The following is a 41034-nucleotide window of genomic DNA, read 5'->3' on the forward strand; positions in this document are numbered from 1 at the left end:
GGCCGCCTGCCGCATCATCATCCTCGAGGACCAGCTCGAAGAAGCCCAGCGCATCAACGCCGAACACCGCCGCACCGCATCCCCGCAGACGGCCGCCACCTGAACCACGGTCCGCAGTACCGCACCGGGCCATACCCAGGGGAGAAGACGCACCGCCTTCCGAGCCGTCCGCGCACGACGAGGACCTGCGCGCCGTCACCTGACCGGGCCGACAGCGAAGGGGGAGGACCTGGTCGGTGCCGAGAAGATCGCCCGGCAGATCAACCTCGACGCCCCGGGAAGCCCGACTGGTGGCCGAAGCGGCCATCGACCGCGCCTGCGACACGTTCGGCCCCGACGCCATCGGTCCGGCGACCGCCTTTCGATCTCGCCCTGCATGGTGACGACACGGACGCCGGCGACCACGCGGTGCTCGACAGACAGCCTCTCCGGCCGGACCGCTTGCTCGATGTCGGTCACCGTTTCCTGCGGCTGCGCTTACGCTGGCCCACGGGACACGGCGTGCGCGGATGACTCTGCCCCACCACCCCGGCCAGATGCACTCGGGCGACTGCGCCGAACAACATGCCTCTGCCATGTATGCCGGGAGGGTGGGTACTCGCGCAAGCGTGTACGGGGAATGAGGGGAAAGACCAGTGGGATCCCATGTCGACGGTGAGGGCTGCACCAAACCGGATGAGCACCTGATGCGCGCCGGCTACGCCCTGGACGGGGCCAACGGCTGTATCGCCGACGCCCGCCGCCACGCTGTCGCCTTTCTCGACCAGGCCCACGCCGATCATGACCTGCCCGTGCCCGCACGGGCGAGAGACCTCACACAACTGGTGGTCAGCGAGCTGGTCACCAACGCCCTCAAGTACGCCCCAGGCCCCGTCTTGATGGAACTGCGCATTACGGTCCGCGCCGTGGACGTCGTCGTGTGGGACAGCGACCCCACGGTGCCCGCGGCCCGGCCCGTCGATCCCGGCAGGATCGGCCAGCACGGCCTGGAGATCGTCAAGGCCGTCACCGAGGATCTCTTCATCGATCAGGAGCCGGTCGGCAAGCGCATCACGGCCCGCATCGCCCTCGCCGACACCCCCGACGGACACGTCACCGGTCGCCGCCCCCAGTAGCAAGCCGGCGCTCCCCGTCGGCCGACATCTTGTCCATGTCACAGTCCGACGAGCCGCCTGAGCCGAGTCGTTGCAGTGGCGGCCTTAATCCAAGCTGGTCGGTGGCGCGAAGAGGTATCGATCCATCATGAGTGCTGCGTCGGAGAGGGTTTCCGTGTCGCCCATGGGGTTGTTGCGGAAGGCGAGATCGAGGAGGTTGCTTCCGACCTCGACTGCGAGCCGAGCCCGTCGACGTGATTCATCGGTGTCCGGTATCGCATACCCGCGGACGAGGGCCCGGTGAACCCGGTCAGCGATCTCTCGGTCGGCCTGCTGGGTGTCGGCTCGTAGTGACGCGATGCGCGGTCCGTGGTACCAGATCCAACGGTAGCCGGGCTCATTGCGGAAGCGGCCGGCGTAGGCGGTGATCAGCTTTTCCAGCAGGTCCTGTGAGCGTTCAGGGAGCGGCTCGGTTGTGACGCGTTCGGCGATCTGCACATCCAGCTGAAGCCAACTGCGCACCAGCGAGGCGACGATCGCTTCTTTGTCAGCGAAGTACCGGTACAGCACGCCGACCGACACTCCGGCCTCGGCCGCGATCAGCTTGGTACCCAGATCGTCGTAGGAGGTCGTCTCCAGCAGAGAAGCTGTCACCTCGAGGATGCGGGCGACCTTCTCTCGACTGCGTTGCTGCTGCGGCTCGTGCATCTCGGCCATCGAACTCCTTGACACCTCCCCAAAATCCGAACCAGAGTCTAGTTCATGTTTTTATCCAGGGGCATCACGCGCACGAAGCTCGGGCCGGATTTCCAGCGCGTCTGGGCCTCGGTGACCGTCTCCAGCCTCGGCGACGGGATGCGCTTCGTCGCTCTGCCGCTGCTCGCGGCTCAGCTCACCTCCGATCCTCGCCAGGTTGCCTTCGTCTACGTGGCCGAACAACTGCCCCTGCTGCTGTTCGGCCTCCTCTCGGGCGCCATAGCGGACCGCTTCGACCGTCGCCGCATCCTGTGGGGCGTCGACGCTGTCCGAGTCGTGATTGTCGGGGCGCTCGCCGGCGCGGTAGCAGCCGACGCGATGTCGGTGCCTCTGCTGGCTGCCATCGGTTTCCTTCTCGGGCTTGGACAGACCCTCTATAACGGAGCCTGGTCAGGCATCGTGCCCACGCTGGTTGCCTCCCCGGAACTGACGCGCGCCAACGCCCGTCTGCAGTCCGGTTCCCTCATCACTGACACCCTCCTCGGAACCCCGCTGGGCGCGTTGCTCTTCGGCGTCTGCGCCACGCTTCCCTTCGCCGTCGATGCGGTGTCGTTCGCGGCCGCTGCCGTACTGGCCCTGACGCTGAGCGGCGACTTCCGTCCACGGCCGCAAACCACACCAAACCCTTGGAGGAGGTTGCTCGACGACACGACTCAGGGGGTGCGCTGGCTCTGGCAGCAGCCGTTGCTCCGTCGCCTCTGCCTGACGTCTGGGATCACGAACTTTGTAGGTGGGGGTCTCATCGCCATTCTGGTGCTCTACGCCCGGCAGACCCTGGGCCTGACCAGTCTCGGATTCGCCCTGCTGGTCGCCTCCTTCGCGATCGGCGGCGTAGCGGGGGCGATGGCGACCCCTCGCCTGAGCGCCCGCTACGGAACCCCTCGAGTTCTGCGGCTGACTGCTGCTGTTACGGCAGGCACCGCAGCGGCTGCCGGCGCGGCCTCCTCGGGCCTCATCGCTGGCGCGTGCATCGCTGGGTATGGAGCGGCGAACCTGGCATGGAATGTGACCGCAGTGTCCCTCCGCCAGGCACTCGTCCCTGCTCACTTACTGGGGCGGGTCGGCATGGCCTACCAGATGGTCAGCGGCGGTGGAATCACGCTCGGCGCTGTTCTCGCGGGTCTTGAAGCCGACTCCTTCGGGCTTCGCGCCCCCTTCTACATCGGGGGTGCTCTGCTACTCGCCGCAAGCTTGATCAGCATGCGTCCCGCGAGCAACGACACTCCAACACCACGTGGCTCGACGGGATCAAGGGTTCATACAGTCCGACGACGCACTGGAGATACACGAGCGACTGAGCCGGAGCGTGACTGATGAGCCGCATCGGGAGAGGTGTGCACCCTTGTCGGCCAAGTACAGCGCAACGGACCATCCATGCGGATACCACCAGGGGCGAACACGTACGTAGTACCAGCTCTCTGCGGAGCCTTTCGCCCGGAGCGGGCGTCCGACATGAGACATCAACGGGCTGAGACAGGCCGACGGGTCGCATAACCCCGTCCAGGTCGGTGTCGTCGGGTAGATGCGCGGCGGCCATCCGGATCTCTGGGCCGGCGTCATGTCGGTGCCGCGCCGCGAGCGCAGCAGCACCCGGCCATCGGCGTAGCGGGTGAGCTGGGCGCGGTAGCCGCCCCACTTCGGTTATGCGCTGTTGAGCTGTCCGCGGGATATCGTCCGGCCCCATGTCAAACACCGGATGGCGGGTGCACTTCACTCGCCGAGAGCTGGACTGGCCGCGGGAAGTCACCCCGCTCATACAGGAGTTCAGCGCGTTGTTCGCCGAACTCGACCACGCGCTGGACGAGTGGGGCGTGCCGGAGGGCCAGCCGTCCCTGATCAGTCCGAAGGGCGAGTACGACGTCGCGCTGAATCGGTACTCTCGGTGTGGCTGGGGTCGTCGCCGTGGAACACGCAGGCTGCCTACGCTCGTGATCTGCGGACGTTCTTCGACAGACCCCGAGGTCACGGTCCTGACCTCATCCGATACGAAGACCGGACCCTGGTGGAGATCAGGAGCCGGGTCCGGCGAACGTGCTCACCCTGCAATCCAGATCCGCCGAGCTCGGACACCGCTCGGCGACGAGGGGCCGCTGTTTCACGACACAGTCACCGCCGATACAGATCTCCCGGTCGCTTGGCGCCGATCCGGCGAAGAGCGACCGGAGACTGGTGGGACCCATCACCGCCGCGTCGCGATCGGCGAGGGCGGCCGTTGTCGTGCGAGTGCGGTCAGGCGGCGAAGGAGGCGAGCAGTTCGTTGTACTGCTTGGCGGCGGTGGACAGGTCCTCGTCGGAGAGGCCGAAGGCGGTGCCGTACAGCTTGACCATCGGCTGGATGTCGAACTGGCACAGCCGCAGGGTTGCGTGCCAGTTGCTGAGGAGCGTCTCAAGGGTGGTCTTGTTCGCGCCTTCGGGGGTGTAGTGCTCGGCGGGGACGCCGGCGGTGACGGCGACGACGGCCTTCTTGCCGGCCAGCTTGGAGGGAGAGCCGTCCATGGTGAAGGCCCAGCCGAGGGTGAAGACCTTGTCCTGCCACTGCTTGAGCAGAGGGGTGGTGTTGTACCAGAACACCGGGTGCTGGAAGACGATCACGTCGTGTTCGGCCAGCAGTGCCTGCTCGGCGTCGACGTCGATCTGGAAGTCGGGGTAGGCGGCGTAGAGGTCGTGCACGGTGACATGGGCCAGTTCGCGGACGGCGTCCACCAGAGCCTTGTTGGCCTTCGACTGGGACAGGTCGGGGTGGCCTACGACAAGGAGAACCTTGGACATGATGAGAAAGCCTCTTCAGTGATCAGTGAAATGGGTGAACGGATGCGGGTTGGTCGGGTGCGACGGGTCAAGTACGTCGCCGGGGCGTCAGATCACCGGTCGATGGTGGCCATGTTCGCCTCGTCGTGGCGCTCGCCCGCGGCCGGTGTGAGGTTGTTCAGGCGGTCGAGCTGAGCGGCGCTGAGTTCGACGGCGTCGGCGGCGGTGTTCTCTTCGACGCGTGCGATTCGCCGGGTTCCGGGGATGGGGGCGATGTCGTCGCCGCGGGTCAGCAGCCAGGCCAGCGCGGTCTGGGCCGGGGTGGCGCCGATCTCTGCGCCGATGGCCTGTACTTCGTCGACGATGCGCAGGTTGCGCTGGAAGTTCTCGCCGGTGAAGCGCGGGTTGGTCTTGCGCCAGTCGTCGTCGGCGAAGTCGTCGACGGTGCGGATCCGCCCGGTCAGCAAGCCGTGGCCGAGCGGCGAGTAGGGCACGAATCCGATACCGAGCTCGCGCAGCAGCGGGAGGATCTCGGCCTCGACGTCGCGGGTCCACAGGGAGTATTCGGTCTGCAGAGCGGCCACCGGATGCACGGCGTGCGCCCGGCGGATCGTCTCGGGTCCGGCTTCCGAGAGGCCGATGTGGCGCACCTTGCCTTCGGCGACCAGCTCGGCCAGCGCGCCGATGGTCTCCTCGATGGGCGTGTTCGGGTCGACGCGGTGCTGGTAGTAGAGGTCGATGTGGTCGGTGCCGAGCCGCAGGAGCGAGCCTTCGACCGCGGCCTTCACGTTGCCGGCGCTGCTGTCGATGACGCCGGGGCCGTTGCCGGCGTGGGAGACGAGACCGAACTTCGTCGCCACGACGACGTCGTCCCGGCGGCCCTTGATGGCCTTGCCGACGATTTCCTCGCTGTGGAAGGGGCCGTAGATCTCGGCGGTGTCGATGTGGGTGACCCCGAGGTCCAGCGCACGGTGGATGGTGCGGATCGACTCGGCGTCGTCGAGCCCCGCACCCGTGGTGTAGACGCCGGCCATGGTCATGGCTCCCAGTCCGATGCGGGAGACATCGAGCCCGCCCAGTGATACGTGCTTCATCAGGTACTCCTTTTCGTGACGGCCGTCAGGCCGGTCTGATCAATGGGGTGCGCCACCAGCTGGCGGACCGTGCTTCGGTGGTCCGCACGCTGTCGGCGCGGGCGCGGGCGCGGGCGCGGGCGCGGGCGCGGGCGCCGTTGCCGGGTAGCGGGTCAGCGCCGGCATGTTGACTCTCTCCGTGCTGTCGAGACGCGCACCCGGCGCGGTCCTCCGTCCTGGCCGGAGTGCGGGGCGTGGTGTTCAGGCGTGGGCGTCGTCGTAGGCCAGGGCGCCGCCCAGTTCGCGAGAGGCGTCGGCCTGGGCGAGGAGCTCCTTCGCCTTGGCCTCGGCGGCCTCGATGGCGTCCGCACCGGCGACGAAGCGCAGCAGCGGCTTCTCCTGGCCGGCGATGGTGAGCAGGGCGCGGGCGAGCTTGGCGGGGTCGCCGGGCTGCTGACCGTTCATGCTCTTCATGCCCTCGATCCGGGGGGCGGTGCGCGGGGCGTAGTCGTCGATGGACAGCTCGGGCCAGGTGGTGGAGCCGTCCACGAGGAGTTCGGTGCGGAAGTAGCCGGGCTCCACGATCGTGGTGTGGATGTCGTACGGCTCGACGTCGTAGCGCAGGGACTCCATCCAGCCCTCTTCCGCGAACTTGGAGGCGGCGTAGGCGGAGGTGAACTCCATGCCGACCAGCCCGGCGGTCGAGGTGATGGTGATGACGTGGCCGGCGCGCTGGCGGCGCATGATCGGCAGGACGGCGCGGGTGACGTTCATCGGGCCGAAGAGGTTGGTCTCGAACTGCCGGCGCATCTGCGAGGGCGAGATCTCCTCGAAGTAGCCGGTGAACAGGTTCCCGGCGTTGTTGATCAGTACGTCGATGCGCCCGAACCGGTCGACGGCGGCCTGCGCGGCGGCCTCGGCGTCCTCCAGGCTGGTGACATCGAGCCTGGTGACCAGCAGATTGTCCTGCGGCCCGCCCAGGGTCTCCTCGACCTCTTCGGGACGGCGGCCGGTGGCGACGACCTGGTGGCCGGCGGCGAGGGACTCCCGGGCGATGTCCGTGCCCAGACCGCGTCCGGCACCGGTGACGAGAATGACCTTGCTCATACGGGGTTTCCTTCCAGGCACCGTGATCCGGCACCCGCTGTGTGCGGGGGTGAAGCATGCAGCACCGACGGCGCCGCAGAGGGGGCTGGGACCGGCGGCACCAGCGCCGCCCTGTCCGGGCCATTCACACCGCGGGCGGTGCACCACCAACAAAACCGGCTGTCACGCGAGGGTGGGAGTCCCTGATGAGGGGGTCACTGACAGGGACCCCCAACCCGGCGGATGCGCTCGTAGAGTGAAGCGCATGGCAGGCAGAAACGACCCACAAGGCGCCAACCGTGATATTCGTGCTGATTTCCGTGCGGAGATCCGGGAATTCCTCGGCACACGACGGGCCAGGGTCACCCCCGAGCAGGCCGGACTACCCCTATACGGCGGAGAACGCCGACGGGTCACCGGGCTGCGCCGCGAGGAGGTCGCCCTCCTCGCGGGCATCTCCAGCGAGTACTACACACGGCTGGAACGCGGCAACGCCACCGGAGTCTCCGAGAGCGTCATCGACGGCATCGCACAGGCACTTCAGCTCGACGAGGCCGAACGCATCCACCTGCTCGACCTCCTGCGCGGCGCCGGCACGAGCCGTCCGCCACGCCGTCGGCCTGCCCAGCAGCGCGTGCGGCCCGCGGTGCAGCGCGTCCTCGACTCGATGAGCGGCACACCCGCGTTCATCCTCAGCGGACGCGGAGACATCCTGGCCGCCAACCACCTCGGGCGCGCACTGTTTGCCCCCGTCTATGCCGACCCGGTAAGGCCGCCGAACAACGCCCGGTTCGTCTTCCTCAGCCCGCACGCGACCGAGTTCTTCCGTCACTGGGACGAAGTCGCCAACGACACGGTCGCCATGCTGCGCGCCGAGGCCGGCCGCGATCTCTACGACCGGCGGCTGACGGACCTGATCGGGGAGCTGTCCACCCGCAGCGCGGAATTCCGTCACCGCTGGGCGGCCCACAACGTCCGGATGCACACCACCGGCGTGAAGCTCCTCCACCACCCGGTCGTCGGCGACCTCGACCTGCCCTTCGAAACCTTCCCACTCCCCGACGGCCCCAGCCAGTTCCTCCTCACCTACACCGCCGAGCCCCACTCACCCTCGCAGGACGCCCTGAACCTGCTGGCCAGCTGGGCCGCGACTAACGACGGCATCGAGCGCTCCGCGCCGGCCAACGACTCCCAGCCCGCCGACTCGGGCGAGACACCCGACTGACCGCCGAGCCACACGAGTCGATCTGCGGCGTCTTTTGCGGAGTAGCGACAGCATCCGCCACCGATACGTCGAGGCCAGGAACGGCGCAGCCGTCTATGCGAGACCGCTGGGGTGACGTTGCACTCCAGCTCGCGGCACTGCGGACAAACGGACAACCGCCGACCCCCGCCATAATTTCGGCTCCGCGGCCCAGCCGGGCGGCGAGGGCGAGGGCGGGGTCGGCGGTCGGGGCGGTCGGTATCGGTTGGCGAGGTGCCAGGTCACCGTTCACGGCCGACTGGCCTCGATCAGGCCGCGCTGCCTACCTCCGCTTCATCGCCGACGATCCCTACGTGGTCGAAGTCCACGACGGACCCAGCACCCAGATCGTCGTCGCAGTGCCGCTCGACCTGGGCGCAGAGTGGATAGCCACTGGCGAGTCCAGGCAGCAGCTCGCGGCGGCCCGAGCCGCTCTTGGAGTGGGCACAGAAGATCACGATGAGGTACGTCCCTGACCGCGAGCTCGGCCTCCCACACCCGCTCCGGCTGCTTGACAACGACGATGGGGAATCAGTCACAACAAGCAGGTACTGGGCCCCGATTGGTGCCGGGTCAGTAGTCCAGGTCGAGGTAGTCGATGTCGTTGATGGCGACGTCGGAGAGTCCTGTGGCGCGGACACCGCCGTCCTGGAAGTAGATCTCTTTGAATCCCTCGGCGATGATCGCGCGCATCTCCTGGTCGCCGGCTCCTGCGTCGCGGGCGTCGAACAGACGCTGTGCGTAGGCCGGTGGGAGGTGGACGGTGAGCCGTCGGAATCTTCCGTCGTCGGTTGCGCCGATGGGCGCGGTGTACCCGAACCGGGCCCGGGTTTCCACCGTGATCCCGCCGGAGGCCGCGGCCCGCTTCTGCCGGCGCTTGCGCACCTGCGGCTGCCATCGCTGCCGTACCGCGTCGTCGATCTTCGCGGCGACGTCGGCGCGAGCGTGCTTGCGGGCGCCACGCCGGTAACGGTTCACAGAGTCGGCGGTGACACCGATCTCACGCGCGACGGCCTTCGCGCTGCCCAACTGCCGCAGCAGGTAGCCGATCTGACCCTTCAGCGTCTTCGGCGGCACCCGGGTGAACGACTCCCGGTCAGCCCGCTCGATGGCATCGTCGATCTCGCCCACCGGTTACTCGCCTTCGTCCAGGACGGCGTCGCCGCCCTTGATGTGGCGGGCCGGGTTGAGGCCCTTCTCCATCAGGCCGACCGCCCACAGCATCGACTGGACACCCTCCAGCTTGGCCAGGCCCGGGGTGGGTCCGAGGCGGAAGCCGCCGGGCTGGGGCTTGCCGGAGGCCGCGTAGGGCAGGAAGTCCAGCGGCGAGGCGCCGGGGGAGGGGTAGACGACGCAGTCGGAGAGCACGGCGAGCGGATAGAGGCCCGTCATCGTGGCCATGTTGCGCAGTTTGCGGTGCATGTTGATGCGGGCCTTGGAGATGACGGCGGCGCGGATGTCGGGGCGCCAGGTCGGCCGCTGAAGGGCCGGCCACCGCTCGCCCTCCTTGTACTTCTTGCCCTGGGGGCGCTCGCGGAGCTTGCCGATACCGCCCTTCACGGTGGCCTTGATGGCGGCGAGGACGGCCGCCATCGCCGGGTCGACGTCCTTGTGCCGCTCCATCGCGGCGAGGAAGGCGCGGTCGTCCAGGTCCTTGGTGACGCCGAGGCCGGCGAGGGTGTCGACGTAGGCGGTCTTGAGCCGGTCATGCCACGGGTCCAGGTACGCGCCGGTCTCCCGCCGCAGATACGCCTCCATGGGCTGGACGTTGTAACCGAGCTCCTGGGCGTAGGCGACGGTGTGCGTCTGGTACCAGGCCGGCCCCGCCGGGCGGGTGCCGTCCGGGGCGAACGGCGAGGGCAGGCGCGGGTCCAGCTCGATGGGGGAGAGGTCGACCAGCCAGGAGCCGGGAATCTTCGGGTTGAAGGCCGGGGCGTGGAAGTGGTCGGGCTCCGACAGCCCGACGACGAGGCGGGCCGCGGCGGCGAGGAAGGCGGTGTTGAGGTCCAGGCCGACCGCGTGCGGCAGCGTGCACTCCTCATCCGTCAGCAGGCTGACGTCGCGCACCCACTGGTACGCCTCCTCGTCGAGGAACCCGCCGCTCCAGCCGCTGCTCACGACGACGGGGTGTTCGGCGGTGGCCTCCGGCGGCGCCGGGTCCATCGGCTCCGTGCCCAGCGAGCCGGGGTTGTGGCCGGGCATCCAGTTGCCGGTGGCTTCATCGCGTACCGCGCGGGTGGGCGGGCGCAGCGCCGTCATCAGCTCCAGCCCGGACACGGCCGTCGAGCCGCGCGGGGTGATGACCCGGGTCGCGTAGACGCCGAGGACGCGGGCGATGTCGGCCGGCTCCATCTCCGTCACGCCGGGCCAGGACCGCTCATCGAGGGCGTCCCACGACAGGATCGCCAGCTGCACGCACTGCCGCTGGGTGCCCTGAACCTTGCGGTAGATCCTTGCCCAGGGCCCGAATCCGCGCTGCGTCAGCCGCCACTTCGCCTTTACCACCTGCCTGACCACCGGATGATCCTCCGGCAGCCGCAGGGACCGCCGCTGCTCATGACCCTCCAGGCGCTCCGGCAGCCCGAGCTTCACGGCGGCCGCCGCGGTGAGCACGATCAGCGGGTCACTGTCCTTGCCGTTGCGATGCAGACGCGGCGCGCCCAGGCCGGACTCGCGCAGCGTCCACTCCACCAGCTCCGGGACCGTGGTCGCCGGGCAGTCGAGCACGATCCCGTCGACGCCGTACGCGCAGCCGTCACCGTCCAGGACCGCGAGCGGGCCGTGCGGAAATCGTGGGTCGACGGCGGGCCTCGCCGCTTTCTTCGCGGCCGGACGCCGCGATGCCGCGCCAGCCAGGGCGGCGGGACGCGCCGGTCCCGCAGCTGGAACGTCCCGGGCCTGCGGGGCTTCTGCCGTCTCCACGTCGGACGCGGCCAGTGCGGCGAGCGCTGCGGGCACCGTCGCGGCAGCCGAGGCTGCACCGGGGGCCGGATACTTCGCCGCCCACCCGTTCAGCAGCCGCTGGTAGGCGTCCAGGCGCGGTGACTTCGGCTCGCTGCGGCCGTTCTCCCAGTTCTTCACCGACTGGGTCGTCGTCTTCAGCGCGGTGGCGAGGCGGGCCTGGGTGATGCCGGCGGCCTCACGCAGCCGGGCACGCTCCGCCGGAGGCGGGAGATGCGGCTCCTCGTTCAACAGAGCGTCGACGGACGCGAACAGCTCTTCCTCCGATGCCATGCCCCGCACCTTAACTCAGGAGACCAATCGACTTAGCCACAAACTTACCCTTTTCCTTACCCTTGTCGATTCGAGGCCGAGGTCGGCGAGCTGCTGGAGTGCGTCGAGGATTCCATTCCTCCGATCGGAGAACAGCCCACAGGCAGCCGAGAGGGACTCACTCCCGCGCCGGCTGGGCGATCACCGGCACCCGCCGAGTTGGTACTGGCCCGGCGCACTGCCTGCTGCTGGTCGTGGGCTCTCAGGGACGGTGTCAGGTCGGGACGGGCGCTTCGACAGGCTCCTCCTTCTTCGGGCGCACGGCCGGTAGCCGGGGGGTCCGGCGCACCAGGCGTGTGAGGTCGGGGTCGTGTCCGAGGGGCGCCAGGAGCAGGAAGAGGCCGGCGCACATGGCCAGCGCGAAGCTCCACAGGCCCATGACGACTGCGATGCACAGGTGGAAGAAGACCCCCGCCGGAAGCAGCGTCCAGCGCACCCTCTGAGGCAGGAGGAGGGCGGCGGCCAGGGCGATCTCGAGGACGAGGGGACCCCAGGTCATCGCGGCGACGCCCACGGGGTGGTCGACCACGACCTCGAGCGTGGGGCGCAGCCAGTACGGCGCCCCGAAGTCGTAGTTGTTGACCCAGTAGTACAGGGCGCTGCCGTCGGCCCATTCGGCATGGGGGAGCTTGGCCACGCAGGACTGGAAGTAGAGAACCGACATCTGGACGCGCGCGACGACCAGGGCGCTGACGCCCAGCAGCGCCCACAGGGTGCGGCGCCGCGACAGGGGACCGTCGGGCGGCGGGCCGGGCTGCCAATGCCAGCGGCGGGGATCCCCGAGGGCCACGAAGACGATCAGCAGGGTGAGGATCCAGGTGATCTGGTCGCCGCCGTCGGGGATGGCGATCCCGGTGAAGACACTGAACGCCACATAGGCGTGGGGAATCGCGGTGAGGCGGGGACGCCAGCCGCTCGCCGCGACCACCAGCACGACACAGCACGCCCAGCGCATGGCGTCGTAGTGGTCCTCGGACACCAGGCAGAAGGCGCCGCCGGAATTGACGCCCTGACACATGGGGTACCGGCCGACGGTGGCGACCTCGCGGAAGAGGGTCGCCGCGTCGCTGAAGACCAGGGTGCCGAGGGTGCCGAGGGCCAGAAGCGTACGGGCCAGGCCGTATCCCGCCGCCCAGGGCAGGGGCACGGTGAACGAACGCATCAGCACGTCACCTCCAGCACCATGACCCGCTCGAGGGTGTGCGCCTCGGGCACGAGGTCGCGCCATGCCCACGGCGTCGGCTTCTCCTGGAGCAGGCCGACGGTTCCGCACAGTGTGGGTTCCGGGGAACGGTTGCGGAGGTGCCGTCCGGGTGCGCCGTAGCCGGCGAGGCACTGCGGGCGGCTGCTCGTGCACGCGTGCCAGTCGTCCTTCTGGGCGGCGGAGAGCAGCAGGGCGATCTCCACTCCCTGCGCGCGTGAGCGTCGGTCGAGGCCGAAGGCGTTGTGCGGTGAGGAGTGCGGGGTCAGGGAAGCCTGCTTCCAGCCGCTCGCACTCTTTTTGTAGGGGACTATCTCGGCGTCCCTCGGTGATTTCGTGAAGAAAGCCCACCCCTGGGGGGCCATGTTCGCCACGGTATGCCGGGCCTTTGTCTGGCCGGGCAGCGAAAGGACGTTCTTCGGAAGCTGTTCCTGGGCCACGTACGCGATGACGACCGCCCAGACGGCGCAGACGGCGATCACCGACTTCATCGAGACGGAGACGGCCGCGCCGGCGGTCCGAGCGAATGCGGCGCGAAATTGATGGAATTCTTTTTTCATGTGAGTTGTCGGGCTTCCCTGCCGCTGTGACGCCGAAAGGACGGACCGGGGTGCGGGGAGTCTGCAGCCTCCCCGCACCCCGAGGCGCGTCAGGCGGCCTTGAGCGCCCGCGTGACCTGGGCGACCGCCTCGTCCTTCGACAGCGGCGTGCCGTCACCCGCGGTGGGCTGCGGGCTCCAGAACCAGTTCTTGCCCTTCACGAAGTTGGCGCCCACGGCCACGGTCACCGTGACGACTGCCCCGGCGGCCGTGATCACGGCCGCGATGTGCACGACCGCGGCGCCGACCGCCACGGTCACACCGCAGAGCTGGCCGTTCTCCACCGGCGTCGCGGACTTGTTCTGCGCGACGGAGAGCAGCATGTGCTGAGCGTCGGCGACGGCGGCCTCCACCTGGCGCGGGTCGCCGCTGCGGGTCCTGGCGCTGAAGTCGGCGAAGAAGCCCGCCGAGCGCTTGTTGATCAACTCGATGACGGCGTTGGACGCACGGACCTCCTCCAGATCCTCGTTGTCGAGGTGCTGGCGGGCCTGCGAGAACAGGTCCAGGTCGGCGAGGCCACGGCCCACCTGGCCCTGGGCGAAGAACAGGCCGCGGAAGACGTTCTCGCCGTCGGTCTTCGCCGACACCGCGGACGCGGCGGCCGCCGGTCGCGCGGAGACGCCGGAGGAGTCCGCCATCGCCGACGGCGCGACGGTCACGCACAGGGCCGCGGCCGTGACGCCGGCCACCGCCAGGATCCCACGCTGTTTGACGTTCAATTCGTTTCCCCTCGAATCGATGAATTACCCGAGGGAGAAACGGTGCGTGGTCAGCACACACGCCTACCCCCCGGCTTGGCGATGAAGAGCCTCACATGCGCCGCACAGAATGTCGATCAACTGTGGCGGGGGTCACATCATCGGGTTTCGGGGAGTTTCGTGGCGCATATATTTCGGTGTCTTCTTTATTTATTTGACTCCGGTCCCGGCCGGTGCGGGGGGTCACCGGCCGGGACCTGTCATCACCTTGCGTGCCGTGCACCCAAGGAGTTCAAAAGAGCGGCCGCGTGTTCGGCGTCGTCCACACTCACGGCGAAATCCTTGCCCTTGCCGGTACGGATCACGAGGCACTCGCCGCTGCGCAGCATCACCGTGGTCCCCAGCCCGCTCAGCCGGTACCCCCAGCCGCCGACCTGAGCGGGCGTGCGGTTCTCCGTGCGGGCCGACTCGATGTCCTCCAGGGCCCAGTGGCGGCCGGGCCAGCCGAGGGGACCGAAGGTCACGTCCAGGCCGCGTTCGCTCACGCGCGCCTGCACCGAGGAGCAGCCCAGGACCAGCACGCAGGCGAGCGCGAACGGCGTGGCGGCCAGCGCGACCGGAGGATCCGCCAGGCCCGCCAGCACCACCACCGCGAAGACGATCGCGAGCAGCCCGGTCACGGCGGCAACCACCTGCAGCCAGGGGTTCGACGTACGCGCGAGCCACACGAGCCGCTGCCCGGCAGGGAGTTCCAGCACCGGGCCGTCCGCCGCCGGCGGGGTCTGCGCCGGCGCCCGCCGCGCAGCCAGGAAGCCGATCGCGCCGACCGTGACCGCGACGACGAGGGTGCCCACGACCCAGCTGGTCACCGAGTCGGCGTCGCGCCAGCTCGCGTGGTCGAGATTGGCCCGCACGATCGAGGCCTGTCCGCCGAGCAGCACCACACCGCCGAACCCGAGACCGGCCACCGCCCATCCCGGTATCGCACCGCCGGCGCCGGCCCCCGACCGGCGCAGCGCCAGCGCGACGACAGCGGTCAGCACGGCCCAGACGAGCGCGGGGAAAAGCGCTGCGGCCCACAGCGGCATGGAGCCGTCGGGCCTGCCCGCGCCGGCGTTCCAGTGCGTCGCGAGCCGCTCGGGCAGCCGGCCGGCCGCGGCCGGCGGCAGCGCCACCAGCAGCACCAGCACACCCACGCACCAGCCGACGGCCCCCCACGCAGCTGTCCTCCTGCGTCCACGGTCGGTCACGAAGTCTCCCTGATCATGTCGATGACGTCGGTCTTGCTGTAACCCAGGCGTGCCGCGTCGGCCACCAGGTCGCGCACACGGTCCAGCAGCACGGAGCGCCGGGCGGCCCCCTCGGCCACCGTCACGCCCCGCCCTCTGCGGAACTCGAGCACGCCTTCGTCGCGCAGTGCCCGCAGCCCGCGCAGGACGGTGTTGACGTTCACGTCCAGCGCCCGGGACAGGTCCCGGGCCGGGGGGAGCCGCTCGCCCGGCTCGCATTCCCCTTCGGCGATGGCGCGTCTGATCGCTCCGGCCACCTGCTCGTGCAGGGGGCGGTTGCTCGCGGTGTCCAGTCTCAGGAGCATAGTGCTAATGACGATAGCACCAACTACTTCATGCGACTGCTCGTTTCCGGCCACCCATCACGCTCGCCGGACGGCAACTACCAGGCAGGGCAGGGCAAGCCGGGCAGGGCAGGGCAGGGCGGGGCGCGACGGGACGGCCCGGAAGGCGCTGCCCCCGGGACTTTCACATCCGAGCCATGACAGGGAGGAGCCCCTACCGTCAGCGGCTCTGGTCCGCCCAGGGGCCGCGGGTTCGGCCTTTGGTCCACTCCCGGCCCCGCCCCTCGGCACTTCGGCCGTGTCACGGGCACCCGGCCGAGCCCCCGCGGCATACCGCCGGCGACGAACGCACGAAGGTCGCGCGACCGCCGGCCGGCGGAGACGGGGAGGCCGGACAGCGCAGCGGTCCCGGTGAGGTCGGCGGTGACGCCGAGGTCGGCCATGGTGTCGACGTAGGCGGTCTTGAGCCGGTCGTGCCACGGGTCCAGGTACGCGCCCGTCTCGCGCCGCAGGCACGCCTCCAACAGAGGGCGACCCACTGCCCGAGCATGATCGACGACTACCGGCTCCACCGGCAGCACCGCTGGAGGGAGGGCTGTACCAACGCTGCCGCACTCACCAGGGAGATCCAGCGTGGGCTACCGGGGAGACGTGTTCTACGTGTCGGCGACCATCCGTCTCCCTGAAATCGGCCTCGGCCTCCGGGTTCGCCCCAACTGGGGACGTTCACGTATACGCGGCCGGGGAGCCAGGGACGCACGCCGACAAAGGGCGAACAGCAGAATCAGCGTGGGGGTGCGACCCTTGCGAGGGCATATTTCATGCTCCTGTCTTAGTTGCGCCGATCTGTCGTTTCCGCTGGTAGGGGCGGTCTCAGCGAGGGTGCAAGGCCTTGCTAATGTCCGCGGGTGAGATCACGGATTTCTGCGCCTTCGGCGGCGGCCCGGTTCGGTTGGCTCGACGCGGTCCGGGGGATTGCGGCCCTGACTGTGGCCCTGCACCACTTGAGCGCCGAGCTGTTCGTGGGCTCCGGTGCGGCCGTGCGCGAGTGGTTCGACCCGGGCATCTTCGGGGTGATGGCATTCTTCCTTGTCAGCGGCTACATCGTGCCCGCCTCGCTGGAGCGCCGGGGAGATGTGCGGGCGTTTTGGATTGGGCGGCTGTTCCGGCTCTACCCCCTGTGCCTGGTGGTCTTCATCGCTGCGGCCGTACTGGTGCCACAACGCTTTTCCGCGGTGGATGTCTCGGTCCATGAGCACCCGCTGCTCGCCGCCGTCGCCAACGCCACCATGCTGCAGGACCTGCTGGGCCTGCGCAGCGGGCTGCCGGTGATGTGGACGCTGACGTACGAGATGGTCTTCTACTACCTGGTCACGCTGCTGTTCATGGCCGGCGCCCACCGCCGCAGCGGGCCGGTGGCGGTGGTGTTCGCCGGGGTGGCGCTGCTGCTGGGGCCGTGGGTGGCGGCGTGGAGTCTGCGGCCTGAGTTCACCGTTCGGCAGTTGGTCGCGGGAACCGCGCTGGTCGTCGTGGTGGGGCTGCTGTTCCTGCTCACCGGGCGCCGTGTGGCGCAGCTGACGGGGGCGGCGCTCCTGACCGGGCTCGGCCTGGTCCTCATGGTCGCGAACGGGCGGTCGACCCCCTGGGAGAGCCTGCTGATCTTGGCCACGATGTTCAGCGGGACCGTGATCTACCGCGCCGAACGAGGACAGATACGCCGGAGCGCGGCGTGGGCCTACTGCGGGTTCGTCATCGTGGCGGGGACGGCGGCCGGACTCCTCTACGACGACAAGCAAGCCCAGATCCGTACCTGGACCGCCTCACCGATCGCCTGGGCCAGCGCCTTCCTGGCGGGCTGGGCGCTGTTCGGCGTGGCTATGCTCCTGCGCCACCGCCGCATGCCTGCCGCCCTGACCTGGCTGGGCCTGGTCAGCTTCTCCGTCTACCTGCTGCACCGGCCGCTGATCGCCGCGATGTCCTGGCTCATGGAGAAGGTGGGCCATCCCCACAGTACGGTCCACCAGCTGATCTGGGTGGCCGCCTTCCTGTCGGCGCTGCTCCTGCTGAGCGCACTGACCTATCACCTGGTGGAGCTGCCGGGTCAGCGGCTGGCCCGGCGGCTGCTGGCCCGCCAGTCCGGTCCGCCCACGGGGAGCGGACCGGACGTACCCCAGACGTCGAAGGAGTATGAGGCGGCTGCTCGCAGGGGACGCCATCGTCTTGACTCAGGACGGCTGCAGCCGCCGGTCGCGGCACCGTCGGGCAGCCAGGAGTCCTAGCCGGCAGCCGAAGGCCACCGCAGCGAGAACATCCCGCGCAAGAAGACCGGCCGGCCTCGCGCTCGGCTCGGCACGTCCGGCACACGATCGCGGCGACCGGTACCTGGTCCTCGGACCTGCTCAAAGGGAATCTGCCAGGCCGGCCCCGGTCGCGGGCCGGGCTGGTGTGCGGCCGGCATCGGCCTCGTCCTGGCCGCATGGCACGACGGGAGGGCAGTCCCGGGAGAGCGTGCCCGGCCGCGCTCGGACTGCGTGCGGGCCGGCGCACCGCCGGCATCCTCGGCAGAATGCCGGGTGCCGATGGTGCGCCGCTCAGCGGCTGTGCCCCGCAGCGGGTGTGGTCACAGGCCGTCGGTGGTGACGTTGTTCTGCCAGACCCAGTAGCCGGAGAGCGATCCGGCGCTGATGCGCAGCATGTTGCGGCCGTTGATGGTCGCGCGCTGGTCGAACGGGGCGTTGGAGGCGTGGTCCCACTGGACTGTTTTGGTGGTGCCGACGGCGCCGTCGGTGCCGTATTTGTAGACGTCGACGGGGGTGTTGGCGGGGAAGGTGAGGGTGCGGGCGGGGAGGTAGGTCTTGGTCCACCATTGGCCGCGCAGGAAGGCGGTGGTGTAGTTCTCGCCGACCCACCAGCCGGCATACGCGCCGGCGCTGATGCGGTAGTACACGCCGCGGCCGTGAATGCGGCGCCGCATGGTGGCGGGGGCGGAGGTGTCGCGGGTGAAGGTGACCTGCTGGGTGGCGGTCTGGGCGTCGTCCTTGGCTGGGTCGTAGGCACCGGTGGCGGTGGTGGCGTACTGGTAGAGGGTGTGGGTGCCGGCGGCGAAGGCGACGGTGCCGCCGCTGGGCAGGTCGGTGGAGACCAGGTCCGGGTAGGGATAGTCGTCCAGCAGCTGGTCCATGTCGCGGGCGAAGGAGTAGTGGCCGGAGAACCACTGCAGCTGCATGAACAGGTCGAGGTGATGGTGGTGGTAGGACAGCGGCGCGATGCGGTGGGTGTTGCAGTAGAAGGAGAGCCAGCGGGTGTTGCGCAGCCGCGGGTAGTAGTTGGCGATCGTGGTCAGGCCGCCGTCCCACAGTTTCAGGGCGAGTTCGTTGCGGGTGTGCTGGTAGTAGTCCCACACACCGAACAGGGCGAAGATCATGCCGTTGAAGGTGTAGTCCGACGTGCCCGGCGCGTCGATGGGGTATTCCTGGATCCAGAAGTAGCCCGCGCTGTCCTTGTTGACCACCCACGGTTTGGCGTCGTCGGCTCGCAGCAGTGAGGCGAACGCGCCGTCGGCCGCCGCCAGGTACCGGGTGCGTTCTTCCTCGGTGACGTCGGTGTCGGGGAGCTGGGCGAGCTGGATGAACAGGGAGATCGCCTCGCCCTGGGCCATGCCGGAGTACCAGGGGGCGGTGTAGACGAGTCCGCCGTGCTCGTTGTGGGTGTAGTTGAAGGGATAGGGGAAGTACCACGCCCCGCGGGTCTCGACCCGCCGGTCGATCTGCCGCTGGGCGTGGGCCTTGGCACGGGTGAGGAACCACGTGTCACCGGTCGTGCGGTAGGAGGCGAGGCAGCCCAGGCCGTACTGGATCTGCGTCACGGGCTGGTCGTAGAGCTTGCCGTCGCCGTTGATGAACACGTCGGGGTCGTTGTAGAACATGCGCACGCCCTGGGCGTCGACGTAGGCGCCGGTGTCGCCCTTGGCGACCGGCCGGTTGCGCCACGGGCGCAGCTCCTCGGGCACATCGACGATGGTGTAGCCGGCGGTGGCGAACTCGAACGGCAGCGTGGTGGGCACGTCGTCCGCAGCCGTCTGCGGGTCGACGGTGCCACCGGTGTAGGGGATCCGTCTGTTCGGGGGCGTGATCGTGCCGCTGGTGATCTGCTCCGGCGCAGGGCCCAGCGTGGTGGTCGGTGCGGGGGTGCGCGGCAGGCTGAGCACCTGGGACATGGGGATCCCCGGGGACGGACTCGGCGTGGGGGCGGCGAGGATGTCCGCCGACGCGGCCGTTGCGCCGCTTCCCACGGCGAGGGCGCCGAGCGCGCTGCCGCCGGTGAGGCGTATGAACTGGCGGCGGCCGACGTCGGTGCGTCGTTGATCTGACACGTACAACTCCCATGAGAGAAGGGGGTGCTTGGCGAGGGCATGGGGGAGTTCCGGGGCCGCCGCGGAGGTGCTGGTGTGCAGCGCCGGGCGGCCCCGGAGACAAACGCGGGCTCGCCTACCAGCCGCTGCCGATCTGCTGGCGGGTGCTGAAGGCGGTGGCGGTACGGGGGTAGAGCCACAGGACGCGGGTGGCGTCGTCGCGGACGATGACATCGGGGTTGCCGTCACCGTTGAAGTCGCCGATACCGGCGAACGTGTAGCCGTTCCAGCCGGTGCCCAGCTGGGAGCGGGTGCCGAGGCCGGTGCTGCCGTTGCCCGGGTAGAGCCACAGGACGCCGCTGGCGTCGCGCGCGACGACGTCGGGGTAGGTGTCGGCGTTGAGGTCGACGACGCCGGCGAAGGCGAAGCCGGTCCAGCTCGCGGTGCCCAGCTGCACAACCGCTCCCAGGGAGGCGCCGGTCCCGGTGCCGGGGAACAGCTTCAGGGTGCCGTCGGGGTGCCGGGCGATCAGGTCGGGTTTACTGTCGCGGTTGAAGTCGGGGGTGCCGGCGAAGGTGTAGCCGTTCCAGCCGCTGGCGAAGTTGCTGACCGGGGTGAGCAGGTCGTGCCCGGCATCTCCTGGGAACAGTCGCAAGGCGTCGGAGGGCGCCCGGCCGACGAGGTCGGGGATGTTGTCCTTGTTGAAGTCGCCCATCCCGGCGAAGGTGTAGCCGTTGACGCCGGAGCCGATGTAGAGCGCGGAGGTGGACCAGCCGCCGCCCCCGTTGCCGGGGTAGAGCCACAGGCTGCCGCCCGCGTCGGCGGCGACCAGGTCGACCTTGCCGTCACTGGTGTAGTCGCCGACACCGGCGAAGGTGTACGGCGCGCTGGCCGTGGTGATGTTGCCCATGGTGCCGACCTGCGTGGCGCTCAGCGCGGCCCCGTTCCACACCTGCACATCGGAGAGGCTGCCCTTGAAGAACGAGGCACGCGCGTCGATGCTCAGGCTGTTGCCCAGAGTGAACTTGCCGGTGAAGCCGGAGACGGCGGTGTGGGAGCCGCGGGCCACCGGACGGTCGTCCATGTACAGCGTCATGGCCTTGGACACCGGATCGTAGGTCGCGGTGACGCGGGTCCACTGGCCGATGATCGCGGTCCCGCCGACGACGCAGTCGTAGCCGCGGGTGGCGTCCCCGGTGGCCAGACAGAACGCCCACTGCTTGTTGGACTGGGGGTAGAGCAGGAACCCGGAGTTGTGCGCGCCGTCCTGGGAGGCGATGACCCCGCCCACGGCCGCCGGCTTGACCCACGCCGACACGGTCAGGGAACTCGACAGCGACAGCGCCGCGTTCGAAGTCATCGCGCCGGTGACGGTGCCGTCCAGCGCCAGATTGGGGGAGAAGACGTCGTCATCGGTGTCCCAGGTGGCACCCGCGCCGCTGCCGGTGAGGTTCAGCCCGGCGGAGGTGTCTGCGGCGCTGGCCGCGCTGCCCTCGGTGCCGTCACCGAGCGGCCAGGCATGGCCGGGGGCGATCAGAGTCTGCGCCGTCTGCGCGGTGAGGGTTCCGGCGGCTGCGTTGAAGAACCGCGCGGTGCTTGCACCGTTGGAGGAGACGGTCCGCAGGTCCGGGGTGCCGTCACCGTTCAGGTCGCTGGCTTGCAGGACCGGCAGGGTTGCGGAGCTGTAGCCGCTGCCGGCGACCAGCAACGGGGCCACCTGGCTGCCGCCCGCGAGGTCCTTCAGTTGTTGTGGGGTGTAGTAGTACAGCGCGCCGGTGCTGTTGTGACGGGCGAAAAGTGCGGGCAGCCCGTCGATAAGGCTGCTGGTGATGCTCCAGCCGGTCCAGTCACCGGTCCCGGTGGGGTTCGCGCCGCCCAGTGCCACTGCATTGTCGACGCCGACGAAGCCACCGGGGAAGGTGGTGGCCGGTTCGTCATAAAGTTGTCCACCCACGATCAGCAGCAGGTCGGGACGGCCGGTGGAGTCCTCTCCATTGAGGGTGTGGTAGAGGTTGCCGCCGCTGGCGATGCTGGTGGCTTTGTTGCCGGTGCCATCCGTGAAAGCGGTGTAATTGACGTTAACCTGGTCGCCGCTGTAGGGGCGTAGTGCTGAGCCGTTGCCGCCGCCGAACAGTACTGAGCCGCTGCCGGTGGTGGGGTTGTAGTCCAGGACGTCGTTGAAACCGGCGCCGCTGTTGAAGTGTCCGGCGATGGCCTGGGTGCCGTTCCAGTCCGCCGACGAGCCTGCGGAGTTGGCGCCAGTGCCTTGCGTGCCCAGGTTGGCGGCGCTGGTGGTGAGCTGTCCGTCGGTGGTGCCGTGGGCCAGCCACAGTCCGCTGGACAGGCCCGCCTGCGCGCCCACTGCGGTCAGGTCGGGGATGCCGTCGCCGGTCATGTCACTGTCGACGGCGGTGGCCGCAGGGGAGGCGATCAGGATGCAGTCCGCGGTGTCGCCGATGTTGCCACCGGCCGAGACCGCAGTGACGGTCAGCACGTTCGTACCCCGAGTGGGGGTGATGCTGATGGATGTGCTGGACCCGGTGCTGGCCAGGGAGACCGGGGTGGTGCCGTTGAGCTGGTAGAGGTAGCTGGCAGTGGTCCCGCCGGCAGCGTTGGGGGCCAGGGTGAAGCCGGCCGGTTTGCCGACCTGATAAGAGGAGGGGCTGGCGTCGTCACCGCAGTCGTATGCGGAGTCGTCGGTGATGGCTGGAGATCCGGGTCGGCTGGCATCGAACTGGAACTTGCAGGTTGCCGATACGGGTGAGGTGTAGGTGCCGTCCGAGGAGGTGACGTTCCACGTCACGCCCAGCGGCGCGCCGCCGGCCGCGGCCTCCAGCACAGACTTCTTCAGTATGTAGACGGCGTTCTTCCCTGATGCTGCGGTCACGGTGGGTTTGGCGATCTGCGCGCCGCCGCTGGTCTTGGTGACGTTGAAGGTGGTGGACAGGGTGCCACCGTCGGGGTCGGAGACCTTCGCATACAGGGTCACGTCGCCATCACCGATGGTCTTGACGGTGCTCGTGCAGGTGGTGGCCGGCGAAGTAACCAGTGCCGAGGGCTTGTTGGGCCTGTGATCGTAGGTGGTGGACATCGAGAGGGTGGCGTGGTCGAACTTCTTCCACCCGTACTTGTCCAGCTCATCGCTGGCCTGCAGACCCAGGGTCAGGCTGCTCAAGTTCGCATCGTCGGCCACGTCCTGCATCCGGGAAGTGACGTCGAAACCGAGCGACTGCGCCGGGCAGGAAGGGTCGTAGCCGTAAGCCACGGTCTTCGTGCCCCACTGGGCCGTCCAGGTGGGCTGGTTGGCCCACGTGGTACCGGAAGTGATCGGCCCGGTCTGCCACAGCTCCACCGGGGTTGCGGTGCATGACGGCGCGTACGTCTCCGTGGCGTAGAAATGGGAGTCGATGACCGTCGCTCCGAAGAGCCGGCTGTCCACGGAGAACTTTGCGTACGCCCGCGACTTGTGTACAGGGTCCTCCCAGCCCTGGTAGCCCACATGCAGCCCGGTGGCGCTGGTGTCCTTCCAGAAACTCGTGTTCGGAGCAGCGGAGTTGACCCAGGTCCAGCTGCTCACCGTGCCGCCCGCGGCACTGTAGGTGGGATCGATGTAGACGGGATACACCGTGGAGGAAGCCGACAGCATGCCCGCGTCGGGCGTCAGCCGGATCTTCCCCGAGGTGTACGAGGCCGCGACCGGCGCGATGTGCGCACCCGTGCCCGGCTCGTCAGTGTCCGAGGCAGCGGACCTGCTGGTGGACAGCGAAGTGCGGCTGGTGACCTTGGTCGTGGCGGAGTCCCACATCGTCGGGGCCGGCGCGGAGAACACCGTGCGATGCGTGGTGTCCTGGGCTGCGATGTTGCCCGCCTTGTCCACGGCGAGCGTCACGTTCTTGGTCTGGGTGGGAAAGACCAGTGTGTCCAGGGCCGGGTCGGCAGCCGCTTCGGCGTTCTTGACGACGAGGACCTCGGAAAAGCCGCCCTGGGTATCGGCAGTGACCTTCAGGTCGACCCCGGCCAGCACATTGGGGTAGGTGGCGCTGGGCCCATCCAGAGTGGGGGCGGGCAGTGGGCCGAGCGAGGTCGGCGTCGTCAGCGAGAGAGACCGGCTGTGGTCCTTCATCACTGCAAGCGGCCCGTCCCCGCCCCCGGACAGGATCAGGTTCGTGGTGGTGAGCGCCGGGGAGACGGTGCCGTCGGAGCGTCTGACCAGCGTGGCATCCAACGGCTTCCAGGCGCTGGAGGCGTACTTGCGGACCGGTGCGACCGACTGGGTCAGGGTGAACGTGCCGTCAGGGTTGGCTACTTCCGCCTCGGTCGGCGTGGTTGCTGCTGCCACAGCCACCTTCTTGCCCGTGGACTGGGCTTTGCTCGAGGCCCGTGCCTCGTCCAGCGGCAACTGCGCTGACGGCGCCTCGGATGTCTCATCGGCGCGGGCGGATGTCACCGCCCCGGAGAGCGACAGCGTGCTGAGCGCGGCAGCAAGCGCCGCGCTCAGCATTCGTCTGCGCAGGATGGATGTCACCGTCAGATACCCCCCAGGTCTGTTCGGACTTGATCAGTTATGTCGATCGACGCTCCAGTGGACAAGCTTTTGCTGGTCTGGGGGAGAGCTGAATCATGACGGGATGACCTGGCATGTCCGAGTCGAGCAGCAAGCTTTACAAATCCTTGGCTTCTGATTGTGCAGAGTTGTCGGAATTGATTACTGTCCGGCGGCTCGCCTGCTCTGCGATAGTCGCCCGCGCAGCCGCATCTTGATCAAGGTGTGGAGCGCCGTCGTGCCTGCATACGGGGCAAGTGGGGGGATCAATCATGTCCAGAACAGGTTGGCTGAGCCAGAACATGCGCCGCGTCGGCGCCCGACACCGCATCGTCGGTGTCTTGGTGGCGCTGGCACTTGCCGGGCCGACGGCGGTCCCCGCAGCCGCTCAAACCCAGGACCGCGCTGGGCCCCCCACGGTGCAACAGGCTCCGGCGGTGAAGGGTGTTACGACACTCACCCCGCGCGCACTCAAGGTCAAGGACCAGACCAAGCGGACCTTCCGCCCGGCGAAGGCCAACTGGCCGGCCGCCACGACCGGCACCGCCACCTTGGTTGCCCCGGAAACCGGCGCGAAGCAAGGAACCAAGGCAACCGCTGCCGGCACGCCGGTCTGGGCCCGTGCCGTGAGCCCGGCCAAGGGCTCCTACCAGGGACCCGACGGCGTCGCGATACGTGTGCTGCCCCACCAGGACGCCGCCAAGCTCGGCGTGAGCGGCGTCGTCCTCACCGCCCAGGCCACAACCGGCGGTAACGGGAACGTGCAACTGGGCCTGGACTACAGCGCCTTCGCGCAGGCTTACGGCGGCAATTACGCCGACCGCCTGCACCTGGTCAAACTCCCCGCCTGCGCCCTGACCACCCCGCAGCGTGCCGCCTGCCGCACTCAGACTCCCCTCGCTACCACGCAGGACCCCACAACTCACCAGCTGGCGACCAACCTGACGCTTCAGGGCTCCCAGCCGCAGTCGTCCCAGGCCGGCCACACCAGTGAAGAGCCGGTCTCGTACACCGCCGCGACGGCAGCGGATAATACCGGCGGAGCCGAGGCGATGGTGCTGGCAGCGACCGCCACCGCGACAGCAGAGGGAGGGGCGGCCGGTAGTTACGAGGCGACGGCCCTGGCGCCGTCCGGCTCTTGGTCGGGCGGAAGCTCCACAGGCTCGTTCACCTACAACTACCCCATCGCGCCGGCCACCTCGTCGGGTTCGCTGAAGCCGTCGATAGGCCTGGCCTATGACTCCGGCTCAGTAGACGGGCAGACCTCCTCCACTCAGGCCCAGGCTTCCTGGGTGGGCGACGGCTGGGCCACGCCCGATTCCTACATCGAGCAGAGCTTCACGTCCTGCTCGGACAGTCCGGAAGGCAGTGCTTCGCCGGTCTCCAGTGCGGACCACTGCTATGACGGGCCGATCCTGACCCTGTCGCTGAACGGCTCGTCCACCTCGCTGGTGCGGAACGACAGCGACGGGACCTGGAAGCCGGCCGACGACAACGGCGCAACGGTCAAGCACGTCACCAACGCGAACAACGGCTCGGGCACCTACAACACCGACTACTGGATCGTCACCGAACGCGACGGCACCCAGTACCAGTTCGGCCGCAACCAACTGCCCGGCTGGACCACCGGCAAGGCCACCACCAACTCTGTGGACAGCGTCCCGGTGTACTCCGCGCACTCCGGCGACCCCTGCTACAGCTCCTCCGGGTTCAGCGCCTCGGTGTGCACCATGGCCTACAAGTGGCACCTCGACTACGTCGTGGACGCCCACGCCACCGCCATGGCCTACTACTACGCCCAGGACACCAACTACTACGGCGAGGAAAACGGCGCCCACAACGTCTCCTACGTCCGCGACTCCCACCTGGCCCGCATCGACTACGGCTTCCGCGACGGTGGCGCCTACGGCACCGTCCCCGACCAGATCGTCCTCACCACCGCCGCGCGCTGCACCCTGACCTCATGCAGTGCGCTGTCGGCGAGCACCGCCGCCAGCCAGTACCCGGACGTCCCCTACGACCTGATCTGCGCCTCTGGAACGACTTGCGCCGCGCACGCACCGACGTTCTTCTCCACCGTCCGACTGGCCTCCATCAAGGTGCAGCAGTACAGCGTGACAGCCGCCAAGTACCAGGCAGTCGACACCTACTCTCTGCACCAGAGCGAGCCCGCCACCGGGGACGGCACCTCGCCCACGCTGTGGCTGGCGTCGATCACCCACGAAGGCGATGACACCACCGCCGGCGGCTCCACCTCTCCGATCACTCTGCCGGACGTGAAGTTCGCCGGCGTGGACCTGAAGAACCGGGTCGACACCTCTAACTTCCCCGGCCTGTACCGCTACCGCATCTCCGGCATCACCAGCGAGATGGGCGGGCTGACCTCCGTCAGCTACGACCTGCCGGACGCCTGCACCGCCGGCTACGTGGCCGGCGCGGACCCCAAGACCAACACCAAGTCCTGCTATCCGGTGTCCTGGACTCCCAAGGACTACCTGAACCCGATCACCGACTGGTTCGAGAAGTACGCGGTCACCCAGGTACTGGAAACCGACAGCACCGGCGGTGCGGCGGCCAAGCAAACGGACTACATCTACAACGGCGGCGCCGCGTGGCACCACGACGACAACGAACTCGTCAAGGCCAAGTACCGCACCTGGGGCCAGTTCCGCGGCTACGCGAGCGTGGAGACCCGCACCGGCGACGGCGCCAACGATCCCCAGACAAAGACGGTCACGTCCTACTACCGCGGCATGGACGACGACTGGCTGTCCTCCTCCAGCCGCCGCTCGGTGAACGTGACCGACTCCCAGGGCGGCGTGCACACCGACAGCGATCAGCTGGCGGGCAACGCCCTGGAGACCACCGCCTACACCGGAGTCGGCGGCAGCGTGGACAACTCCACCGTCACCTCCTACTGGATCTCCGCCGCCACAGCCACCCGAGCCCGCACCGGCCTGCCTGCCCTGACCGCGCACACCACCAACACCGCAGAGACCTGGAGCCGCCAGGCACTCACCAGCGGGGGCACCACGAGCTGGCGCGTCACTGAGACCGACAACACCTACGACGCCACCGTCACTGACGACAACTTCGGCCTGCTGACCTACAGCTACACCCACACGGTGCCGGCCGCCGCCGCGTACGACCAGTGCACCGCGATCACCTATGCCAAGGCCAACACGACCGCCAACCTGGTCGGACTGGCAGCCTCCAAGGAGACCGACTCGGTCGCCTGCGCAGGATTCAGCCAGAACACTCCGGCCACCGTGCCGAAAGCCCTCAACACCCTCACCGCACCCACCAGCGTCTCCCGGCCTGACCAGGTGGTCTCCGCGACCCGGACGTACTACGACGACACCAGCTTCGCTACCGCCTTCCCCCAGACGGCCGCGCCCACCAAGGGCGAGATCACCATGGCCCGGCACGTCTCCGCCTACAGCGGCGGCACCTTCACCTGGCAGACCCAGACCCGCGCCACCTACGACACCTACGGCCGCCCCAAGGACGCCTACGACGCAGCCGGCAACAAGACCACCACGGCCTACACCGTGAACAGCGTCGGCCTGACCACCGGCACGACGGTCACCAACGCCAAGAACCAGACCACCAGCACCACCACCGACCCCACCCGCGGTCTCACCCTGGCCACCACCGACGCCAACGGGATCACCGACACCGTCCACTACGACGCACTCGGACGCACCACCGACGTGTGGCAGCACAACCACCCCACCACCGCCGGCGCTGACACCAAGTACACCTACACCGTCTCCCAGACCAGCCAGTCCGGCACCACCACCGACACCCGGAACGACTCCCTGGGCTACGTCACTTCCTACTCCCTCATCGACTCACTCGGCCGAGCACGGCAGAGCCAGACGCCGACCCCGCAGGGCGGTCGAACGATCACCGAGTCCTTCTACGACTCGCACGGCTGGGTGTGGAAGAAGAACAACGCCTACTGGGACCCCAATAGCCTTCCCAGCCTGTCGCCGGCCTCAGCGCAGGACTCCACGATCCCCAACCAGGACCGCTACACCCTCGACGGTTCGGGCCGCGTGGTCATCGACGACTCCACGCAGTACTCGGTGCTCAAGCAGAAGACCACCACCGTCTACAGCGGGGACGCCACCACCGTCATCCCACCTACCGGCGGCACGGTCCAGACCACGCGCACCGACCCCCTCGGCCGCACATCCGAGATCGACTCCTACAGCACCCGCCCGACGCTGAGCACCCCGATCAACACCTTCACCGGCTTGTTCTCCATCAGCGGAGGCACCTACAACGCGATCACCTACGGCTACGACGGGCACGGCAAGCAGAACACCGTCACCGCCAAGGGCAGCACCTGGACCACCGCCTACGACCTCCTCGGCCGCGCCACATCCAAGACCGACCCGGACGCCGGCACCACCAGCATGGTCTACGACGCGGTCGGTAACCTCACCCAGACCACAGACGCCCGCGGCAAGAGCGTCTCCTACACCTACGACGTACTCAACCGCCAGACCGGCCAGTACGCCTCCACAGTCGCTGCTCAAGCCCCTGGCGCGAGCGGCAACCAGACAGCGGCCTGGACCTACGACAACGACAACGCCGTCGCCGGCGTCACCAACCCGATCGGCCAGAAGACCACCGCCACCTCATACAACGCCGGAAACACCTACACAACCCAGCAATTGGCCTTCAACGCCTTCGGCGAATCACTCGGTCAGTCCATCACCATCCCGGCCGCCCACGGAGCACTCGGCGGCAAGACCTACACCTTCCGCCACACCTACAGCGCCAACACCGGCCTGCTCCTCACCGACAACTACCCCCTCGGCGGCGGCCTGCCCAACGAAATCGTCACCCACGGCTACGCCACCGCCCTGGACCTGCCCAATGCAATGGGCACCACCTCTTACGGCTACGCCCAGAGCACCGCCTACAGCGCCTACGGCCAGGTATTGCAGGAGACCTTGGGCCAGCCCACAGACCTGGCCTACCTCACCAACGACTACGACCCGCACACGGGAGCACTGACCGACCAACTGGTGACGCGCTCCGCCACCGCCACTCCGTCGAAGGTCGACGAGCAGAACTACACCTACGATCCCGCGGGCAACATCACCAAGCAGGTCACGACCCGCCTGGCCGCCACCACGGCCCCTGAGACGCAGTGCTATCAGTACGACGAACTCAACCGACTCACCCAAGCCTGGACCGCCACCGACAACTGCGACGCCGTCCCCACCGCTAGCGCCCACGCCCAGGTCGGCGACCCGCTCACCGGCGGCACCGCCTACTGGACCAGCTGGGAATTCGACGTCCTCGGGCAACGCCAGCACCAGGTCGAGCACTCCACCACCGGCGGCAGCGATACCACCACCAGTTACACCTACGACTACAACGGCAACGCCACCGCCCAGCCTCACGCCCTGGCCTCCACCCAAGTCAGCGGCGCCAGCACCGCCACAACCAGCTACACCTACGACAAGACCGGCAACACCACAACCCGCAACACCATCGCCTCCGGCAACCAGACCCTGACCTGGAACGACGCCGGACAGCTCACCCAGGTCAGCGGCGGCAAAACCGGAACCACCGGCTACATCTATGACGCCGACGGCAACGTCCTGCTCCAGACCGACCCCACCAGCACCACCCTCTACCTGCCCGGCGAACAACTCACCCTCACTGGAACCACCACCACCGGCGTCCGCTACCTCCCCCTGCCAGGCGGCGGCACCGTAGTACGTACCGGAACCGGCACCAACTACAAGTTTGAGATCAGCGACCCCCACGGCACCAGCAGCCTCTACCTCGACAACACCGGACAGACCCCCACCTGGCGCCAGTTCACCCCCTACGGCGGCACCCGCGGCACCACCGTCAACTGGCTCGACAATCGCGGCTTCCTCAACGCCCCCGACAACACCAACACCGGCCTCACCCAACTCGGCGCCCGCCAATACGACCCCACCCTCGGCCGCTTCGCCAGCCTCGACCCCCTCTTCGAAGCCACCGACGACCAACAACTCTCCGGCTACTCCTACGCCGCCGGTAACCCCATCACTCACAGCGACCCGTCCGGACTGTGCGCGGGACCCGACTGCCCGACCCGCAACTGCCCTTCCTGCCTCAACTCCACGCCCGGCAACAAGGTCAGCACCGATGCGGCCATGCGTGATGAACCCGGCTCGGGCAGTACTCCCACCAATACCGTTGCCAGCAAAGGCGGAACCGCCAACAGCGGAGGCGGGGCCCACGGCCACTGGAGCCACGTCAGCCACAAAAGCGGGCTCGGCGGCTACTTCTCCGGATTCGCCGACCAGTTCAAAGACCTGGGCGCGGGCGTGGTCAACCAAGCCCTCTCCAACGTCGACACGGTCGGTGACTGCCTCCTCGGAGACGGCTGGGGCAGCTGCGCCAGCCTGACCGTGCCAGGTGTCATCGCCAAGCAAGGCATCCCTGCCCTGTATGGCATGCGAGGCACCGCAGTCAGCATCTACACCGAGTACAAGAACGGCGACGGCGAACACGCCACCGGACGGATTGGTGCCTTCGCACTGGTGGCAATCCTCACCGGGGGCCGAGGAAGCGCTGCCGAGGCCGATGAAGCCGGCGCTGTTGCTCGCGGGTGCAAAAGCTTCACACCCGAGACGCCCGTGCTGCTGGCCAACGGAAAGTCGAAACCCATCGGCAAGGTTAAGCTTGGCGATAAGGTCGCAACGGCTGATACAAAGACGGGCAAGCGTAAGGGTGCACGCGCTGTTTCTGCGGTGTGGATCAATCACGACTACGACCTCGTCGACCTCCGCATTCGCCAAGCAGACGGCACGACAAGCGTCCTCCACACGACGGCCAAGCACCTCATCTGGGACGACACCCTCCACAAGTGGGTACCCACCGGGGAACTCGCCGTCGGCCACGCACTCAACACCGCCACGAACCAGCACGCCCGTGTCGTCTCCGTGACTGTTCGCCCCGGCGACCAGTACATGTACAACCTGACAGTCAACGACCTGCACACCTACTATGTGCTTGCAGGGTCAACCTCAGTCCTCGTTCACAACTGCACCGTGCCGGCCGCGGACCACTATGTGCCCTCGCCTGAGGAAGCTCAGGAAATTATCCAGAATGCTCCTCGTGGGAGTTCCGCTGCGGTCAAGTCGGACCTGTATCACCATGCTCCGTTTTTCATGCAGGATCTGATTGCAGAGCACGGCACGGTCTGGCGCCAGCCTCAGCGCGATCCCATGAACCCGGACAACCCCATGCATGTTTCGATACCGGGTGAGGTCAATGGAAAGCTTGGAAAATTTCACTGGATAGTGGATCGGACGGGAACACTCGTACATGAGGCTTTTGAGCCAGGAAAAGAAAAGAAGTGAGTGGTGTGGTGATGCGAGAGGTGTGGCCGAAATTTGTTCCGGGATCGTTCTTCGAGTTCGGCTTTCCGTATCCGGGGGAACTCTCGTACGGATGGCGTTGTGGACTGGTGGACACTGGAACGCTCATGCAGGTCATCGATGAGGCAAACCGAAGGGCGCTATCCTTGACGCCGGAGGAAAGGCAGATCTCTCTGCTACTCTCAGATGACGTTGATGCCGCCCGGGTTATCGCGGGATCCCTTCAGCAATATGAAAAAGATGATTCCTGCGATATTTGGCCGTACTATGTTTCCACGGCTATCAGTAGTGCAACTGTGAATCCGGATACCCGATTCGACCTCCTGGACTCGGCATGGGCTGATCTTGGGTACCCGGAAGGTATGAGAGATGTGATCTACCCAGAGGGTGGAATGCCTTCGCGCCTCGACATTGACGCCGGAGGTAGGGCGTTGACTCAATTCATGACTAGATGGCATGAAATGCTGAGTCTGAGGCCATTGAATGATCGGATTTCAGGCTAAATACTCCCCGCGTCCGCAGGGATGGTTCCGGCCTGCCCCACCGTCCGCCCCCTCGCCGGGGCCTCCGGCAGCACGCGCCACCGCGTCCCCGGCCTCTTCGCTGGCTGGGGGGCGGACGGTGGCTGGGCAGTCCAAGGCTTCCCCCGACGCCGTACGCGGCGCTGTCGTCGCCTTCCGACACACGGCGGGCGACGGGTTCCGTCATCGTCTCGGCCACGCCGGGCTCGGAGGCTTCGGTGGTTCCACCAGCCTGAGGGGCACCGGAAGTTGGGTAGCTGCTGCCAGGCGGGGGTGAACGCGGCTGCCCAGGTCCAGGTGCGGTCGAGGTGCAGAGGCGTGGGCGGGCGGGCGGCAGGCGGTGCGCGGAGCCGAAGAAGTCGGCCATCAGGGTGCGCTCTGGGCCGTCATGTTTGAAACGGAGTGGGGAGTCGAGAGGGTGGGACCCGTGGCGGCGGAATTATTGCATAATGGCGATATTGACCTTCGAAGAAATCCGCCCGGTTCAAGATTGTGAAGAACGCTGCCGAGCTTCAACGAATCGGCGGTTCTGCGAAAGGGGCGATGCCCCTGTGGCGTAGCTGACGCGTCTGCTTATTGATCTTGGTTGTGGCCTGGTGTTGCTCAGTTGTGCTGAGCGGTGGGTCTGTTCCGTGGGGGAGGTCTACGCGGAGTCGAGTGTCCGGTGCCGGTGGATACGTGGGCTGAGCTGGCTGTTTGGTGCTGCGCAGTGTGCTGGGTGGGGCGGTGGTTTTTTGCTCAGTGTGGTTGGTGCGCCTATAGGTGCGGGGACTTGTCGGCCGATGTGCTGAGGTCAGGGCGGTAGGGGCATGTGGGTCGGTTCAGCGGGTGGTGAGGCGTTGCCAGAGCAGGTCGTGGTCGGCGGGTGCGAGGCGGGGCAGTTGGAGGCGGTTGGCCAGGTTGTGGAGGAAGGCGGTCTGCTGGGTGCGTGTCAGGGGGTGTGGGGGTAGTCGGTCGAGGGCTGTGGCGAGGGTGAGGGTCTCGGGGTAGGCGATCAGGTTCCGGCAGGTCAGTGCGGGGGAGGCCGGGCCTCGGGTGAGGTGGGGGTTGGCGGTGGTGAGCCGGTGTAGGCGTGTGTGCCAGCGGGTGTGGAGGTGTTGATGGTGGTCGTACCAGCGCGTCGTGATCGTCGATGCCCAGCTCAGGGAGGTCGCCGTCGGGCGGCGGCGGGCGCCGAGGCGGGCCTGCGTGAGTTCGGGGAGAGGGCGGATGTCGAGGGGCGCGGGGTGCCTGGGGTCGCTGGAGGCCTGCTGGTGGCGGGTGCAGATCATGATCCGGGGCAGGCTGGGCGCCGGGTGGATCCATGCGGGGACGGCTTGGTGCGGGCTGCGGCGGATGGTGCAGGCGGTGCATGCCGGCAGCGGCTGCAGAGCGGGTGTGACGGGCTGCCAGCGGGCGGTGGCGGCGTGGGCTGTGCCGATGGCGGCGGGCGGGGGGCGGCGGGGCAGGGCGCGGGCGAGGTGTGCGGGCGGGATGCGGGTGAAGTGGGACAGGCGGCGGGTGGCTTCGTTGCTGAGGTGGATTTCGGTGGCGGGCGGGGCCGCGACGGTGCCGGTGGCGGTGATGTGCAGGCCGTCGAGGAGGTGGGCGGGGGAGAGGTGGTAGGCGGCTGCGAGGCGGGTGAGGTAGGAGGCGGCGCTCTCGCGGGGCAGTGGTCTCACGTGCAGTGCGCCGGGCGGGGTGGGCCACATGCTGCCGGCTCGCACGGCGGGGCGAGTGGCGGTGTGGGTTGTCACGAACAGAAGCAGATGACGTGACTTTCGTCCTCTGAGTACCTATTGACCTGCGATGCTTCAACAGTGTCTGGACGAGGCTCGGAAGGACGTGACCTGCGAGTTCACTGGTGAGGAACTTTCTGGCCTGGCACACCGCAACTTGCCCCGGACTGACATCAAGTGCTCTCGGACTTGTTATCCAGAGGCTGGCGCAGCGTCCGCGTGTTCCAGAGCTAAGGGCTTGCAGATCATTAACACGTTGTCTTGATCATGCTGCTGGAGTCGCTGCTCAGGGCTCGAACCCGAGCCTGGAGGTCTGGGAGGGCAGAGGGCGGAGTGGCCGCCGGCGGGATGACGATGCTGTGCGCCTTCAGCAGCGTCCTGATCTTCAGCAGGGTGCGGTGCATGGCGGTCCGACTGCTGTCGAACAGCACGGCGAGGGGTTCTGCGGCCAGGGCGACCCGCAGGTGAAGGACGGCTGCCAGGACCTGGTCGGGGAAGGCGAGCCGGGGCGGGCGGCCGCGCTTGACGTCGCCGTGGAGGGCCAAAGTGTCGGTGAGATCGCTCAGTTGCTGCCGGGACATGCTGGTCAGGGCGGGGTCAGACAGGAGAGCGTGGTCCCACTCCTGGGCCGGCTTCTACGGAGTCCGGGGTGCTGGGATGGCTGGGCGGGGCTGGGGGTGCAGGGCATAGTTCCAGTCGCCGTGGAAGGCGTGTCGGGTCAGTGGCAGGGACGCCATCTCCGCGTCGCTGATCTGGACTCCGGTGGGGTAGACGTTGGTATCCAGCTCGGCCATGACACGCAGTCCGGTGCGGGTGGTGGTCGCGGCGATGGACTGGACGATGACTTCGTGGCTGGTCAGCGGGCGGCCGCGCCAGTTCATGGTGATGTGCGAGAAGAGCCGGTGCTCGATCTTGTTCCACTTCGATGTGCCCGGCGGCAGGTGGCACACGCTGATCGTCAGTCCTGTTTCGGCCGCAAGCCGGGCGAGTTCGAGCTTCCAGGCCCGGGTGCGGTAGCCGTTCGAGCCGCCCGCGTCGGCGGTGATGAGCAGTCGCGTCGCTTGCGGGTAGGCGGCCCGGCCCTGGCCGCACCACCAGCGGCGGATCGATTGCACCGCGAATGCGGCGGTGTCGTGATCGGTGCCCACGTTGACCCAGCCGGTGTTCGCCGTGAGATCGTAGATCCCGTACGGGACGGCCTTGCCCAGCTGGGGGTCGGCGAAGTCATGGACGTTCACCGGCGCCGGATCAGCCGCAGGCCGCCACTGGCGGCCGTTGTTCTTGAACTCGCCGACGAGCTCCTTCTTCTTGGTGTCCACGCTGATCACCGGCTGGCCAGCGTCCCGGTGATCACGGGCCTGCTCGTTGAGATAGCGGAACTGGGCATCCCGGTCGGGATGTTGGCTCCCCTCGATGGTCTTGGCGTTGGCCTGCAGACTGAAGCCTTCCTCCCGCAGCAGGTCCGCGACGGTGTCCGCACTGACTTTGTGTCCGGTCCGGGCGAGCTCCCGCGCCAGCGTGCGGGTCGACTTCACCGTCCACCGCAGCGGCGACATCGGATCGCCTCGCTCGTCCGGCTCGACAAGCGCCAGGAGAGCCGGCCGCAGCCCCGGATCGAGATCTGCGACCTTCTTGCGGCCTCCGCCCGGCCGCCGCACCCGCCCCAGAGGCTCCTCGCCGGCCTCCAACTCGGATACGCCCTTGCGGACCGTGGTCTCACTCACCGAGGCGGCCCGCGCGACGGCCCGAACACCACCGTGCCCCAGAACACGGGCCTCTGCGGCCATCAGCAGCCGTCGTTGCCGCTCATCCAGATGCGGGAACAACACCCCGAACTTCATGGTGAGTTGGGCACAGATTTCGTCCGGGATGCGCATACCACATCAACGAGCCATGGGACGGGAAGCAACACCTTGATGATCTGCAAGCCCTTAGCCAGGAGCTCCACTACGACACGGCTGCCGACAAGTTCACCGCCCAGCGCTACTACTCCGCTGGCGACGCCACCGCCGTGCGCACCGAGGCCGGCCTGTCCTGGATGGTCGACGACCACCACGGCACCGCTTCGATGACGGTGGACGCCATCACCCAGGCCGTCACCCGCCGCTACACCAAGCCCTTCGGTGAGTCGCGCGGCGCGACGCCGTCGGTCTGGCCGGACGACAAGGGCTTCCTGGGTAAGCCCGTTGACGCCGATACCGGACTCACTCACGTCGGCGCCCGTGAGTACGACCCGGTCACCGGGCGTTTCCTGTCCGCCGATCCGGTCCTTGCCCCCGATGACCATGAGTCCCTCAACGGCTATGCCTACGCCAACAACACCCCCGTCACCAAGTCCGACCCCACCGGCCTGCGACCCATGACGGCCTGCGACAACGGGTGCAGTGACGGCAAGGGCGGAACCTACTATGACCGCCTCGAGGCGAACGGCAAGGGTGGATGGACATACATCTCCACCGAGACCTACCACTACAGCTATCCCGACGGCTCGTCGCTGGCACTCACAGTCACCAACAGCGGCGGCAATGTGTCATACAAGGTCAACTTCAAGACCGGCCCAAGTCCGCTGCCGACCGTAAGGTACGGAAGCGACAGTCCATCCACCGCGACGCCCAGCCCCAGCCCGGGGATGGCTCCAGACCCCAACTACAAGGGGAGCGGCACGGGACCGTCTTGGGGCATCGCTGGAGAGATCGCACTGGCGGCCTGCGGCTGGGTGCCCATGGCCGGCGCCGGATGCGACGCGGTGGATCTGGGTCGCTCTGCGGTTGACAAGGACGCGGTGGGGATCAGCCTCGGAGCGGTCGGCTTCATTCCGCTTGTGGGCGACGCAGCGAAGCTGCCCAAACAACTCGACAACATCGCTGACGCGATCAACCTCGCGAACAAGACCGTGTCCTCGCCGTTCACCGCCCAGCTGGACAATGCCATGGAGCATCTCAAGATGGAGGACCTCACTGGGGCTGCGCGGGAACTGAAGGGGGAGGTGGTCAAACGGAAGGCGAACGGTGTCCCGTGGGATCATGTCAACGAGGTTCGAGAAACACAGAACCGCCTGGTTAAAATAATAGGTCGCATCAACAACAAACTGGGGCATCCGAAGACAGGTGACGTTGAGCGAGAACTCCTCGTCGCAGACCTGGGGCGGGCCAGCAGGATGCTGGACTATTCCGCACATTACGTACCCAGGCAGGGAGTTGGATCATGACAGTGATGCATGGCGAATACGTGCGGCAACTGATGGCGCGGGCAAAGGAAGGCGCCATCTCGCAGCGAGAGGTTAAGGAGATCGCTCAGGCCATATCCGAGGGCCGAGCCGGCCGAGACCTCTACCGGCCGTTGTACGCGGTGGCCCGAGCGGGCGGCCCGGCGTATGAGTCGTTGGTGGCCGACTATGTGATTTACCCCGAGGACCCTGAGGTCTCGGCTCTCGCCGTCCACGTGCTCACGGGGCAATGGGGAGTGGGAGCGAAGTACCGGAAGCAGATTTTGGAGTTGCTGGGCTCTCCTGAGTGGGACCTGGACGATGACGCGTTCATGGCCGCAGTAACGGGGGTGGGGGAGATCCTGCACGACGGGTTCGACGCCGAACTTCTGCAAGCCCTGCTGACACTGGCCGAGGAAGGCCGTGGTAAGTACGACGACGACCTCATGCAGCGTATTGCTGTAGAGGCGATCGCCCGTGCTCTGGGCGCCAGCCTCGCCGAGTCGATGAACCCTCCCAAGGGAGTCACGCGTACGAAGTGGTCGCAGGACTTGCTGAAGGCCGCACATGAGCGACTGAACGAGGCGGCACGTCAGCGCTGAATCCGCACCTAATCGAACGGGTCCCGACGGACATGGTCCGTCGGGGCCCGTTCGATTACAGCAACAAGCATGAGGCGTCCTCCTCCATCGTTGACGCTCGGAGGGGGGCTTGTTGGTGTGTGGGGTGGCGGCTGGCCTGGTGTGTTGCTGGTTCGCTGAGACGTCATCCGCTTTCCGAACGTGGTCGGTTGGTTCGGGGTGGGTGGGCATGAACTCCCTTTCGTGGCGGGAGGGATGGGCGTGATTCGTCCGTTCGTCTGGCTCGTGGAGGTGGCTGGTGGTGTCGGTGCTCGGTCTGCTGGAGGCCAGGGAGAAGAGGGTCCGGGAGGAGATCGCGGGGTTGCGGGAGGAGGCCGAGCGTGTGCAGGCCGCGCTCGGTGAGGCCGAACGCGGGCTTCAGCGGCTGGTGGATGCCCGGATGACGGTGACCGAGGTGCTGGCCGGGCCGCCTTCGGTGGTCACGGAGCCGACGGGAAGCGCGGTGGCGGGCTCGACGGTGCCCCGGCGGGAGACGGGCATGGCGGCGCAGGCCCTCGCGCCGGACTACCAGCGGATCTTGTCGGTGCTGGAGTCGGACGCGGGCCGGGAGGGCATGCGCTGCCAGCAGCTGGCCGTCGCGCTGGGACTGGAGGCCGTCCCGGCGAAGGTCGAAGGACTGCGATCGAAGGCGAAACGCCTGGTGGAGCGAGGGTGGGCACTCCAGGTGCGGCCGGGAGTGTTCACCGCGCTCGCGGTGGCGACCGTCTGAATCCGGCCGGCCGGCGTCCGGCCAGGCGACCGCTCATGAGCATGGTCATCGACCACAGCACCATGGCTTCGTGCATGACCGGCAGGGTCTCGTAGTCGCGCACCAGGCGACGTGAGCGCATCAGCCAGCTCAGCGTCCTCTCCACCACCCACCGTCTCGGCAGCACCACGAACCCCGGTGTGCCGTCAGTGCGTTTGACGATCTGAAGGGTGAGGCGGCATTCCTCCTGGGCCCAGTCGACGAGCCGGCCGGCATAGCCGCCGCCCGCCCACACCAGTCGGATGGAGAAGTACTGCCGTCGCAGCCGCTCGAGCAGCGGGACGGCGGCGTCGCGGTCCTGGACGCTCGCCGCACTCACCGCGACGGCCAGGACCAGGCCGAGGCAGTCCACCACCAGGTGCCGCTTGCGCCCGCCCACCTTCTTCCCGCCGTCCCAGCCGGACGTCGAGCGGGGGATGTTCACCGCCGCCCGCACCGACTGCGAGTCCACGATCGCAGCCGTCGGATCCTGCGTCCGGCCCTCCTTCTCCCGGACGCGGTCGCGCAGCCGGTCGTGGAATTCAGCGAGCAGCCCCGTGACCTGCCAACGGCGGGCGAAGGCATGCACACGCCGATACGGCGGGAAGTCCGCGGGCAGGTTGGCCCACTTCACGCCGTTGTCGGTCACATAGCGCACGGCGTCGAGCATCACACGGTGGCAATAGCCCTCCGGCCGCCCGCCCCGTCCCTCCAGCCAGGCCGGAACAGGCAGCAACGGCCGCACCACCCGCCACTCCGCCTCCGTCATGGCGGAGACATAACTCGGGGTGCGGTCCGGCCCGTCCGCCGCGTTGCCGAACCTGTGCGCGAGGCAGTCACACGACGGTGGCAGCGAGTTGGACTCCACACACGCGGACGCGAAAGACTGCGGCAACAGGGCCTCCTGGTACTCGGTTGGGATCGCACCCCCGAACTACCAAGAGGCCCTGCTGCCATGCATCGGCCCTCACGCGATCACCCGATCAGGAACCCTGTTCGACCAGGCCAGCCCCGTGATCGAAAAGCGGATGACGTCTGAGCGCTGCCTGTCGATGACAGCGGTGAGGCGGAAATCCCTGGACTGAGGCCGAGAGGCCGGAAATGATGTTCCGTATGCCTGAGCTACCCCGACCTGCTGATGAGGACGACCTGCTCCGGCGTCTTGTCGCATGGGCGGAGCACACTGCGCACGGTGGGCTTGCACTGACGGTCACGGACAGGGCGATGGAGCGTGCCGCCGAGGTTTTCGGGCTGCCTCTGCCCGGGCTGCTTCGCCGCCTGTACGGAGAGATCGCGGACGGAGGATTCGGGCCGGGGCACGGGCTGCTGCCGCTCTTCCACGTCGGGTTCGGAGCCGTCGACGGCTATCCGGCACGCATCAGCTCTCGGTCTGGCGGGCGGCCATGGTGGCCGCGTGGCGTGCTGCCGGTTCTTCACTGGGGATCCGGGCAGTACGCCGCTGTGGACTGCACCAGCCCGCAGGAACTGGTCTTGCACTATTCCCCCGGCGCAGCCGGGGCGGATGACACCTGGCTCGTGGAGTCCGAGAGCCTGGCCGAGTGGCTGGAGTCGTGGATGGACGGCACCCCATGGCAGCGAAGCCGCGCACACTCCAGCTGCACCTTCGACGGCCCGATCCTGTGGGAGGCCCTCGCGGCCCGCCTGGGTACAGCCGATTGAGCAGTGTCACGTCCCTCTGAGCCGAACATCCGACACTCAGCTCTCCAACTGCAGGGCTCAGTCGCGCCATCCCTGCCTTTACGGCTTCGCGTCGCGCGTACCGTGGCGGGAGGACCTGCCAGGAGGTGCCGATGAGCGCGCAGCCCGAACAAGCCCCCGCCCCGCCGGCCCCGGCCGCCGCCGCGAAGCTGCTCGCGCAGCTGCGCGCCGACCGCCGCGCCGACACGTGGGTGCCGTCCTTCGAGCGGGACTGGGCGAAGGCCCTGGAGGACTCCCGCCACAGCTACAGCCTCACCCCGCTGCACGACGTCGTGCGGACCTGGCAGCTGCGTGTCGCCGCGGCCCCGGCCGTCGACGCCTACATGGACTCCGGCCGCGACGAGTCCGGCTTCGTGGACCTGGACGACGTCCTCGGCACCCGCCGGTGAACGGTCAGCGGTGGACGGTACGCCTGTCCCCGCAGGCGGCAAAGGTGCTCACCGAGCTCCCCGCGTCCGCCAAGGAGATGGTCCGCGACGTCCTGGACATCGCCGTACGTTCCCCGTGGGGCTGGCCCCAGTGGAATGCCGGGGACCCGGAAGGCGAGGACGTCCGCGCCGCCTCCATCGGACAGCTGTCCGTCGTCTACGTGATCAACCGCCTCACCCGGCGCCTGTCCGTCCTCGATGTCGTCTGGATCGGGTAGCCGCCGGTGAGCGCGCCCCGACCGACCCCGACGATGCTGCGGGCGGTCCGAGCATCTCGACTACGGGCTACTCAGGACGATCTAGGTACTCGCGCCCAAGCGGAGCACGGGACCCGCTGCCTAATACTCCAGCAGGATTTCGCTGTCTGACCTGGTCTTTTCGCCGGGTGGCGGGAGTGTAGCGGGACTTGGGCCGTGCGGGGGCGGTCTCACGGAGAC

Annotated in this window: 27 protein-coding genes and 2 pseudogenes; 13 read left to right on the plus strand and 16 right to left on the minus strand. The window is 68.0% G+C overall.

Going from position 1 to position 41034, the window contains the following annotated elements; translation table 11 throughout:
* Both ACFWBD_RS36025 and ACFWBD_RS36030 read left to right on the plus strand, forming a co-directional pair.
* Positions 1–103: pseudogene (locus tag ACFWBD_RS36025) on the plus strand (MerR family transcriptional regulator); the annotation flags it as partial.
* Positions 104–635: 532 nt separating this feature from the next.
* The gene (locus ACFWBD_RS36030) at positions 636–1115 is read left to right on the plus strand and encodes an ATP-binding protein (protein WP_385676551.1); all 480 of its coding nucleotides are present in this window, start codon (positions 636–638) and stop codon (positions 1113–1115) included.
* An 84-nt stretch (positions 1116–1199) separates the two neighbouring features.
* Here ACFWBD_RS36030 and ACFWBD_RS36035 read toward each other — a convergent pair whose 3' ends face one another.
* On the minus strand, positions 1200–1811 hold the full coding sequence (locus tag ACFWBD_RS36035; RefSeq protein WP_385676554.1) for a TetR/AcrR family transcriptional regulator: 612 nt from the start codon (positions 1809–1811) through the stop codon (positions 1200–1202).
* Between the two features lie 45 nt (positions 1812–1856).
* On the opposite strand from ACFWBD_RS36035, the gene ACFWBD_RS36040 reads away from it, so the two are divergent.
* Positions 1857–3164, plus strand: coding sequence for an MFS transporter (locus ACFWBD_RS36040; protein WP_385676557.1), 1308 nt, complete (start codon positions 1857–1859; stop codon positions 3162–3164).
* A gap of 915 nt (positions 3165–4079) precedes the next feature.
* Here the strand turns inward: ACFWBD_RS36040 and ACFWBD_RS36045 are convergent.
* From ACFWBD_RS36045 to ACFWBD_RS36055, 3 genes are all read right to left on the minus strand, one after another.
* Positions 4080–4619 carry an NAD(P)H-dependent oxidoreductase gene (locus ACFWBD_RS36045; protein ID WP_385676560.1) on the minus strand — a complete coding sequence of 180 codons (540 nt, stop codon included), beginning with the start codon at positions 4617–4619 and terminating at the stop codon, positions 4080–4082.
* A gap of 92 nt (positions 4620–4711) precedes the next feature.
* A complete protein-coding gene (locus ACFWBD_RS36050) occupies positions 4712–5692 on the minus strand; it encodes an aldo/keto reductase (RefSeq protein ID WP_385676563.1) in 981 nt (326 codons plus the stop codon).
* Between the two features lie 240 nt (positions 5693–5932).
* Positions 5933–6778 carry an SDR family oxidoreductase gene (locus ACFWBD_RS36055; RefSeq protein ID WP_385676566.1) on the minus strand — a complete coding sequence of 282 codons (846 nt, stop codon included), beginning with the start codon at positions 6776–6778 and terminating at the stop codon, positions 5933–5935.
* Between the two features lie 244 nt (positions 6779–7022).
* On the opposite strand from ACFWBD_RS36055, the gene ACFWBD_RS36060 reads away from it, so the two are divergent.
* Positions 7023–7982 carry a helix-turn-helix domain-containing protein gene (locus tag ACFWBD_RS36060; protein WP_385676569.1) on the plus strand — a complete coding sequence of 320 codons (960 nt, stop codon included), beginning with the start codon at positions 7023–7025 and terminating at the stop codon, positions 7980–7982.
* A 95-nt stretch (positions 7983–8077) separates the two neighbouring features.
* Positions 8078–8476 (plus strand): DUF5959 family protein, encoded by a 399-nt coding sequence (locus ACFWBD_RS36065; protein ID WP_385676572.1) that lies wholly within the window; start codon positions 8078–8080, stop codon positions 8474–8476.
* Between the two features lie 97 nt (positions 8477–8573).
* Here ACFWBD_RS36065 and tpg read toward each other — a convergent pair whose 3' ends face one another.
* The 7 genes from tpg to ACFWBD_RS36100 form a co-directional block, all read right to left on the minus strand.
* Positions 8574–9131 carry a telomere-protecting terminal protein Tpg gene (gene tpg, locus ACFWBD_RS36070; protein ID WP_385676575.1) on the minus strand — a complete coding sequence of 186 codons (558 nt, stop codon included), beginning with the start codon at positions 9129–9131 and terminating at the stop codon, positions 8574–8576.
* A gap of 3 nt (positions 9132–9134) precedes the next feature.
* Positions 9135–11234, minus strand: coding sequence for a telomere-associated protein Tap (tap, locus tag ACFWBD_RS36075; RefSeq protein ID WP_385676578.1), 2100 nt, complete (start codon positions 11232–11234; stop codon positions 9135–9137).
* A 253-nt stretch (positions 11235–11487) separates the two neighbouring features.
* On the minus strand, positions 11488–12435 hold the full coding sequence (locus tag ACFWBD_RS36080; protein ID WP_385676581.1) for a sporulation-delaying protein SdpB family protein: 948 nt from the start codon (positions 12433–12435) through the stop codon (positions 11488–11490).
* Positions 12435–12965: an SdpA family antimicrobial peptide system protein gene (locus ACFWBD_RS36085; protein ID WP_385676584.1), complete on the minus strand. Its 531-nt coding sequence runs from the start codon at positions 12963–12965 to the stop codon at positions 12435–12437. Before ACFWBD_RS36085 ends, ACFWBD_RS36080 begins: the two co-directional genes overlap by 1 nt.
* Positions 12966–13123: 158 nt before the next feature.
* Positions 13124–13792 (minus strand): hypothetical protein, encoded by a 669-nt coding sequence (locus ACFWBD_RS36090; RefSeq protein WP_385676587.1) that lies wholly within the window; start codon positions 13790–13792, stop codon positions 13124–13126.
* A 242-nt stretch (positions 13793–14034) separates the two neighbouring features.
* Positions 14035–15021, minus strand: coding sequence for a DUF1648 domain-containing protein (locus ACFWBD_RS36095; protein ID WP_385676590.1), 987 nt, complete (start codon positions 15019–15021; stop codon positions 14035–14037).
* The gene (locus ACFWBD_RS36100) at positions 15018–15365 is read right to left on the minus strand and encodes a GntR family transcriptional regulator (protein WP_385676593.1); all 348 of its coding nucleotides are present in this window, start codon (positions 15363–15365) and stop codon (positions 15018–15020) included. The genes ACFWBD_RS36095 and ACFWBD_RS36100 overlap by 4 nt, the downstream gene beginning before the upstream one ends.
* Before the next feature lie 887 nt (positions 15366–16252).
* Here ACFWBD_RS36100 and ACFWBD_RS36105 point away from each other — a divergent pair.
* Positions 16253–17623, plus strand: coding sequence for an acyltransferase family protein (locus ACFWBD_RS36105; RefSeq protein WP_385676596.1), 1371 nt, complete (start codon positions 16253–16255; stop codon positions 17621–17623).
* 341 nt (positions 17624–17964) lie between these two features.
* Here the strand turns inward: ACFWBD_RS36105 and ACFWBD_RS36110 are convergent, their stop codons facing one another.
* The gene (locus tag ACFWBD_RS36110; RefSeq protein WP_385676599.1) at positions 17965–19716 is read right to left on the minus strand and encodes a D-glucuronyl C5-epimerase family protein; all 1752 of its coding nucleotides are present in this window, start codon (positions 19714–19716) and stop codon (positions 17965–17967) included.
* Between the two features lie 115 nt (positions 19717–19831).
* Positions 19832–24220: an FG-GAP-like repeat-containing protein gene (locus ACFWBD_RS36115; RefSeq protein WP_385676602.1), complete on the minus strand. Its 4389-nt coding sequence runs from the start codon at positions 24218–24220 to the stop codon at positions 19832–19834.
* A gap of 455 nt (positions 24221–24675) precedes the next feature.
* Here ACFWBD_RS36115 and ACFWBD_RS36120 point away from each other — a divergent pair, with 455 nt between their 5' ends.
* Positions 24676–31620, plus strand: a complete 6945-nt coding sequence (locus tag ACFWBD_RS36120; protein WP_385676606.1) for a polymorphic toxin-type HINT domain-containing protein — start codon at positions 24676–24678, stop codon at positions 31618–31620.
* A 1360-nt stretch (positions 31621–32980) separates the two neighbouring features.
* On the opposite strand, the gene ACFWBD_RS36125 is transcribed toward ACFWBD_RS36120, so the two are convergent.
* Both ACFWBD_RS36125 and ACFWBD_RS36130 read right to left on the minus strand, forming a co-directional pair.
* Positions 32981–33895, minus strand: a complete 915-nt coding sequence (locus tag ACFWBD_RS36125) for a TniQ family protein (RefSeq protein ID WP_385676609.1) — start codon at positions 33893–33895, stop codon at positions 32981–32983.
* A gap of 230 nt (positions 33896–34125) precedes the next feature.
* Positions 34126–35754, minus strand: a pseudogene (locus tag ACFWBD_RS36130) (ISAzo13 family transposase).
* A gap of 134 nt (positions 35755–35888) precedes the next feature.
* Between ACFWBD_RS36130 and ACFWBD_RS36135 the strand changes: the two are divergent.
* The 3 genes from ACFWBD_RS36135 (at position 35889) to ACFWBD_RS36145 (ending at position 38432) form a co-directional block, all read left to right on the plus strand.
* On the plus strand, positions 35889–37085 hold the full coding sequence (locus ACFWBD_RS36135) for a polymorphic toxin type 28 domain-containing protein (protein ID WP_385676612.1): 1197 nt from the start codon (positions 35889–35891) through the stop codon (positions 37083–37085).
* Positions 37082–37684 carry a hypothetical protein gene (locus ACFWBD_RS36140; protein ID WP_385676615.1) on the plus strand — a complete coding sequence of 201 codons (603 nt, stop codon included), beginning with the start codon at positions 37082–37084 and terminating at the stop codon, positions 37682–37684. The genes ACFWBD_RS36135 and ACFWBD_RS36140 overlap by 4 nt, the downstream gene beginning before the upstream one ends.
* A gap of 277 nt (positions 37685–37961) precedes the next feature.
* Entirely contained in the window at positions 37962–38432 is a 471-nt protein-coding gene (locus tag ACFWBD_RS36145; protein ID WP_385676618.1) for a hypothetical protein, read from the plus strand.
* Here ACFWBD_RS36145 and ACFWBD_RS36150 read toward each other — a convergent pair.
* Positions 38404–39345 carry an IS5 family transposase gene (locus ACFWBD_RS36150; protein WP_385676621.1) on the minus strand — a complete coding sequence of 314 codons (942 nt, stop codon included), beginning with the start codon at positions 39343–39345 and terminating at the stop codon, positions 38404–38406. The genes ACFWBD_RS36145 and ACFWBD_RS36150 overlap by 29 nt on opposite strands.
* Before the next feature lie 218 nt (positions 39346–39563).
* Here ACFWBD_RS36150 and ACFWBD_RS36155 point away from each other — a divergent pair, with 218 nt between their 5' ends.
* The 3 genes from ACFWBD_RS36155 to ACFWBD_RS36165 all read left to right on the plus strand — a co-directional run bounded on the left by ACFWBD_RS36155 (position 39564) and on the right by ACFWBD_RS36165 (position 40815).
* Positions 39564–40130 (plus strand): SMI1/KNR4 family protein, encoded by a 567-nt coding sequence (locus ACFWBD_RS36155; RefSeq protein ID WP_385676624.1) that lies wholly within the window; start codon positions 39564–39566, stop codon positions 40128–40130.
* 131 nt (positions 40131–40261) lie between these two features.
* Positions 40262–40558: a DUF6247 family protein gene (locus tag ACFWBD_RS36160; protein ID WP_385676627.1), complete on the plus strand. Its 297-nt coding sequence runs from the start codon at positions 40262–40264 to the stop codon at positions 40556–40558.
* Entirely contained in the window at positions 40555–40815 is a 261-nt protein-coding gene (locus ACFWBD_RS36165) for a hypothetical protein (protein WP_385676630.1), read from the plus strand. Before ACFWBD_RS36160 ends, ACFWBD_RS36165 begins: the two co-directional genes overlap by 4 nt.
* The last annotated feature ends 219 nt before the right edge of the window (positions 40816–41034 follow it).

It is taken from the genome of Streptomyces sp. NPDC060002 (genome assembly GCF_042737245.1).
Classification (GTDB): Bacteria; Actinomycetota; Actinomycetes; order Streptomycetales; family Streptomycetaceae; genus Streptomyces.

What these genes read in the sequence shown, in the direction of transcription:
- ACFWBD_RS36035 (WP_385676554.1), bottom strand. Translation starts at nt 1,811, where the DNA reads ATGGCCGAGATGCACGAGCCGCAGCAGCAACGCAGTCGAGAGAAGGTC.
- ACFWBD_RS36040 (WP_385676557.1), top strand. Translation starts at nt 1,857, where the DNA reads ATGTTTTTATCCAGGGGCATCACGCGCACGAAGCTCGGGCCGGATTTC.
- ACFWBD_RS36045 (WP_385676560.1), bottom strand. Translation starts at nt 4,619, where the DNA reads ATGTCCAAGGTTCTCCTTGTCGTAGGCCACCCCGACCTGTCCCAGTCG.
- ACFWBD_RS36050 (WP_385676563.1), bottom strand. Translation starts at nt 5,692, where the DNA reads ATGAAGCACGTATCACTGGGCGGGCTCGATGTCTCCCGCATCGGACTG.
- ACFWBD_RS36055 (WP_385676566.1), bottom strand. Translation starts at nt 6,778, where the DNA reads ATGAGCAAGGTCATTCTCGTCACCGGTGCCGGACGCGGTCTGGGCACG.
- ACFWBD_RS36060 (WP_385676569.1), top strand. Translation starts at nt 7,023, where the DNA reads ATGGCAGGCAGAAACGACCCACAAGGCGCCAACCGTGATATTCGTGCT.
- ACFWBD_RS36065 (WP_385676572.1), top strand. Translation starts at nt 8,078, where the DNA reads ATGCGAGACCGCTGGGGTGACGTTGCACTCCAGCTCGCGGCACTGCGG.
- tap (WP_385676578.1), bottom strand. Translation starts at nt 11,234, where the DNA reads ATGGCATCGGAGGAAGAGCTGTTCGCGTCCGTCGACGCTCTGTTGAAC.
- ACFWBD_RS36080 (WP_385676581.1), bottom strand. Translation starts at nt 12,435, where the DNA reads ATGCGTTCGTTCACCGTGCCCCTGCCCTGGGCGGCGGGATACGGCCTG.
- ACFWBD_RS36085 (WP_385676584.1), bottom strand. Translation starts at nt 12,965, where the DNA reads ATGAAGTCGGTGATCGCCGTCTGCGCCGTCTGGGCGGTCGTCATCGCG.
- ACFWBD_RS36100 (WP_385676593.1), bottom strand. Translation starts at nt 15,365, where the DNA reads ATGCTCCTGAGACTGGACACCGCGAGCAACCGCCCCCTGCACGAGCAG.
- ACFWBD_RS36140 (WP_385676615.1), top strand. Translation starts at nt 37,082, where the DNA reads ATGACAGTGATGCATGGCGAATACGTGCGGCAACTGATGGCGCGGGCA.
- ACFWBD_RS36155 (WP_385676624.1), top strand. Translation starts at nt 39,564, where the DNA reads ATGCCTGAGCTACCCCGACCTGCTGATGAGGACGACCTGCTCCGGCGT.
- ACFWBD_RS36160 (WP_385676627.1), top strand. Translation starts at nt 40,262, where the DNA reads ATGAGCGCGCAGCCCGAACAAGCCCCCGCCCCGCCGGCCCCGGCCGCC.